This is a genomic window from Methanoculleus sediminis (assembly GCF_001017125.1).
Lineage (GTDB): Archaea > Halobacteriota > Methanomicrobia > Methanomicrobiales > Methanoculleaceae > Methanoculleus > Methanoculleus sediminis.
Genome location: NZ_JXOJ01000004.1, coordinates 168143 through 223976, shown reverse-complemented (window position 1 = coordinate 223976; position 55834 = coordinate 168143). Strand labels below are relative to the sequence as shown.

At 63.1% G+C, this 55834-nt stretch carries 56 protein-coding genes (1 of these 56 only partly in view); 30 read left to right on the top strand and 26 right to left on the bottom strand.

Annotated features, from left to right (window positions below):
- The first annotated feature begins 351 nt into the window (after nt 1-351).
- Entirely contained in the window at nt 352-795 is a 444-nt protein-coding gene (locus SZ63_RS09605) for an HIT family protein (protein ID WP_338151819.1), read from the top strand.
- 8 nt (nt 796-803) lie between these two features.
- Here SZ63_RS09605 and SZ63_RS09600 read toward each other — a convergent pair whose 3' ends face one another.
- The 3 genes from SZ63_RS09600 to SZ63_RS09590 all read right to left on the bottom strand — a co-directional run bounded on the left by SZ63_RS09600 (nt 804) and on the right by SZ63_RS09590 (nt 2663).
- Nucleotides 804-1157, bottom strand: coding sequence for a HepT-like ribonuclease domain-containing protein (locus SZ63_RS09600; RefSeq protein ID WP_241481312.1), 354 nt, complete (start codon nt 1155-1157; stop codon nt 804-806).
- Entirely contained in the window at nt 1138-1449 is a 312-nt protein-coding gene (locus SZ63_RS09595; RefSeq protein WP_048184645.1) for a nucleotidyltransferase family protein, read from the bottom strand. The genes SZ63_RS09600 and SZ63_RS09595 overlap by 20 nt, the downstream gene beginning before the upstream one ends.
- A 290-nt stretch (nt 1450-1739) precedes the next feature.
- On the bottom strand, nt 1740-2663 hold the full coding sequence (locus tag SZ63_RS09590) for a hypothetical protein (RefSeq protein ID WP_048184642.1): 924 nt from the start codon (nt 2661-2663) through the stop codon (nt 1740-1742).
- A gap of 238 nt (nt 2664-2901) precedes the next feature.
- Here SZ63_RS09590 and SZ63_RS09585 point away from each other — a divergent pair, with 238 nt between their 5' ends.
- Nucleotides 2902-3378 carry a ribonuclease III domain-containing protein gene (locus SZ63_RS09585; RefSeq protein WP_048184640.1) on the top strand — a complete coding sequence of 159 codons (477 nt, stop codon included), beginning with the start codon at nt 2902-2904 and terminating at the stop codon, nt 3376-3378.
- Between the two features lie 152 nt (nt 3379-3530).
- On the opposite strand, the gene SZ63_RS09580 is transcribed toward SZ63_RS09585, so the two are convergent.
- Nucleotides 3531-3977 (bottom strand): Hsp20/alpha crystallin family protein, encoded by a 447-nt coding sequence (locus SZ63_RS09580; RefSeq protein ID WP_052959125.1) that lies wholly within the window; start codon nt 3975-3977, stop codon nt 3531-3533.
- A gap of 252 nt (nt 3978-4229) precedes the next feature.
- On the opposite strand from SZ63_RS09580, the gene SZ63_RS09575 reads away from it, so the two are divergent.
- Nucleotides 4230-5429 (top strand): ATP-binding protein, encoded by a 1200-nt coding sequence (locus SZ63_RS09575; RefSeq protein ID WP_241481311.1) that lies wholly within the window; start codon nt 4230-4232, stop codon nt 5427-5429.
- 138 nt (nt 5430-5567) lie between these two features.
- Nucleotides 5568-6227, top strand: coding sequence for a hypothetical protein (locus SZ63_RS09570; protein WP_048184635.1), 660 nt, complete (start codon nt 5568-5570; stop codon nt 6225-6227).
- Between the two features lie 30 nt (nt 6228-6257).
- On the opposite strand, the gene SZ63_RS12480 is transcribed toward SZ63_RS09570, so the two are convergent.
- Nucleotides 6258-10199 (bottom strand): PAS domain S-box protein, encoded by a 3942-nt coding sequence (locus tag SZ63_RS12480; RefSeq protein WP_052959124.1) that lies wholly within the window; start codon nt 10197-10199, stop codon nt 6258-6260.
- A gap of 230 nt (nt 10200-10429) precedes the next feature.
- On the opposite strand from SZ63_RS12480, the gene SZ63_RS13080 reads away from it, so the two are divergent.
- On the top strand, nt 10430-10591 hold the full coding sequence (locus SZ63_RS13080; RefSeq protein ID WP_169746321.1) for a hypothetical protein: 162 nt from the start codon (nt 10430-10432) through the stop codon (nt 10589-10591).
- A 298-nt stretch (nt 10592-10889) separates the two neighbouring features.
- On the opposite strand, the gene SZ63_RS09560 is transcribed toward SZ63_RS13080, so the two are convergent.
- Nucleotides 10890-14132, bottom strand: coding sequence for a UvrD-helicase domain-containing protein (locus tag SZ63_RS09560; RefSeq protein ID WP_048184632.1), 3243 nt, complete (start codon nt 14130-14132; stop codon nt 10890-10892).
- Nucleotides 14119-17277, bottom strand: a complete 3159-nt coding sequence (locus SZ63_RS09555; RefSeq protein WP_048184629.1) for a PD-(D/E)XK nuclease family protein — start codon at nt 17275-17277, stop codon at nt 14119-14121. Before SZ63_RS09555 ends, SZ63_RS09560 begins: the two co-directional genes overlap by 14 nt.
- Before the next feature lie 132 nt (nt 17278-17409).
- Between SZ63_RS09555 and SZ63_RS09550 the strand changes: the two genes are divergently transcribed.
- From SZ63_RS09550 to SZ63_RS09535, 4 genes are all read left to right on the top strand, one after another.
- Nucleotides 17410-17832, top strand: a complete 423-nt coding sequence (locus SZ63_RS09550) for a hypothetical protein (protein WP_048184731.1) — start codon at nt 17410-17412, stop codon at nt 17830-17832.
- Nucleotides 17833-17873: 41 nt separating this feature from the next.
- Nucleotides 17874-18377: a hypothetical protein gene (locus SZ63_RS13195; RefSeq protein WP_241481310.1), complete on the top strand. Its 504-nt coding sequence runs from the start codon at nt 17874-17876 to the stop codon at nt 18375-18377.
- Nucleotides 18378-18469: 92 nt separating this feature from the next.
- Nucleotides 18470-18964: a winged helix-turn-helix domain-containing protein gene (locus SZ63_RS09540; RefSeq protein ID WP_048184626.1), complete on the top strand. Its 495-nt coding sequence runs from the start codon at nt 18470-18472 to the stop codon at nt 18962-18964.
- Between the two features lie 8 nt (nt 18965-18972).
- Nucleotides 18973-19389, top strand: a complete 417-nt coding sequence (locus tag SZ63_RS09535; RefSeq protein ID WP_048184624.1) for a hypothetical protein — start codon at nt 18973-18975, stop codon at nt 19387-19389.
- 129 nt (nt 19390-19518) lie between these two features.
- On the opposite strand, the gene SZ63_RS09530 is transcribed toward SZ63_RS09535, so the two are convergent.
- Together SZ63_RS09530 and SZ63_RS09525 are read right to left on the bottom strand one after the other, a co-directional pair.
- Nucleotides 19519-20475 carry a nucleoside recognition protein gene (locus SZ63_RS09530; RefSeq protein WP_048184621.1) on the bottom strand — a complete coding sequence of 319 codons (957 nt, stop codon included), beginning with the start codon at nt 20473-20475 and terminating at the stop codon, nt 19519-19521.
- A 223-nt stretch (nt 20476-20698) separates the two neighbouring features.
- The gene (locus SZ63_RS09525) at nt 20699-21928 is read right to left on the bottom strand and encodes an ABC transporter substrate-binding protein (RefSeq protein WP_206539413.1); all 1230 of its coding nucleotides are present in this window, start codon (nt 21926-21928) and stop codon (nt 20699-20701) included.
- Nucleotides 21929-22077: 149 nt separating this feature from the next.
- Between SZ63_RS09525 and SZ63_RS09520 the strand changes: the two genes are divergently transcribed.
- The 7 genes from SZ63_RS09520 to SZ63_RS13260 all read left to right on the top strand — a co-directional run bounded on the left by SZ63_RS09520 (nt 22078) and on the right by SZ63_RS13260 (nt 27928).
- Nucleotides 22078-23157 (top strand): FecCD family ABC transporter permease, encoded by a 1080-nt coding sequence (locus tag SZ63_RS09520; RefSeq protein ID WP_048184618.1) that lies wholly within the window; start codon nt 22078-22080, stop codon nt 23155-23157.
- 5 nt (nt 23158-23162) lie between these two features.
- Nucleotides 23163-24041 (top strand): ABC transporter ATP-binding protein, encoded by an 879-nt coding sequence (locus tag SZ63_RS09515; RefSeq protein WP_082122744.1) that lies wholly within the window; start codon nt 23163-23165, stop codon nt 24039-24041.
- Complete coding sequence (locus tag SZ63_RS09510; protein ID WP_048184616.1) at nt 24031-24876, top strand: class I SAM-dependent methyltransferase; 846 nt, start codon at nt 24031-24033, stop codon at nt 24874-24876. Before SZ63_RS09515 ends, SZ63_RS09510 begins: the two co-directional genes overlap by 11 nt.
- On the top strand, nt 24863-26113 hold the full coding sequence (locus tag SZ63_RS09505; protein WP_048184613.1) for an ABC transporter substrate-binding protein: 1251 nt from the start codon (nt 24863-24865) through the stop codon (nt 26111-26113). Before SZ63_RS09510 ends, SZ63_RS09505 begins: the two co-directional genes overlap by 14 nt.
- Before the next feature lie 242 nt (nt 26114-26355).
- Complete coding sequence (locus tag SZ63_RS09500; protein ID WP_048184610.1) at nt 26356-27114, top strand: ATP-binding protein; 759 nt, start codon at nt 26356-26358, stop codon at nt 27112-27114.
- A gap of 42 nt (nt 27115-27156) precedes the next feature.
- A complete protein-coding gene (locus SZ63_RS09495; protein ID WP_048184608.1) occupies nt 27157-27738 on the top strand; it encodes a flavin reductase family protein in 582 nt (193 codons plus the stop codon).
- A 55-nt stretch (nt 27739-27793) separates the two neighbouring features.
- Nucleotides 27794-27928, top strand: coding sequence for a hypothetical protein (locus SZ63_RS13260; RefSeq protein WP_277619449.1), 135 nt, complete (start codon nt 27794-27796; stop codon nt 27926-27928).
- Between the two features lie 81 nt (nt 27929-28009).
- On the opposite strand, the gene tsaA is transcribed toward SZ63_RS13260, so the two are convergent.
- From tsaA to SZ63_RS09470, 5 genes are all read right to left on the bottom strand, one after another.
- Complete coding sequence (gene tsaA, locus SZ63_RS09490) at nt 28010-28450, bottom strand: tRNA (N6-threonylcarbamoyladenosine(37)-N6)-methyltransferase TrmO (RefSeq protein ID WP_241481309.1); 441 nt, start codon at nt 28448-28450, stop codon at nt 28010-28012.
- Nucleotides 28451-28546: 96 nt separating this feature from the next.
- Nucleotides 28547-29452 (bottom strand): metal ABC transporter substrate-binding protein, encoded by a 906-nt coding sequence (locus SZ63_RS09485; protein WP_241481308.1) that lies wholly within the window; start codon nt 29450-29452, stop codon nt 28547-28549.
- 97 nt (nt 29453-29549) lie between these two features.
- On the bottom strand, nt 29550-30380 hold the full coding sequence (locus SZ63_RS09480) for a metal ABC transporter permease (protein ID WP_048184602.1): 831 nt from the start codon (nt 30378-30380) through the stop codon (nt 29550-29552).
- Nucleotides 30373-31122, bottom strand: a complete 750-nt coding sequence (locus SZ63_RS09475; RefSeq protein WP_048184599.1) for a metal ABC transporter ATP-binding protein — start codon at nt 31120-31122, stop codon at nt 30373-30375. The genes SZ63_RS09480 and SZ63_RS09475 overlap by 8 nt, the downstream gene beginning before the upstream one ends.
- Before the next feature lie 6 nt (nt 31123-31128).
- On the bottom strand, nt 31129-31572 hold the full coding sequence (locus SZ63_RS09470) for a formylmethanofuran dehydrogenase subunit E family protein (RefSeq protein WP_048184596.1): 444 nt from the start codon (nt 31570-31572) through the stop codon (nt 31129-31131).
- Nucleotides 31573-31710: 138 nt separating this feature from the next.
- Here SZ63_RS09470 and SZ63_RS12475 point away from each other — a divergent pair, with 138 nt between their 5' ends.
- The gene (locus SZ63_RS12475; RefSeq protein ID WP_052959123.1) at nt 31711-32400 is read left to right on the top strand and encodes a class I SAM-dependent methyltransferase; all 690 of its coding nucleotides are present in this window, start codon (nt 31711-31713) and stop codon (nt 32398-32400) included.
- Between the two features lie 220 nt (nt 32401-32620).
- The gene (locus tag SZ63_RS09460) at nt 32621-33217 is read left to right on the top strand and encodes an HD domain-containing protein (protein WP_048184594.1); all 597 of its coding nucleotides are present in this window, start codon (nt 32621-32623) and stop codon (nt 33215-33217) included.
- A gap of 29 nt (nt 33218-33246) precedes the next feature.
- Here the strand turns inward: SZ63_RS09460 and SZ63_RS09455 are convergent, their stop codons facing one another.
- Complete coding sequence (locus SZ63_RS09455; RefSeq protein ID WP_048184592.1) at nt 33247-33576, bottom strand: DMT family transporter; 330 nt, start codon at nt 33574-33576, stop codon at nt 33247-33249.
- Between the two features lie 158 nt (nt 33577-33734).
- Between SZ63_RS09455 and SZ63_RS09450 the strand changes: the two genes are divergently transcribed.
- Entirely contained in the window at nt 33735-33962 is a 228-nt protein-coding gene (locus SZ63_RS09450; RefSeq protein WP_082122735.1) for a ferredoxin, read from the top strand.
- 251 nt (nt 33963-34213) lie between these two features.
- Here the strand turns inward: SZ63_RS09450 and SZ63_RS09445 are convergent, their stop codons facing one another.
- From SZ63_RS09445 to hxlB, 4 genes are read right to left on the bottom strand one after another with little or no spacing between them, the layout of a single operon-like run.
- Complete coding sequence (locus SZ63_RS09445) at nt 34214-34750, bottom strand: DUF421 domain-containing protein (protein ID WP_048184590.1); 537 nt, start codon at nt 34748-34750, stop codon at nt 34214-34216.
- 57 nt (nt 34751-34807) lie between these two features.
- On the bottom strand, nt 34808-35845 hold the full coding sequence (locus SZ63_RS09440) for a M42 family metallopeptidase (protein ID WP_048184586.1): 1038 nt from the start codon (nt 35843-35845) through the stop codon (nt 34808-34810).
- 7 nt (nt 35846-35852) lie between these two features.
- On the bottom strand, nt 35853-36959 hold the full coding sequence (locus SZ63_RS09435) for a pyridoxal phosphate-dependent aminotransferase (RefSeq protein WP_048184584.1): 1107 nt from the start codon (nt 36957-36959) through the stop codon (nt 35853-35855).
- A 7-nt stretch (nt 36960-36966) separates the two neighbouring features.
- Nucleotides 36967-37566, bottom strand: a complete 600-nt coding sequence (gene hxlB / locus SZ63_RS09430; RefSeq protein WP_048113455.1) for a 6-phospho-3-hexuloisomerase — start codon at nt 37564-37566, stop codon at nt 36967-36969.
- Nucleotides 37567-38119: 553 nt separating this feature from the next.
- Between hxlB and SZ63_RS09425 the strand changes: the two genes are divergently transcribed.
- Together SZ63_RS09425 and SZ63_RS09420 are read left to right on the top strand one after the other, a co-directional pair.
- Entirely contained in the window at nt 38120-40738 is a 2619-nt protein-coding gene (locus SZ63_RS09425; protein WP_048184581.1) for an ATP-dependent helicase, read from the top strand.
- Complete coding sequence (locus tag SZ63_RS09420; RefSeq protein WP_048184579.1) at nt 40735-41451, top strand: metallophosphoesterase; 717 nt, start codon at nt 40735-40737, stop codon at nt 41449-41451. Before SZ63_RS09425 ends, SZ63_RS09420 begins: the two co-directional genes overlap by 4 nt.
- Before the next feature lie 636 nt (nt 41452-42087).
- Here the strand turns inward: SZ63_RS09420 and SZ63_RS09415 are convergent.
- Complete coding sequence (locus tag SZ63_RS09415) at nt 42088-42375, bottom strand: putative quinol monooxygenase (protein ID WP_048184576.1); 288 nt, start codon at nt 42373-42375, stop codon at nt 42088-42090.
- 115 nt (nt 42376-42490) lie between these two features.
- Between SZ63_RS09415 and SZ63_RS09410 the strand changes: the two genes are divergently transcribed.
- Together SZ63_RS09410 and SZ63_RS09405 are read left to right on the top strand one after the other, a co-directional pair.
- Nucleotides 42491-42814 carry a DUF3784 domain-containing protein gene (locus SZ63_RS09410; protein ID WP_048184573.1) on the top strand — a complete coding sequence of 108 codons (324 nt, stop codon included), beginning with the start codon at nt 42491-42493 and terminating at the stop codon, nt 42812-42814.
- A 62-nt stretch (nt 42815-42876) separates the two neighbouring features.
- Nucleotides 42877-44034 carry a PQQ-dependent sugar dehydrogenase gene (locus SZ63_RS09405; protein WP_048184571.1) on the top strand — a complete coding sequence of 386 codons (1158 nt, stop codon included), beginning with the start codon at nt 42877-42879 and terminating at the stop codon, nt 44032-44034.
- Here SZ63_RS09405 and SZ63_RS09400 read toward each other — a convergent pair.
- The 5 genes from SZ63_RS09400 to SZ63_RS09380 form a co-directional block, all read right to left on the bottom strand.
- Entirely contained in the window at nt 44015-44614 is a 600-nt protein-coding gene (locus tag SZ63_RS09400; RefSeq protein WP_048184568.1) for a DUF2179 domain-containing protein, read from the bottom strand. The genes SZ63_RS09405 and SZ63_RS09400 overlap by 20 nt on opposite strands.
- 540 nt (nt 44615-45154) lie before the next feature.
- The gene (locus tag SZ63_RS09395) at nt 45155-45802 is read right to left on the bottom strand and encodes an ArsR/SmtB family transcription factor (protein ID WP_048184566.1); all 648 of its coding nucleotides are present in this window, start codon (nt 45800-45802) and stop codon (nt 45155-45157) included.
- On the bottom strand, nt 45792-48539 hold the full coding sequence (gene alaS / locus SZ63_RS09390; protein ID WP_048184562.1) for an alanine--tRNA ligase: 2748 nt from the start codon (nt 48537-48539) through the stop codon (nt 45792-45794). Before alaS ends, SZ63_RS09395 begins: the two co-directional genes overlap by 11 nt.
- A gap of 61 nt (nt 48540-48600) precedes the next feature.
- Nucleotides 48601-48918: an SWIM zinc finger family protein gene (locus SZ63_RS09385; protein ID WP_048184560.1), complete on the bottom strand. Its 318-nt coding sequence runs from the start codon at nt 48916-48918 to the stop codon at nt 48601-48603.
- Entirely contained in the window at nt 48915-49625 is a 711-nt protein-coding gene (locus SZ63_RS09380) for a Nif3-like dinuclear metal center hexameric protein (RefSeq protein WP_048184714.1), read from the bottom strand. Before SZ63_RS09380 ends, SZ63_RS09385 begins: the two co-directional genes overlap by 4 nt.
- A 284-nt stretch (nt 49626-49909) precedes the next feature.
- Between SZ63_RS09380 and SZ63_RS09375 the strand changes: the two genes are divergently transcribed.
- The 4 genes from SZ63_RS09375 (at nt 49910) to SZ63_RS09360 (ending at nt 53947) form a co-directional block, all read left to right on the top strand.
- The gene (locus tag SZ63_RS09375; RefSeq protein WP_241481307.1) at nt 49910-51184 is read left to right on the top strand and encodes a PEGA domain-containing protein; all 1275 of its coding nucleotides are present in this window, start codon (nt 49910-49912) and stop codon (nt 51182-51184) included.
- A 146-nt stretch (nt 51185-51330) separates the two neighbouring features.
- Nucleotides 51331-52839, top strand: coding sequence for a homocysteine biosynthesis protein (locus SZ63_RS09370; RefSeq protein ID WP_048184554.1), 1509 nt, complete (start codon nt 51331-51333; stop codon nt 52837-52839).
- On the top strand, nt 52836-53234 hold the full coding sequence (locus tag SZ63_RS09365; RefSeq protein WP_048184550.1) for a 4Fe-4S binding protein: 399 nt from the start codon (nt 52836-52838) through the stop codon (nt 53232-53234). Before SZ63_RS09370 ends, SZ63_RS09365 begins: the two co-directional genes overlap by 4 nt.
- Complete coding sequence (locus SZ63_RS09360; protein WP_048184548.1) at nt 53231-53947, top strand: UPF0280 family protein; 717 nt, start codon at nt 53231-53233, stop codon at nt 53945-53947. Before SZ63_RS09365 ends, SZ63_RS09360 begins: the two co-directional genes overlap by 4 nt.
- A gap of 174 nt (nt 53948-54121) precedes the next feature.
- Here SZ63_RS09360 and SZ63_RS09355 read toward each other — a convergent pair whose 3' ends face one another.
- Nucleotides 54122-54514: a hypothetical protein gene (locus SZ63_RS09355; protein WP_048184545.1), complete on the bottom strand. Its 393-nt coding sequence runs from the start codon at nt 54512-54514 to the stop codon at nt 54122-54124.
- A gap of 115 nt (nt 54515-54629) precedes the next feature.
- Here SZ63_RS09355 and SZ63_RS09350 point away from each other — a divergent pair, with 115 nt between their 5' ends.
- The 3 genes in view from SZ63_RS09350 to SZ63_RS09340 are tightly spaced (at most 5 nt apart) and all read left to right on the top strand, a layout consistent with a single transcriptional unit that may run on beyond the window.
- On the top strand, nt 54630-54911 hold the full coding sequence (locus SZ63_RS09350; RefSeq protein WP_048184542.1) for a hypothetical protein: 282 nt from the start codon (nt 54630-54632) through the stop codon (nt 54909-54911).
- Between the two features lie 5 nt (nt 54912-54916).
- A complete protein-coding gene (locus SZ63_RS09345; protein ID WP_048184540.1) occupies nt 54917-55441 on the top strand; it encodes a tRNA (cytidine(56)-2'-O)-methyltransferase in 525 nt (174 codons plus the stop codon).
- Nucleotides 55438-55834, top strand: partial view of an ATP-grasp domain-containing protein gene (locus tag SZ63_RS09340; protein ID WP_048184538.1) — the 5' portion only. Its footprint extends 677 nt past the window's final position; the window shows 397 of its 1074 coding nt (coding positions 1-397); its start codon is at nt 55438-55440; its stop codon lies off the right edge, out of view. Before SZ63_RS09345 ends, SZ63_RS09340 begins: the two co-directional genes overlap by 4 nt.

Sequence of the window (55834 nt, the reverse complement as noted above, 5' to 3'; positions counted from 1 at the left end):
AGAAGATCTGAGACGTTACCCATTCCACGCACTAAATCCGTTTAAAATTATTCTGGACAGGTATTATGATCCCATTATGATCTTAACATGATCCCATTGATCCCATCGCGATCCGGCTCTGAGTTCTTGCTATCGCTCTCTCGTTACGTACGTCTGCGAGTGGCCCACGGCCAGCCCGGTCGTTCCCTCTTTGCGAGAATGCCGATCTGAACCATCGCCGTCGTCGAGAGTCAGGAACCTCTCCCCGCAGAGGAGCATCACCCCAACAGGTTCTCTGAGCACTCTCTGCAGCGATCTAATCAGTTCCGCAATCTCGTGCAATGTACCCTGATGTTCGGAGCTCCCCACCTAATGTTCGGAGCTCGGCTTCGAACAAATCGCCCCGGCCACCTCCTCATCATCCCCTTCCGCCACGTCGCGGACTTCTTCGACGCGACCGATACGGAGCAGATCGCCCTCCTCGCCCTCCTCCGGGAGGCGAAAGACCTCCTCGACGGCCGGTACCATCCCGACGGCTACAACGTCGGCGTGAACGTCGGAGAGGCCGCCGGGCAGACGGTGATGCACCTGCACGTGCATGTGATCCCGCGGTATGCCGGGGACGTGGAAGACCCCCGGGGCGGGGTCAGGGGGGCGATCCCGGAGAAGAGAGTGTACTGGCACAGAGTGCCGGGAAGAATCAGTAACCATCAGGAAAATGCAGTGTGCCCAGCGGCCGAAGAGGTCGAACTGCCTGGATTCAAGAGGAAACGATCGAGCCTATTCGGTTGGAGCGGGGACCCCCGGGTTCTGTGACGCCGGTCCTACTCATCCCCTGCCAGGAGATCCCGCACTTCGCTCGAAAGAACCGGGAGGTACCTCTCGACGACACCCCAGACAACCTCATCGGATACGCTCGCATACCCGTGAATCAGTCGATTCCTGAACGCAACGATCAGAGATGCATCGGAGATCCTCTCACCGAGGCCCGGCTCCCGCCGGAGGAGCTGGTTCAATGCTTCGCCGATGATCTCGAACTGCCGCTCGACAGCAGATCTCAGCATGGGATTGGTACGATACTCCTCAAAGGATCTTCCGGCGGTGAACTGCGCGATATAGTCGGCGGCCCCGGCAATATCGTAGAGATACTTCTGTGCTTCACGCGACGGCATAGACATCTTTGCAGGTTCCTTCCACGGACTCACGGAAGATCGGGTTTCTGATCGCCGATCGCTCGACGAGATCGATCTTGCGGCAAAAAAGGCGGGCCAGATCTTCTGCGAGACCAAAATAAGCCTCTGCATGCTCCGCTGGAGTCATCGGTTCGAACTCGACGACAAAATCGATGTCGCTTGCTGCAGGGTCGAACCGGTCGCTCGTCGCCGAGCCGAAGATCCCAAGCCTCCTTACACGGCGGCGTCGAGCGACGCGGGCAATCTCGGAGATCTTCTCACAGATGAGAGGGTGCATCGGACAACTCTATGATGATTTACCATCCAGGGGGCATTATCTCTTTCGGATCGGCGGATGCCGTTCTCCTCCATCAGGCGACCGGGGATATAAACCCGGAGGAGGGCTACCAGTTCATCAAGGGTCAGGAACCCACCTCACAGAGGCAGAGGATCGTCACCCCAACAAGTTCTCCGGGCGCTTTCTGCAGAGATCTGACCGGTTCCGCAATCTCGTGCAATATCCAGATGTTCGAAGTTCGACTTCGAACAAATCGTCCCGGCCACCTCCTCGTCATCCCCTCCTGCCGCTCATACCGTCTTCTCCAGCACCCACCCGACCAGTCCCGCATCCACGACCATCGCGGCGAGCCGCCGGGGGGGTACCAGCACCACTTCCGGGTCGGGGGACGTCGCGTGTGCCGCCAGGGCATCGTCGGGGGAGTGGACGACGTAGAAGAGTTTTCTGAACTCGTCCCGGGTGAACCGGTCGCTATACTCGCGGAACTCGTGAAGGGTCGATCTCGATTTCACCTGGACCTGATAGGACTCGTTGTTGATCGGGTCCTCGAACTCGATGTCCGCAAATTTCATCGTCTTGCCGACGACGCTCCTCCGCCTCCAGCCTGCCCCCGAAAAGACGAGATCGACGAGAACCTCGAAGTCCATCCAGTGCAGGTGCCGGATCAGGGCCTCGGTCCGGTAAACAAGTTCCTCCCGTGCGTCGACGGTCGCAGTGTACTCGGGCGTATGCTCGCCGTTGATCAGGCGCCTGAGGGTGTCGAGCGGCCTGACCGTGCAGGAGGTGGCCCGGAAGGCCTGCAGCTGGGCAATGTTGCCGGGCAGGGTGTTCGTCAGGAGCACCTTCCCCTGTATGCTCCTATCGTGCCAGCCGCCGTCGGTCAGGCGGTATTTGGATACCCCGTCCTCGAGGATCCGGCCATCCTTGAGCCGGCACCACCAGAGCTTCGAGTCGTAGAACGTGATCCAGACGTCGCCGCGGTTCGAGTTGTGGATCGTTTTCAGGGAGTTGAAGTCGTGGGTGGCAGATCCGGGATGCTTCACCTTATGCCGGATTGCCCTCTCGATGATCTCCCAGTTCCCCCGGCGGAGATCCTCGAGGTCGACGTTGGTCCAGCCGATCCGCATCTTCCCCTCTTCGATGCTCGACTGCTCCCACTTCCCTTTCTCTCCCAGCTTGATGTAGTAGGCACGATCGAAGTCGATGCTCTCCATGGCCTTCCTCCCCGGAATACGAAACGCCAATGGAACCCGACGCTTAAAAACGTAGCGCCAGGTCTCTCGTGGGGTTATTGAAGGGAGTAGAAAGAGCAGGAGCCCGGATGCGTTCACGGACGAGGCTGATACAACGCCTGAAAATCCCTGCACGGTAAGATTATTCTATTCAAGAACAGGAGAAAGCCCCTGGTTAAAATAGATGCATATATCTGTGATTCATCGCCATATCGCACATATGGAAGACCGCCTCGAAGAACGGATCAACTATCATTTCGAAGACAAGGATCTCCTCCGGCGTGCCCTGCTCCATCGGTCGCGTTCGAATGAAGAGCGACAGAAGCAGAAAATCTGCGAGGATCAGGACGCCCTCCGGACGCTGGGCGACGCGGTGCTGAAAGCAATTTTGTGCGACCTCCTCATGCGTTCGGGGTATGAGACGAAAGGCGAGATCACCATAAAGAAAAGCACCATTGAACGCCGCCCGTTTCTTGCCGAACTGGGGAGGGGGTTTGATCTGCAGGATAAAATCCTTGTCGGAGAAGGGGCCAGAATGCAGAAGCATAACGAAGAGCCCAACGTCATTGCCGAGACGCTTGAGGCGATCATCGGGGCGATGTACCTGGACGGCGGATACGAGTCGGCAAAGAAGGCCGTCTCCGGCTGGTACGAACCCTACCGGGAAGAGATGCTGAAAAGGCAGATTCCGGAATAGTGGGACCTGCAGGTGGATGAGAGGGGGTTGTCCCAAGCCGCAGGTAACGGGTGTCGATGTGACGCAGCACCCCCGGGCCGTCGGCCGGAACCCGGCAGGCGGTCTGATGACGGCCCACACCCCCGAGTCTTCTCTCCCCCGCACCCCGCCGCCTATCCTTCGCGAACCGGGATCTCGGCCCCCTGCCCGGAAACCTTCTTCAGCCGCACCGCCAGCACGCCGTTTCGGAGAGTGGCCGCCGCACCCTCGTCCGTGACCTCCGCGGGAAGGTTCACGACCCGGGTCATCTCCCCGGACAGCCTCTCCCTGACGGCGTAGCCTCCCCGTTCTTCTTCCTCCCTCGTTCGGACGGTGATCCGCAGCGTCATCGGGCCGGTGAGCCGTACCGCGACATCGCCGCCCGCCATCCCCGGGAGGTCGGCGGCGACCGCGACCTCGTCCTCGAGGTCCCGGACGTCGACCGGGATCCCCGCACCCCGGACCACGGAGATCATCCGCTGCCCGGGCCCCGCGATCATCTCGTGGAGCCGCCTGTGCATCCCGCACGTCCCCGGGCCGAGCGCCCTCCGAAACGGGCACGAGAATTCTTTCTGTTCCATACTCCCAACTCCTCCAGGTGTCGTGCAGCCTACACCCTCCCGCTCATATAAGTTCTGGGGTCTCCCCTGTAGAGCCCCGGACAACCGCTCCCTTCTTCACCCCCCGGCCCCGAACCCTCTGCAACACCGGACAGGGAGACCAAACGGCTCTCAAGCGGAAAAAGTGACGAACGGAAGGGCTGCCATGACCACCTGCGTTTCCGGCCATCACAGAAGCATATATATGGACAAATTGTAAATTGTATTTCCAATATGTCCAACCAGATCCAGGGAATGATCCCGCGGGAGGCGGAGGAGAAGGTCCGCTTGCTCGCCCGGGGATTTCCGGCAGTGGCCGTGATCGGCCCCCGCCAGTCGGGAAAGACGACGCTCGTCCGGTCGGTATTCCCACAGCTGCCCTACATCTTGCTCGAGGATCCCGACACCCGCGCCTTCGCAGAGGAGGATCCCCGCAGCTTTCTCGCGCAGTACGAAAAGACCGGGGCGGTCCTCGACGAGGTGCAGAGAGTCCCGGAGCTCTTCTCGTACCTGCAGGGAGTCCTCGACAGAAACCAGAAGCCGGGGCAGTTCATCCTCACCGGGTCGCAGAACTTCCTGATGATGGAGCGGATATCCCAATCGCTCGCCGGCCGGGTCGGGATTGTCAAACTGCTCCCCCTCTCGATGAGAGAACTTGCCCATGCCGGGATCGAGGGCGAGCGCTACGAGGACCTCCTCTATGCCGGCCTCTTCCCCCGCCCCTACAGCAGCAGCATTCCCCCGGCGGACTTCTATGCATCGTATATCCAGACCTACCTCGAGCGTGATCTCCGGCTTCTCAAACAGGTGCAGAACCTCTCGGCATTCCAGACGTTCATGAAGATGTGCGCCTACCGGTCCGGCCAGGTGGTGAACTACTCATCCCTTGCAAACGACTGCGGCATCACCCATAACACGGCGAAAGAGTGGCTATCCCTCCTTGAGACATCGCTGCTGGTTGCGCTGATCCGGCCCCACCACAAAAACTTCAACAAACGGCTTGTGAAGATGCCGAAACTCTACTTCACGGACCCCGGCCTTGCCGCACACCTGGCCGGGGTGCAGAGTGCCGACGACCTCGGTTATCATCCCCTCAAAGGAGGGCTCTTTGAATCACTCATCATAACGGAGTTCCTGAAGTTCCGGCTTAACCGGGGCAAAGAGCCCAACCTCTACTTCTGGCGGGATAAACACGGGCACGAGATCGACTGCATCATCGAGTATCAGGGTTGGGATCCCGTCCCGGTCGAGATCAAGTCGGGCCGAACGGCAAGTTCCGATTTCTTCAAAGAACTTACCTACTGGAACAGCCTCTCCGGCAACGCCCCAGACAGATCGTTCGTGGTCTACGGCGGCGACCGGTCCCAGCGCCGGGCAGCAGGGCAGCTGGTCGGGTATCGGGACCTGGAGCAGGTCCTGCCGTACCTGGAGTGACAGAAGATGCGTCCACCGGGAGTGGACCTGCGGCCGCCTTCCCGATCACGCTCCCCCCGGACGGGGTAGAACGGGTGACGCGCCCCCCGTAGCCCGGATGACCGCTCCCTTCTTTACCCCCCGCGCCCACTCTCCACTATGCCCAACGACCCCGAGATCATCAGGGCGGCCATCCGAAAGGCGCATGAACTCGGCGCGGACGTGGCGGGCGCCGTGGCGGCAAAAAGGCTCGTCGACTGCCCCTCGGCGGTCGCGGAGAAACACCCGGGCTCGCAGGAAAACCGCGGCACCTGCATCGTCCTCGGCCTCTCCCACGACCCGGAGCACCCCGAACTCGACCTCTGGGAACCGGGCCGGGGGACGCCCGGCGACCGGATCCTCGGGAATACCGGCAAAAACCTCGCCCGCTGGCTGCAGGAAGAGTACGGAGTCCGCGCCCGCCTCATCCCCTACCGGATCGAGGACGGCGGGATCTACCTCAAGGACGCGGCATGCATGGCGGGGATCGGGAGGATGGGGAGAAACAACCTCGTCCTCGTCCCGGGCTACGGGCCGAAAGTCCGGTTCCGGGCAGTCTGGGCGGATCTGGAGTGTCCCGAAGAACCATCGCCGGAAGGAGACATCCCCTGCGCCGGCTGCGAGGGCTACTGCACCCGCGCCTGCCCGATGGACGCCTTCCCCACCGGCAGGTTCAGCCGGGAGCGGTGCCTGGCGCGGATGAACGCCGACAGGACCTCCGGGAGAAGACGGATCGACCACTGCCGGGCCTGTGAACTCGCCTGCCCCGCCGGGGGGTAGATAGCCGGGAGGAAAACGCTCCGGCCGCATCTACGTCGTCTCGTGCCGGCGCAGGAACTCCCGGATCTTCCGCGACTCGATCCAGCCCCGGTCGAGCTGGCCGACGATGCGGTCGATCCGCCGGACCTGCTCGCGAACCTTCTCTGCGGCCTCCTCGTCGTCCATGAGATCGGCCCGGGCAAGCAGGACCTGCAGCGGCTGGCGGACATGATCGGCCAGGATCGCGAACTGCTCTATGTTCTGCTCGATCCGGCCGTATGCCTCCCGCCGGATCCTCTCGACCTGCTTTCGTTCGGTGACGTCGGAGGAGATGACCGCAAGCCGCCGGACCCGCCCGTCAGCACTCTGGATCGGGAAGAGGATATGATCGAAGATCCTCCCCTCGTGCTCGTCGGTCATCCGGATGGGCTTCGCCGAAGAGAATGCCTCATCGGCCCACTTCCTCCGGGATGCCGCCAGCTCGGGCGGGAAGAGATCGTAGACGCATGTTCCGCGGAGGTCTTCCGCGCTCCTCCCGGACCGTGCGGCCATCGCCTCGTTCAGGGCAAGGATCGTACCCTCCCGGTCGATGAGCACCGTGGCATCGGGGGTCGCATCCAGGAGCGCCCGGAACTGCTCTTCACTCTCCTGAAGGGCAAGCTCGGCCCGTTTCCGCTCGGTGACGTCGATCGCGACCTCGAGCCGCACGTCCCGCCCGTCCGGCCACCGGATGATCCGGTCGACGATATCCAGGTGGACGTCGAGAAGCGGGTTATAGTACTCCCACCGGTACGGTTCCGGCTTCCGACGAAGGATCACCTCGTTGGTGCAGAACGGGCACGGTGCGTCACGGCCCTGGAATTCGCGGTAGCATATCCCGCCGACGACGTTCCTCCCGAGCGCTCTCGTAAAGAAGGGGTTTGCGTACAGGATCTCGTTCGTCGCGGGATCCGTGACGTACACGATCTCCTCAAGGCCGTCGAAGATCGAGAGGAGCTGATCGCGCTCGAACTGCAGGGTCTCCTCAACCTGCGTCTCTCCGGAGACGGGGCGGATGGTGGCCACGTGGGTGCCGGGTGCCGTCCGGGCCACGGCGTTGCACTCCACCCTGACCGTGGCGCCGTCCTTCCGCACAAGCTCGCATTCTCCCTGCAGTGTGCCGGTCTCCAGGAACTCCCGCCAGAACTCGCTGTCCCCGCCTGCGCAGATCTCAAAGACCGACCGCTGCAGCAACTCTTCCCGGGTATACCCGAGCAGGGCACAGGCCGCCGGGTTGATCTCCCGGATCTTCCCGGCATCGTCCGCGACGAGAACGGCATCCCTCACGAGTTCGACGACCGGGCGGAGGTACCCGCACTCCGTGTCGCGGGAGCCTGCCGGGTCGTCCGGCGGGGGCGTGCGGGCCCGGCCGCATGCAGGCCCCCTGCCGTGCGAGGCCTTAAGAAGCGTGAACCGGAACGCCGCCCCCTCTTCCGGACGGCCGGAGACGCGGTCGTCGACCCGCACCTCGCCGCCGTAACGCTCCACGAGCGTCCGGACAATATAGAGCCCGAGGCCTTCGCCCCTGCCGTGCCCGAGCCCCCGCTCGAACCGGCGGAAGAGCAGCCGCTTCACCCCGTCCGGGATCCCCGGGCCGGTGTCTTCGACCGAGACCAGCACCCCGCCGTCCTGTTCCTCGACCCTGACGGCGATCCCGACGTCCGGTCCGCCGAACTTGACGGCATTATCGAGCAGGTTCGTAAAGACCATCGAGAGGAGGCCGTCCGCGCAGACCTCGATCGGCCGGCCGGCGTAGCGGATCGAGGCCGCCGGAAACCTCCCGACCTCCTCCCGTATGACGGCGTCGAGATCGACCGGCGACAGATCGGCCGATTCATGGTGGATCCGGCGGATGGTTGCGACGTTCTTGAGGATCTCGGTGCTCCGCCGGATGCTGTCGTGCAGTTTCTGCGCGTAGGTCTTCGGCTCGCCCTCGAGCAGGCCGAGCAGAAGATCGGCGTACATCGTGGAGACGTTGTTCGCGTTCCGGACGTCGTGCGTCAGGATATCCAGGTAGAGGTTCGCTTCCCGGTGCGCCTCGTCCAGTTCCCGGTTGACCCGGGTGAGCTCCCCGGTCCGCTCCCGGAGTACCGCCTCCGCCTGTTTGCGCTCGGTGATGTCCCGGAAGACGACCATGATGGAAGGCCGGCCCCGGTAGAGGATGGGAGTCGCCGTGATGTCGACCAGGATCGTCCGGCCGTCGAGGATCTTGAGTTCCTGTTCGGCCAGCGGGGTGGCCGTGCCTTCCAGCTGCATCCGGTGGATCTGCCCGGCGATAAGCTTGCGGTATTCGGGGGAGACGAAGAGATCCAGCGGTTTGCCCACGATGTCTTCGGGACTCCTCCCGCCCGCGATCCGGACGCAGGCGGGATTCACGTAGACGATGATGCCGTCCTGGTGTACGACGACGGCATCCGGCATGAGTTCGACGAGGGAACGGTACCGCTCCTCGCTCTCCCGGAGGGCGTCTTCCGCCCGCTTGCGCTCGGTGATGTTCTCGATCATGCCGATGAGGAACTGCGGATCACCCTCCGCGTTCCGGACGAGAGAACCCGTCAGCATTCCCCAGAGAATCCGGCCGTCCCTCCCCACATACCGCTTCTCCAGCCGGTATCTCTCGATCTCCCCGGCGACGAGAGACGCCGCAAGCGCCGTGTCCCCCGCCAGATCGTCGGGATGGGTAATATCGGCAAAATGCATGCCGCGAAGCTCGTCCCCCCCATACCCAAGCATCTCCTGGAATGCCGGGTTGGTGTCGAGGAAGTGCCCGTCCAGCCCCACGAGAGCGATGCCGATCCCGGCCCTCTCGTAGATGCCGCGGAACCATGCCTCGCTCTCCCGAAGCGCCCTCTCCGCTGCCTTCCGCTTGCGGATATCGATGCCGATGCCGACCCGGGTATCGTCGGAGAGGCGGATGTTTGCCCAGGAACTCTCGACGAAAGACCCGTCCTTCGCCCGCAGCACAAGGTCCCGCCACCCGGGCTCGAGCGACTGCATGAACCGGCCGACCATCTCCCGGTACCCGGGGTCGGGATAGCATAACGCCATGAGATCGTCGCCGCTCGCGTCCTCCTCCGTCCAGCCCAGCGTCTCGCGCAGAGCGCGGTTGAGCCGGAACGCCTTCAGGTTCGGGTCGTAGATCGTGATCATCACCGGGATCGCATCGATGATCGCCTGCAGCAGCTCGCGCTCGTGCGCCATCTTCCGCTCCGCCCGTTTCCGGTCGGTGATGTCGCGGGAGACCGTCAGCACCCGCTCGACCCTGCCGGAAGACCCGGGGATGGGAACCGAGATATACTCGCTGTACGCGATATCCCGGATCACGGCATGGCGGACCTCTCCCCGCACCTTCTTCCCGGTGGCGAAGACCTCCCGGACCTTCTCGAAGTACGGGCCGGCCCCCTCCGTCGAAAGCCCGAGCTCCTCCCAGGTCTTCCCCACCATCTCGTGCGGCTCTCGCCCGAGCCGATGGGCGAACTCCCTGTCCGCGTAGACGTACCGGAGGTCCCGGTCCAGGATGTTCACCGTCTCCGGCAGGTAGGAGAGGATGGTTTCCAGCACCTCCTGCTCGCGGTCCGCCCGGAACTCTCGCAGGCGGACGAGCTGCATCCCGTCCTCGCCGACCCTACCGGAGCACCGGACCTGCCGCTCTCTGCCTTCCCGGGTCCGGATGGTGCAGACAAGGTCGGGAAGTTCGGCACGGTCGCGAAGCGATGCCGAGATCTTCCGCCCGCATTCCTCTTCGACGATCCGGGGCAGAAGAAACCGGCCCAGGAACTCGCCGGCGTCGCTGCCGATACCTGCGTCCCGGTCGACCCCGAGACAGTGCCGCAGTGCTCTGTTGATCCAGACGATACGGTTGTCCGGACCGACCAGGAGCACGCCCTCGTCGAGCAGGTCGAGGATCTGCGGGGCCGGCGCGGGTTCGGCAGAAGCGCCAGAGAACGGTGTCATCGGCGGGACTCCACTTGCATGGGATAAGCCTGTCTTTGTTTATTTAAAGTTGTGGAAACTCTTTAACCCGGAAAGATACGTCCCCTCTCCTGTCTTCAGCCGCCTGTCGTAGAGATCCGGCACGTATAAATAGTCATTCTCTTCACCGTGAGAACAGGCCGCTCCCCCTGCCCATCGGGGATCGTCGCCCGGGCGCGGCCGGCTCACCGGACGAGAACGGAGGCAACACCATGAACGTGCTCGTGAGAACCCCGGACGGGGTTGAAGAGGTCAGGGAAGTCGACTCCGAATGGGTCATCCCCGGCGACGTCCTGGACGACGGTTCGGTCGTCCTCGAACTCTGGGACGAACTCTCGGACGACGACTACCTGGCGATCGGGCTGTACGACTGAGCGGCGGGCCCGTGGCGCGACTCGTTCACGACCGGCAAGCGCCGCTCCCCGAATGAACGGCGAGATCCGATCACGGACAAGCGCGACAGGGTATGCTCACGGTTACGGCGCATCCCTGCTGCAGAACCTGGAAAAAGTATCTTCGTCCGATCTTACTCATCCCCGCTCCGGAGAGACCGCACTCCGCCGGAGAGGACGGGCAGGCATCCTTCGGCGACGCCCCGGACAACCTCGCCGGATACCCGTGGATCAGGCGATTCCGGGACGCACCGGAGATCCGAAGAACCGGCTCCCGCCGTCAGAGACCTTCCTCTTCGATTCCCCTGACCGCACGGGCGATCTCGGCAAAGACCAGATCCTCGTCCACCTCGATCTCCGCCCAGCGGTCGGCGTCGACGAAGTAGAGGTAGGGTATGATCGGAGCCCCGAGGATCTGGGCGGCGGCGCGGCGGTAGATCGCCATCTGGATCGCATACTCCCCGGCGTCCCCCGGCGTCCCGGTCTTGTAGTCGATGAGCATCCAGGTGCCGTTCTGCCGCTGCACCAGCCGGTCGATGACCCCCCTGAACGTTAACCCGTTCACCCGCGCCGAAAACGGCACCTCGCGGTGGTCGCGGACGATCCCCCGCATCAGGGGCGATGCAAGGAAACGTCCGTAGAGTTCCTGGTAATCCGGAGCCCGGGCGGGGTCCAGCCCGTACCGCCGCAGCACCGCGGCGGGGTCCCGGCCGCGGAAGATCTCGTGGACGACGAGGCCGCGGGTCAGCGCATCCTCCCCGGCGGCGAGCCCCGGCGGCCGGGACTCCCCCGGGCCGCGGAGGTACGCCTCAAGCTCGCTTGCCGAGTAGGCGCGCCCCTCCTTCCCGTTGGAAGGAATGCCCGCCGGGACGGCTGCAACGGGGGCGTCGTCCGGCACCGGCAGGCAGACCGGGGCGGTCTCCTGCACGTCGACCGGGATCGCCGCGGGATCGAGGGTGATCGGGATGCGGAGCGTCCCGAGGACGGCTTCCCCCCGGGCGTAAACCTCGTCGCAGAGCCCGAGGCAGTGCGCGATCCAGGCCATCCGGGTCCTGGCGTCCGCGAGACTCTCCGGGGCCGCGTCCGGCACCTCCCCGCAGAGGATGAGGTGATCCTTCGCCCGGGTGACCGCGACGTAAAAGAGCCGTTTGCGCTCCGCCTCCTCCTTCTGCCGGTACTCGTCCTTGAGAAGCCGGAGGACGGGCGTCTCCTCGCGCTCGTGATCGTTTGCCGGGTTCGGTATCGAGACCCCGAGAAGCAGCCCCTCCTCCACCATGATCGTGCCTCCGCCGGACCGCGGCGTCTCCGCAAGGTCGGGGACGACGACGACCGGGAACTCGAGCCCCTTCGCGGCGTGCACCGTCATGATCGAGACCGCGTTAGCGGATGCAAGGTCGAGAGGAGCATCTCCTTCCCGGTCTCCGGTGTCGATGGAGCGGCCGAGTTCCGCGACAAAACCGGCGAGCGTGGAGCAGTCGGCATCCCTCGCGAGGGCGATCAGTTTCTCGACGTTCGCCGCGGCCTGCTCGCCCCCGGCCATCCCGCCGAAGACGACGAAGATCCCCGAGGTGTCGACGATCCGGCGGAGGAGGCGGGCGGGCGGGAGCCTGCGGGAGAGCGAGAGCCAGCCCCGGAGGGTCGCCGCCGCAGGCTCCTCCGCGGCCTGCAGCCGCTCCCAGAGGGAGGAACCCGGCGACCGGGCGATATGGAAGAGCCGGGCGTCGGAGAGCCCGAAGTACGGCGACCGCAGCACGCCGTAGAGCGCCGCGTCGTCCAGGTTGTTTGCGAGGAACCGGAGGATGTTGTAGAGATCGTAGACCTCCTGGCGCTCGTAGAACCCGAGGCCGGCATGGACGTGGTAGGGGACGCCGTAGCGGGCGAGCGCCCACTCGTAGTAGGCGAGGTTCGTCCGCCGCTCGAGCAGGACGGCGACGTCACCGTAACCCGCCGGCCGGGACTCCCCGTCGCGGCAGACCTGCTTCTCCCCCCGCTCGACGAGAGAGCGGATCTTTCTCGCCGCCATCTCCGCCTCGGCCCGGCGGCCGGCCGCCCGCTCCCTGATCTTGTGGCAGAGGAGGAGTTCGACCGAACCGGTGTCGTTTCCGCGAATCGCGCGCAGCGGTTCGTAAAGAAACTCCCAGGGCCGGCCGGCCTCCGCCATCAGGGCGGAAAAGACGGCGTTCGTGAACCCGACGACCTCGGGCGTGCTCCGGAAGTTGACGTCGAGCGCGATCGTCTCCCCGCCGAGCTCGCGCTCGATCAGGTCGCGGGTGTGCGAGAACTGCGTGACGTCGGCCTCCCGGAAGAGGTAGATGGACTGTTTCGGGTCGCCGACGATGAAAAGGTTCGCGGAATCGCCGAGAACAGCGCGAATGATGGCGATCTGGACGGGGTCGGTGTCCTGGAACTCGTCGACCAGGATAAACCGGAACCGGCTCCTGAAATGCGTCTCGACGATCTCCCCCCGGTCGCGAAAGAGCCGGCGGGTGCGGTTCACCAGGTCGTCGAAGTCGAGAGCGTTCATCCGCCGCTTCTCGGCCTCCACTGCCTCGAGGAAAGTCGAAAAGACCACCCCGAGGTCGCGGAGGAAGGCGAGCGTCGCCCGGGTGAAGGGGTCGGCCCGGTCGAGCGCGAGCGTGAGGGCTCCGGCGTGGTCTTTGAGGCACTGGTTGAGGGCGCCGTAGGCCGCCCGGAGGTCGCCGAGGTCGTCCCCCTCCCAGTTCTTCTTCTGCCCCATCCGGGTGGAGAAACGCCGATCCTTGTGGATTTCGACGATCCCGGCGACCGCAACCTCACCGGCGAGGCAGGGTTCGACCGCCCGGAGGTAGGCCTCGGCCGGGTCGCGCTCGCCCGGGTAGCGGGCGGCAAGGTGACGAAGCGTCTCGATCGAAGGGGCGGCACGGTCAAAGAAGGCCGCATGCGCCGCCTCCCGGTGCCGCTCCAGAGCCTCCCGCCAGGCGTCGAGCACCCCCTCCTCGCTCCCGGCGAGGGCGGCAAAGAACGCCTCCGCGGCTCCGCGGCGCGAGTACAGCGCCTCGAGATAGTTCTTCAGTTCATGGGCCCCGAGCGCACGGAGGGTGCCGATCACCGCGTCCCGGCACTCCGCGGGCGGATTGCCGTGGATGAGGTCTTCGATCACCTCCTCACGGAGCCGGAACGCCTCCCGCTCGTCGAGAACGGCGAAGGATGGCCCCACGCCGGCCTCGAGGGGGAACTCACGGAGAACCGAGGCGCAGAAGGAGTGGAAGGTCGATACCTTCGCCCACAAAAACTCGTCGCGGATAGCGTCCCACCGCTCGCCCTCCTTCTCCGCGATCGCCTGGCGGACCCGGATCTTCATCTCGCCGGCCGCCTTCTCGGTGAAGGTCAGCGCGAGGATCTCCCCGACACCGGCACCGGATTCGAGCAGGCTGAGATACTTCTGCACCAGGACGTGCGTCTTCCCCGTTCCCGCACCGGCAGTGACGCACTTGCTCGTCGAGTGGTCGAGCGCGGCCCGCGCCTGGCGTTCAGTCAGTCCCATCGGGCATCGCCTCCGCATTAAGCAGCCGCAGCGCGTCGAACCGGCAGGCGGTCTTGAATCCGCAGTAACCCGGGCAGGGGCCGGCGTCCGACCGGGGCGGGAAACGCCCGGCGCGTATCCCGGCGAGGTAGCGCTTCGTCCAGAAGAGAGCGGTCTTCACCACCTCCCGGACGTCCTCGACGCTGCTCCGCTGCGAGCCGGGGAAGCAGGAGAAGCAGTCCTTTAGCCCCGCGTCCCAGAAGACCGGCTTGTTGTGGACTTCCCCGCGCCTGAGGGTGTAGTAGGTGCCCGCGACCCCCTCCATCCCGGTCAGGCTCTCGACCGCCAGGAGGTAGAGGGGGAGCTGGAGCGCTCTCCCGGCCTCGATATCCTTGAGCCGCGGGTGTGACGACCCGGTCTTGTAGTCGGTGATCATGAACCGCCCATCGGTCAGCACGTCGACCCGGTCGACCCTGCCCCGCAGGCGGATGGTCTCCTCGCCGAGCGGGATCGCGACCGCTTCGGGCACCGATACCGCGTCGACCTCTCCCGGCACCAGCGGGAGGCCGAACGAGACCTCGAACGCGTGCGGGACGAAGCGGGAGGCCGCGACCTCGGCCTCGTGCCGGAGGAACCGCTCAAGCACCCCCTGTCCTGCCGCCGGCGACCCGAGGAGATGCTCCTTGTCCGCGACCCATGCCGGGGTTTCGAACGCGAACCGGTCCGCCTCCTCCCGGCCGGTTTCAAGAAGCCGCCGGAGGGCGTCCGCGTAGCACGCCCCGGTGACCGGGCCGTTGCCGTCGCACTTCCAGCCGGAGTAGAACCGGTAGGCGATCCGGTGGACGAGGCTCCCTCGCTCCTGCGCCGTCAGGTCGGGATCGATCTCCGGGAGAGGTGCAAGGCCGAGAACCCGCTCCAGGTAGAACCGGAACGGACAGTCGGCGTAGGTTTCGAGAGCCGTCGGGGAGAAGACGGCTCCAGCGCCGAACCGTTCGGCGAGCGCCGCGGCGATCATCGGGTCGTCATTGAGCATGCCGTCGTAGGGCGAGCCGTAGCCGCCTCTCCGGTGGTAGTTCTCGATGTTGAGCCGGCGGACGGCCTCGCGGACGGGGAGGGGGCACGGCATCCCGACGGGGAACTCCCCCCGGGCAAGGAGGGCCCCGGCTCGCCGGGCTGCCGCGAGCCCCGAGTCCGGGAAATCATCGCTCCCCCATGCCTCCGGGGAGAACGCCTCACGAACGGCGTCCACGAACCCGGAACGCACCAGCGGTGTTGCTCCGTCGGCCGCGGGGTAACTCAGATAGACCCCGGAGCGGGCGGAGAGGAGGGCGGCGGTGAAGTAATACCGTTCTTCCCGGAGGATATCCTCTCTCGACCGCGTTCGAAGGCGCCGGGTCTCGGCGTCGGTGGTGAACGGGAGCCGGGTGGTCAGCCGCGGCATCGCGCCCTCGACGAGACCGCCGACGAAGAGATAAGGGACGGCGAGGTGCGCAACCTCCCGGACGCCGACCACCCGGACGCCGCCGTTGCTCCGCCGACGGCCTGTCCGGGTGCCGGCGGCAACCTGCGCGAGCAGGGAGGAGAACTCCGCAAGGGGCATCTTCTCGTCCGGCAGCAGCCGGGCGAGGCGTTCGAGCGCCGTGAGGACACCGGCGAATCCCCCGAGCTCCCGTGCTTCTTCCTCGAGGAGATCGGGATCGCCGTCCTCCGGCATTGCCGGAGCCTGCCACCGCTCGAGGACCGATCGGTAGGCGGCGATATGGTTGGCAAGCGTCTTCGTCCCTTCGAGCGCCGAGAGATCGGCGAAGAGTTCCCGGACGGTCTGGTGTGCCGACTCGATGGCGGCGACCTTTTCGGCGAGCCGGGCTTTTGCCGATTCCGGAGTGTCCGGCCGTTCCCGCTCCTCGCCGGCGGCGCGGGCGAGCGCGGCGAGCCGCTCGTTCCAGGCGGCCGCTCCGGCGGTTATCCGGGCCTCCCGGGAGAAGACGTCGAGGTCGCAGCCGCAGGTGAACGGCAGGTAGGGGGAGGTCGCGAGAGCGACGACGTCCTCCCGCCGGTAACCGCGGGCGGGAACCGCAGCGACGTCGAGCAGCGCCCGGACAAGCGGCGATCCGGAGAGCGCCCGGCCATCGGACGCGGCGTACGGAACCCCGAAGTCGGGGAAGACCTCCTCCACGCAGGGAAGCGCCGATGCGAAGTCGGGGAACGCGACCGCGATCTCGTCCGGCCGCACGCCGGCGGCAACCAGCTCGCGGATCTCCTGCGCGATCGCCCGGACCTCGCCCTCCCGGTCACGCCGTTCTGCGAGGCGGACGAAACCGCAGCAGTCAACCGGCTCGGACCGGGAGAAGAGGGCGGCGAGGCGTGAGCGGCGAGTGTCCGGAGCATCCCCGGATATGACCGCATCCGGGAGCAGCCATTCGCCGTCGTCGGCAAAGACCGCCGGGGTTCTGGCGTAGGGGATCGAGTAGTGAAATTCCTCCGCAGACTCCCGCAGAGAGAAAAGGAGGTCGCGTTCGAGCGGCATCGGCTCGAAGAGACCATAGGCGAAGACCTTCCGGGGAGGGCGGGCATAATGGCTGCCGCCTGCCCGCGGCATCGGCTCGAAGAGACCGTAGATATAGACCGTCCGGAACCAGCCCGTATCGGCGAGCAGCCGAACCGCGCGGGCAAAGAGCGTATTCTCGTCGACGAGGTCGTGCTCGTCGAGGAACCGGCGGTAAGCATCGAAGAGGCGCGCGATCTCGACGCTTTTAGCGGTCGCGAGGTCGCCGAGGGCGGCCGGGTAGTCGACCTTCCGCATGAGGATGACTTCAAAAAGGGTCGCGAGATCGTCGACCGCCCCGGTGCCGGATAGAAGCGGGTACCTGCCGGCGGCGAGGATGCGGGCGAGGATGAGCCGGGACTCGGCTTTGGAGATCAGTGTCTCCGACGTTGCATAATCGAGAAAGACCCTCCGGGCGAACCCGGAGAGGGTCGTGACCGCATCGGCGACGACCGGGGCGCCTTCTTCCCCGAGGCGGCGGATGATCTCCCGGGCAAGGTGAGAGGTCGGGACGATGAAGACGGTGCCGAACGGGTCGCGGGCGGCGGCTTTCCGGAACTCCGCGATGAACGCGTCGAGACCCTCTCCGGGCAACTGGCGGTACAGAACGGCGGGGGACATCCGGTGATCTCTCCTGAAGAGAGTTTGGGGATGGAGGAGGGATGAGTGTTGTTATTTGGGTCGGAGAAGTGATCGGGATCGCCCGGATGCCCGCACGGTTTAAGTGCGGGCACAGAGACCTACTGAATGCTCATGGACACGAACTTCTGCCGCCGTTACACCGGCGACGGCACGCCGCCGTCGAATCGCTACTGCCGGGTCTGCCCGGAGGCTGCCTGCGACCGGCTGTGGCGGCAGGTAGTTATTCTCGCCGCATCGAACGGAGGAGATCCGGTTCCGCTCCCGACGACGCGTGCAGTACTTTTCCCGAACCCGAAAAACCCGGATTTCGTCCGGCTGCAGGTCAACTGCCGGTGGGGTCTCCCGAAGGAGGACTTTCTGCACTACGTCGCCACCGGCCACGCGGGGATGGGGCGGCGGGGGCAGCGGAGCGACCCCCGCGCATCCCCGAGTTGCACCCGCCAGGAGCCCTACGTGCAGGCGATCGTCGAACTGCTCGGCGGGATGGAGATTCCGGAGATACGGGCGGTGCGGGAGGCGCAGAGGGGTGGGTGAGCCGGGGGTGGTTCATTGAGAAGCAGCCGCGTTCGTGAGCGATGCAATCTGCAGGGCCACCTGTATGCGATGAAACCGGATACGGTGAGACAACACAGGCTTTCCGTGCGGCTCAAAAAAGCCGTCGCCAGAGCGTATTTATGATCCTGATGAGGGAGGAAAACCGATATCGGCCCCTCAAAAGCAACGAGGCGCAAACCGCCACATTATATATCACAACGAAAAAAACTGTAAATCAGTGCCCTATGTCATGCGATCTCCCTGATGAAGCGCTCTTTATTCTCGATGTTTTATACAAGGGAAGGCACTTTCGGACGGATGCAGGCTACCATTCCGAAAAACTGTACAAAATTTATATAAAGAAATTCACGGGACGATCCTGTCTGTCCATTGAAGATACACTTCAGATCCTGATGAACGACGGATATGTGGCGAAGATCAGGAAAAAGAAAGTGAAATACTACATAGCCGACATGAAGAGCGCCATCTTTGCTCTAAAAAGCCATGGGTATAACGTCGTTGATGGGCGATATCGTAAGCTCTGACATTATGCAAAATATTTTTATCACTTGTGACAATACCAGTTATCGGTACGCGTATAGCATTCTTGATCACTGCATGAGATTATGTGAGATCTATGGCACGTCCGTTTGAAGGATTATTTGGAAATACCTGCGAGTTGAGAATTCTCGAGTTCCTCCTGCCGCTATCCGACATGGAATTTAACGTTACCGAACTCGCAGAAGAGGCAGGCGTTTCGCGTGTCACCGCAGGCAGGGTCGTGAAAAAATTTGTTGCATGGGGCCTCCTGAACGTGGGTACAGGAAGGGTTCCTCTCTACTCGATTAATACGGATTCTTCGATTGTACGGCGCATTGATGACCTGAACAATGCCCTCATCGAGAAAATGCTCGGTGAAGAACGGCTTAAAGAAATCCACGAGTATATCCAGGACAGGGATGTCAGCGCACCACTGAACATCTCCGCAGAGGAGGGCTGGATTTCCGGGTATGCTCCTTTTGAGGGTGGAGCCTGGGGGGGCAGTGTCATTGGAGCGACATCTGTGCCCGTCCCACCTTGTGCGACTGCAGATAGCATCTATGGCGATGAGCATCCGAGATATTTCCAGTGAGGAAAATTATGTCAAGGCAAGATTTCTTCAGAAAGGAACTCGTCACCGAGTTGCGGCGGGTAGAAGCGATGATGCGAAAGGAAGAGAACATTGAGAAGAAAATTTACTATTTCTCTGCAGCGTATGGGATTACCAATCGCACACTCCGCTATGCATTCACTGATGACTACCTTATGGCTGATTTCGTCCTCAATACCTGCTATACGGGGTTGATGGATCGGTTTAAACGCATTCGTTCCGGCGATAGCACAGTCCCACTTGAAGCGAGGCATTTTGAAAAAATTCAAGAAGGAATGAGGTTGCTTGCCGATGCTTTCGACGAAGGTACATCGATCCTCAAACCTCTCGAAGCCATACTGACTGCTACCTTCGCGACATCAGGCCCCGGGAATTATCTGCGGGAAAAAGGGGATCTACAGATCTAATCCAATTATCCCGTTTTCAAAGAATTTCCACGCCATCGAAGAACTTTTTTTACAGCACCAAAAGAGCGAAGCAGCCTGCTAACACATCCCGACGCTTGACCCAGGAACGCCACCCGCCACGCCGCACTCTCACCCCCACCCGAATCCGTACGCCAGCACGGCGACCAGCAACACCATAATCCCGTTCCGGAGCACCGTCGAGACGAGCATGATCTCCGTTCCCGTCCGCATCCCGAAGATCGCGACGTAAGAAGACCCGAGCCACCGGATGCTCCGCGTCACGCTGGTGAGGACGTTGCCGACGAGCAGGGTGAGGACGATCTGCTGCCAGGTCATATCCCCCGCGGCGAGCAGGGCGGACGCGACGCTCGCACCCGCGACGAAACTGCCGAACTGCGCCGCGATGACGGCGAACCCCTCCGGCGGCACGGGGAATGCTGCTCCCGCGCCCTGCATCATCCCGGCAAGCCGGTCGAAGACGCCGGCGTTGATGAGGAACGCGACGACGACGACGGTGGGGACGGTGATCGAGAGCAGGCGCGTGAGGGTCTTCTTCGAGGAGGTGCACGCCGTCCGTAGCGCCTCCCGGAGCGTGACGGCCGGCTCCTCTGCCGGAACGAACGGTGCGCATGGCGAGGGGGTGAGGACGGCACGGCCGAAGAGCATGACGATCACGGTCTTTGCGAGGCCGACGAGCATCAGCAGGCCGAAGTAGACGAGGCCGGGGATGCCGAGGAGCGGGACGTAGACGGGGAGGAGATAGCGCCAGTGCATGACCACCGTCGGAAACGAGTTCATGGTTGCCGCGATGATCATCTCCCTGCGGCTGATGATCTCCTTTGCATGGTAATCCACGAGCATGGCGTTCGCGGCCGGAGGAGAGACGAAGGCCATGAGGAAACTCGTGCCGCACTCCTCCCGCAGGCGGGCGAACGAGGTGAGGGGGCGGGAGAAGGCCGCAATCCTGCCGGCAATCTTCAGGGCGACGAGCACCTCGGCGAGGAAGACCCCGACGACCATCATCGGGACGACCTCGCCGAGCAGCCCGGCCGCGAGCGTCGCCGTCTGAATGATACCGTCGTACATGGTTCTCCCGGGGACTGCCGCACCCCTGTGATATGAAGAACCTGTGCTTTCAATCTAATAAATAATTGGATTCGTGCCTTAAAATTCCACCAAATATGATTTAGGACAATATTGGTAGCACTCACGCGCAGGGATGCCGCCGGGGACACCATGCCCCCGGCCGGGACTCGCGACCACGATGGCGTGGAGATGAGCTCCACGCACGGCCGCCGATCTCCGGCGCTCAGAAGGTCTCCTCGACCATCCAGTCCATCCACTGGACCGACCGGAGTTCCTTCGCCGTCGCTTCATCGACCCCGTAAACCTGCTGGTAGAAGTCAAGCGTCCACTCGCCGACATTGATGTCCGCGAACCTATCCGGGTATGCAGCCTTTGCAATCACCATCGCCTCGATCGGGTATTCCAGCCGCTTTGCCCAGTTGTAGGGCGTCCATGGCAGGGCGTAGACCCGGTGGTTCCTGACCGCAGAAAGTTCCTGCAGGTTCTGGTAATACGGGGCGGTATACAGCTCCTCCGCCGGGTGGTAGCCCTGTGCAGTCGGGAGAACTACCACATCAGGATCGAGCGCAAGAACCTGCTCGGTCGAGACGACAACGAACGCCCCGGTGCCCTCATACGCGTTCTTCGCGTTTGCTATCTCCTCGATGAAATAAGACTCGATTGTATCGCCGCCCCAGGCCATTCCGGCACCGCCGCCCTGCCGGGCCCGCGGCGAAAGACCGAACTGCATCATCCGCGGTTTTTCACTATCAGGAATGTCTTTCGTGCGCTCCCGAATCACGGCGATCTCCCCCTCGAGATAGGACGCAAGCGCATCAGAATCCTCCTGCCGTGCAAAGACCTCGCCGACGAGCCGGATCTCTTCGCCGACATGGTCCACGGTCGGGCGTTCCTGATACGGCGGGCCGACAAGAACAACGAGCGGGATGCCCAGCGAGTCAATCGTCTGGATCGTCTTTTCAAGGCTTTCATCGGATCCTGCGCTGAACGCCCATGCCCCGGCACGGAGGAAGACGACATCCGGTTCGAGGGAAGCAAGCGTCTCGTAGTTGATCGCCGTCCCGCTCGTAACCAGCACCGGGAGGTCGGCAAGATCGGGTACGAGATACCTGACCGGATTCATGCCGTTTTGGTATTCATACGTCCCGCCACTTTTCGCCTCGAAGGTGTAATTGTAGTCCTTAATCCATTCGCCGCCGAGCCCGACAACCCGGTCCTGCATTCCGAACCGGTACATGATGCCCTCGACGAACCCATCGTCGATGCAGACGACCCGATCGATCGTCGCCGGGATCTCCACCGTCCGCCCGCGCATATCGGTGATCGTCCTTATCCCGGACGGGTCACCCACCGGTTCGCCGGCGGTCGTTCCCGTGCACCCGCAGAAGAGGATCGCACAGAACAGGCAGACAAAAAGCAGGGCGGCCCTTCCGCCGCAACAACTACGTTTCATAGATATGAATTGAATAAGTATCATATAAAGTTGGATTATTTGCATCAAAGAAGATTTTAATTAACTAAAGTAACATCAGATATTAATAATTTATATATTATTGCTACCAAGATGACGGTGTCCACGCCGACCGGGCAGGAGGATACCGCATGACAGAGTCAACAGGCTTCAAACAACTCCTCATCAACCAGGGTTACGATCCCGTCGACGGATTCGGAGAAGGGAGAAAGATCGCTGTTCTCGCGGCCCTCGCCGCCCTGCTCCTTGCAACGGCCTGCATCGCCGCCGTCATGGGGGCGTACGACATCTCGATCACCGACACGTACCGGACAATCCTTGTCCACCTCACGCTCGGCGACGTTACCTCTCTACCGAAACTACACAACACCATCATCTGGGACATCCGCGTACCGAGGATCATCCTTGCCGTCTCTGTCGGCGGAGCGCTTGCCATTGCAGGCGCCGTCTTTCAGGGTGTTTTCAGAAACCCGCTGGTCGAACCCTACATCCTCGGCGTCTCGTCGGGAGCAGCCTTCGGTGCGGCCCTCGGGATCGTCTTTCCGGCGATATTCTTCTCGATCCAGCTCTCCGCGTTCATTTTCGGCGCCCTCGCAGTCACCCTCGCCTACATCCTCGCCCGCGTTCGCGGCGAGACCCCCATCATCACGCTCATCCTCGCCGGCGTGATCATCGGGTCGATCTTTTCCGCCCTCGTCTCGCTCCTCAAGTACACCGCAAACGATACGGCACTGCGAGAGATCGTCTTCTGGCTGATGGGCGGGTTCTACTACGCGACCTGGAACGACGTCCTCCTCCTCGCCCCTGCGGTTCTCGTGAGTTTCGTCGTCCTCTGGGGGCTCGGGTGGAAACTCAACGTCCTCTCCATGGGCGACGATGAGGCGCGAACGCTCGGGGTAAACCCCGAGAGGTACAAATTCGTGGTCATCGCGCTCGCCACCGCCATCACCGCGTTCGCCGTCTCCCTCGTCGGTATCATCGCGTGGGTCGGGCTCATGATGCCCCACGCGTCCAGGATGCTTCTCGGGCCCGACAACCGGTTCGTCATCCCTGCGTCGCTGATGATGGGCGGGTGCTACCTGATCGTCTGCGATACGCTTGCAAGGACGCTGACGACGGCCGAGATCCCGGTCGGCATCCTGACCTCCATCCTCGGAGCGCCGTACCTCTGCTACCTGCTCCGCCACAAGGGCAGAGTCATCTTCGGGTGATTGTCATGCTGTACGTCCAGAACATCCATTTCAAATACGGGACTGTCCCCGTGCTCTCGGGAATATCCTTCTCGGTAGGGAAAGGCGAACTATGCGGCCTCTTCGGTCCGAACGGGTCAGGAAAAACGACGCTCTTCAAGTGCTGTCTGCGGTTCCTGAACGCCAATCAGGGTACGGTACAGATATGCGGCGACGACGTCTCGCAGCGCTCTATCGAGGAACTCGCACGGCTCGTCGCCTACGTGCCGCAGGAGCACAAACCGCCCTTCCCCTACCTTGTGAGAGAGGTCGTTCTCATGGGAAGGACACCGCACCTCGGGGGATTCTTCGGGGTGAAGAGGCGCGACAAGGAGATCGCCATGGACGCGTTGGCCGCACTCGAAATCGCCGATCTCGCCGACCGGCCGTACAACCAGCTCTCGGGCGGCCAGCGGCAGATGGTCCTGATGGCTCGCGCCATCGCTCAGGACACCCCGATACTCTTCCTTGACGAGCCCACAAGCGCCCTCGATTTCCAGAACCAGATGCGGATATGGCAGATCATGCGCGATGTCGCCGAGGACGGCAAGACGATTCTCGCCTGCAGTCACGATCCGAACCATGTTGCCTGGTTCTGCAGCAGGGTCGTGGTCATGGGGTCGGGACGTGTTGTCGCCGAAGGCGAGCCGATGGACGTCATCTCCGAGGATGTTCTCGAGGCGATCTACCGGGACACATGCGCAGTGCGGACGTTCGAGGGCGTGCAGATGGTGATGCCCCGTTGCGTTGCGGAGCGTCGGGAGAGCCGGGTGCCGGCAGCCGGGGGGCTGCCCGCACGGACGGGCGGCGGTGTGGACGTGGGATCACAATCTACTGTACTAGCGGAGAATTTCAATGACATATAGAGAGACCGACTGGAATGCTGTCTGGAAGGAGTTATACGACGTGAACGCATGCTGCCGTGGCGGTGACTGCGGGTCAAACTGGGAATCGCGGGAGAGGGCGCTCGCCTTCCTGAAGCAGTCCCGGGAGAACCCCATCCGGATCCGCCACGTCATCAGGGGGCTGCCGGTCGGGCCCGGAGCGCGGGTGCTCGATATCGGCGCCGGACCGGGAACCCTGGCGGTGCCGCTCGCAGGCGTCGCCGCTCACGTCACCGCCGTCGAACCGGCAACGGGAATGGCCGGGGTGATGGCCGAGTACGCTGCGGAATCGGGCGTATCGAACCTCACGATCGTGCGGAAACGCTGGGAAGATGTCGACCCCGCCGCCGATCTCGAAGGGCACTACGACGTCGTCGTCGCTTCGTACTCGCTCGGGATGCCGGATATCAGGGCGGCGATCGAGAAGATGTGCGAAGCGTCCTCTCGATGGGTGTATCTCTTCTGGTTTGCCGGAACGACGTCCTGGGAACAGGCGATGATCGACCTCTGGCCGCAACTTCACGGGAGGGAATACCAGCGCGGGCCGAAGGCCGACGTCCTCTTCAACGTCCTCTACTCGATGGGGATCTGCCCGAACGTCGAGACCTCGCGGCTGGAGCACGTCCGCAGGTTCCCGGACCTCGAAGCGGCGGTCGCCGAATTCAGGGAGCAGTACGGCGTAACCATCCCCCGGCAGGAGGCGACCCTCAGAGACTACCTCGCCGGGACGCTCTCGGAGAACGGCGGTGACCTTCTGCTCTCCGGCATGACCACGAGGGTGAAACTCTGGTGGGAGGTGACGGGTGCGGGCGAGTGAGGTCTATGGCGGAACAGCCGTCGCCGTGCTTCTAGTGTTTCTGGTCGCCCTCTGTGCTGGATGCATCGGAACGGAACAGCCCGCAGAAGCACCAGGCAAAACTGCTGAACCCGGATACCGGACGGTCGTCGACTCCCGCGGGGTCGCGGTGCAGGTGCCGGAGAAGATCGAGCGGGTCGTCACCATCTCCGACGGCATGATAGAGGGGACGATGACGTATCTCGGGACGCAGGACACCATCGTTGGAGTGGGTTCATCCTGTCTTCAGAGGAACTTCAATTATGAATTCCCGACGAACCATGGAGAGTCATACTGGTATCGTAACGGAATGAATCCGGTGACGTACCTGAACCGCCGAATCATGGAAATCCCCCGTATTGCCGAATCCGGAACAGCACTCAACTACGAATCCCTTGTAGCGCTCGAACCGGATGTGGTAATCCTACGAGTCGGTTCATGCACCGCCCGGCAAGTCGACGACGAATCCGTCACAAAAACAATTTCGACAATTGAGTCTCTAGGCATTCCTCTGATCGTCGTCTATGGGCCCCCTGCATTCAAAGATCCTGATCTCACAAAGATATCTGATGAGATCATGATTATCGGGCAGGTCTTTGGAAAGGAGGCGGATGCGTCAAAACTCGCAGGTTATCTTGAGGAGCAGGTCTGTCTCATCGATGAGCGGACGAGAGACATCCCGCTGGATGAGCGGCCGCGCGTACTCATCTTAGGGCTTTCACCCACCGCAAGGAATGCAGGAGGCGCCGGGCAGGTCTTTGGCCTTGACACCATCGAGTCGTACTTCATCGAAGAGATAGCCCATGCACAGAACGCCTTTGCAGAACCCGGATACTTCAAGACGGTCTCGGCTGAACAGATTCTGAGCATCGATCCGGATGTCATCGTCCTCTGCACGGCAAACGGATACCACCCGCCGGAGGAACTCTATTCGGCACCCTACTACCAGAACCTGCAGGAGCTTGAGGCGGTGAAGAACAGGCGGGTCGTTGCCTGGCCATGGACGCCCTGCAACTGTGCCAAGCGCCTTGAATACCCGATCGACGCGATGGTGATTGCAAAAGCGGCGTATCCGGAGCGGTTCGCGGACATCGAACTGTCAGAGTGGCTGCTGGACTTCTACAAGAACGTCTACGGCGTGGACGACGACACTGCACAAGCCCTCAGATCGGCGCAGTGGATGGATTGGTGCGTGGAAACGTGTCCATCATGCGGGTGAGTGAGATATGAAAACGCATTCTGCCTTGATCATCGGTGTTGCGGCGTCATCCGTATCGCGCTTGCTGGCGGCCGTCCTCTTCATGGCGGCCACCTCCGTAAATCCGGGCGGTCTGAGTTCCCGATCAACCAGATGATCATGGCAAAGACGGTCTGTCCCAACCGATTTACGGATGTCGACCTATAAACTCAAAAGAACGCAAGCAAAAATCGAAATTCAGACAACGAAACGGAAGTCAAAAAATGAAGATCGCTATTTGCGGAAAAGGAGGCAGCGGGAAGAGCACCCTCGCTGCCCTGCTCGCGCATGAGTATGCACGGAGGAACCGCCCCGTGCTGGTCGTCGATACCGACGAGTCGAACCTCGGGCTGCACCGTCTGCTCGGGACGGACGCACCGCCCGACCTGATGGACTACTTCGGGGGCAAGAAGGCCATGGGGGAGAAGATCATGGCAGCGATGCCCGACCTGGCGTCCGTCAACCTGATCGAGGTGGCCTGGACGTTCGACGACCTTCCAAAGGACTATGTCGCCGAAGACCATGGTGTTCGGCTCGTCGCCATCGGCAAGATCCACGATGCGGGAGAGGGATGTGCATGCCCGATGGGAATGCTTGCCAGGCAGTTTCTTAGAAGTCTTCGCCTCGGTGACAGCGATGTTGTTATCGCAGACACCGAGGCGGGGATCGAGCACTTCGGCCGCGGAATCGATCAGGAGGCCGACGTGATCCTCATGGTGCTCGACCCCTCGTTCGAGTCGCTGCGGCTCGCGGAGAAGATCACGGGAATGACGGAGGGGATCGGCGTCCCGCTCTACTATGTGCTGAACAAGACGGATCCGGCCATGGCTGCCCGGATGCGCGAAGGGATTGCAGATCCGTCCCGGATCATCTGCGAAATCCCGCAGGAGCCAGGCATTCTCGAAGCAGGTCTCGGCGGACAGGCGTTGACGAACGGACACCAGACCATCGGCTTACTGGTCGGGGCGCTGGAAGGGCGGTAGCCGCCCGTAGAGAATAATACCGACGTAAAGAGCGTAGAAACCATGAAACTACCACCGCACAGCCGTGAAAACGTTCTGCCGCTTCCCGTGGTGCTCATCTCGACGATCTCGAAGGCCGGGATCCAAAATGCCGCACCCTGGGGGAACATCACCCCGATCCTCCGGCCTCTCGACGAGATTCTCCTCGCCTCCTGGCTGCGGCGCGACACCCTCGACAATATCAGGGAGACCGGCGAGTTCGTCGTCAACGTGCCGCCGGCCACGATGGTCGAGGAAGTAATGATCTGCGCCCGGAACTTCCCGCCCGAGATCGACGAGTTCGAAGAAGCCGGGCTCACTCCCCGGCCTTCAACCGTCGTCGCGCCGCCCGGCATCGAGGGATCGGTCGCATGGATGGAGTGCCGGCTCGTCGAGGAGATCACGAGAGAGATGTATGCGCTCGTCATCGGTAGCGTCGTCCATCTCGAAGTGAACGACCGGTATGCCACCGATGGGGGCGATATGGACTTCGGCGCCGCCCGGCCGCTCTGCATGGTCTGCAGCAACGACGGGATCCGGTTCGCTTACCCCGTCGATGCAGAACGGTTTGCATCCTACTCCGAGATGTTCGTCCGGAGATCCTGATCGTCCCCCATCGGCCGGAAACACCTATATCCCCCGGGCGGAAAAAGAGACCGTTATGCCGATCTGCAGCGACTGCGCCCTCTATACGAAGAAGACCGGGACAGGGGGGGAATGCAGCATCAACGGCCCCGTTCCCGCCGACCGGGACGCCGGGCGGTGCCCTTTCCGGACGTTCCGGCCACGTGGATGACGTCGTGACGTTTGAGGGGCACCACGCCAATCCCGATGACCGTCAACCCGGCACGGCTGATCGGGTTGGAATGAAACCCGATCACTTCGGACAGTCGATCTCTTCCGAGTAGGGTTTGATATCGAGGACCGGCGTCCCGTCGAGAGCCTCCAGCCCCCTGACCCGGATCGTCCCGCCCGTTATGTTGATGACATCGACGAGCGACAGGCTGATCGGATTCGGCCGGTTGGGGGAACGGGTTGCAAACACACCATGCTCCACCGGTTTGTGCGGGGGTGTCACACGGAGCACCGTCCGGTCGGACCGGTCAAACCAGCAGAGCACGAAGAGGTGTTTCTTCTCCTCAACCCTGAAAAGGCCGGGGAGGTATCGCTCGTCGATGACAATCTCCGCTTCGGTGTCGGTCAGCCTGCCCTGCCGTGGAGCATCCTCTTTCTTCTTATACGGCGAAGAAACGTACCCGATAGGGTTCAGGTCGACGTTCGTGATGCTCCCCTCCCGGTAATGGCGACGGCACTGCAACTCTCTTCACAGAACGGCGATACACCGGTTCTCGTGATCTCTATCTGTAGTTCCATGGTTTTCTCCGTAATCAAAAGGTAGCGGTAAGAGGATCTCCTACCGCCTGCGGGTGAGCAGCAGGGAGCTGCCTCCAAGGATTGCCGCAACGGCCAGGATTCCGGGCAGCGGAGCAGCAGTCGCGGCCGGTGCAGCCGCTTCTCCCGACGCAGCCTGCACCGGTGTGACCAGACCCTTGTTGTAGCGGATGACGTCGGGGAGCGAGTCGACGCCCGGGAGCGACTTGGGGAAGTTGGTGAAGATGATCCGCTCTGCAGGCACCCCGTTGTCGTGAAGCGCCTCCTCGAGGCCCTTTGCCAACTCCCCCGACTGCATGTTCTCGATGACGTACTTCACGTTCCGATACTTTTCGGGATGATTGCGGATATCGTCAACGACGACCCGCGGGGTGAATTTTCCACCCTGATAGAACTCCGGCGCATAGATGGACACCAGGTTCAGCCCGAGCCAGCCGACCGCTGCGTCCTCCTGCCAGACCATCACCACGGCATCCTGACCGGGAATCGTCTCCCGTTCTTCAGGGGTGAGATCCGCAGCATCGATCTCCGCAAGGTAATCATCCAGCCGCGCTTCATAGTACGTCCGGTTTGCCGGGTCTGCAGCGATCAGCCACCCTGCCACCTCGTGGGAGAGGTTTCTCGCCCCCGACGGGGTGTTCCAGATCATGGAGGGGTTTTCCAGGGTCACCCACTCCGCCGTGCCGTAGTCGCTGGCAGCCATGAAGTCGTCGACATACGGCATCACATAGGACTGATCGACCGACCCGTTGTGCGCAACGAAGAGGTCGGAATCACGGATGAAGTCCTTCTCCAGCTGGATACGGTTCGGGATGATGTCCGCCTGCATGTGGGGGCAGATGGTCGGGTCGGCGATGTAGATGGCCTCGACCTTCTCCCCGCCGATGTACTGGATGGGATCCCAGAGAACGGTGGTCGTGGAGACCACCGTAAGGGCATTTACCCCGGGTGCTACGAAAAGTAAGGCAAGTAGGAAAGATAGGGTACGAATTCGATTCATGTTGAGAATAGTTGTGATTGATATGTTAAATCTTGCGAAACGTGACGCGCCGCCGGGGTGAGAGGAGCACCGCGGCGATGAAGACGGCGGAGAAGAGAACGGCGGTCAGGGGAGCGACCGGGAGGGAGTATTCCAGGCCGACAAGGGCGCCGGATATGCTGATCACGGCGGCTACGGTCGGAGCGACCACGAACATCGTGGACAACCGGTTGCAGAACTGGAGGGCGATTGCCGCCGGGGTGACCAGCCAGACGTAGAGGAGGAGGCCCCCGATGATGGGGAGGCAGAGGGCGACGGTGAGCGCAATGACAAAGAGCATCGCGTAGTAAACCGGTTTCACCCGGATCCCCACCGACTCCGCGATCCTCTTGTCAAAGATGATCGCGGTGATCTCCTTGTAGAGGACGACGATAAAGGCGATCGCAACGATGCAGATGACCGCGAGGAGATATATCTCTTCGCGGTAGAGGGAGATGACGTCCCCGAAGAGAAGGCCCATGGCGGAGAACCCCTGCCCGAGGGTCTGCATGTAGGCGATGAAGAAAATGGCCACGGCCATGCAGATCCCGAACAGCAGCCCGAGCGACGTATCGGGAGAGAGCCGGGCCCTATCCGAGAGAGGGCCGATGAGGAAGGCGACGGCGACGCCGGCCACGATGGAGCAGACGGTTGGATTGAGGGAGAGGAACATTCCCACCGCCGCACCGGCAAAGGCGGCATGGGCCATGGTGAACCCGATGGAGGAGATCTGCACCTGGGTGATGATCACGCTGAGGACGGCGCAGGCGACGGAGGCGAAGAGCATGGCCTCCACGGCATGGCAGACGATGTTGTTTGGAATGATGAACTCAAGCATGCGAGGGCCCTTTTCCGGCATTCCGGACGATCTGCTCTACCTCTTTTGGGGGGCACTCCCGGCTGACCACGATCTTCCCCTCCTGCATCACCACAACCCGCACCGGCCTGTCAGGCAGGTCGTCGAAGGCATGCGATACGATCAGCACCGTTATCCCGCTCCCGACCAGGCGGGCAAGAAGGCGATTGATCTCCTCGCGGGCAAACATGTCCAGGTTGGAGAAAGGCTCGTCCAGAAGGAGAACTTCTGGATTGCGGGCCAGATTCTGGGCCATGAGCACCTTCTGCTGCTGCCCGCCGGAGAGCTGTCCGATGGGGCGGGCGGCGAGGTCCTCGATGCCAAGCAGGTGCAAGGATTTTTTCACCGCTTCGTAATCCTCCGTCCGGGGCTTCCGGAAGAGGCCGATCGTGCCGTAGCGCCCCATCAGGACGACCTCCTCGACCGTGAACGGCGTAAGCGGATCGAAGGCAAAGTTCTGGAGGAGGTAGCCGACCCGGCACCGCACCTGCACCCCGTCCCCCCGCACGTCCTGCCCGCATACGACAGCCTTTCCGTGGGTGATGTGGAGCATCCCGTTTATGGTCTCAAGCAGCGTGGTCTTCCCGGCCCCGTTCGGGCCGCCAATCACCACAAACTCCCCCCTCCCTATCGAGAGGGAGATGTCCGTCAGGGTGGGGCGATCCGCACCCTCGTAGGCGGTATACACGTTTTCAAGCCTGATGACAGGGTCCGATGCGGTCATAGCGCTTCAGGGCGAGGAGATGTCGAAGAGTTCGTCGTCGCGCCTGTAGTACATCTCCTCGGCCACGGCCTCGATCGCGGCCTCGTAGTCCATATCCCGCTTCGGGAGGGGGAACGGGCGCGGAGTGACGGTGATCCGTCTCCCGTCGGCTTCAAAAGAGCAGCTGACGGTCTCCGAGGAGATGATCTCGATGTTCCGCTTCCCAAGCGTACACCCGCTCCCGAGCTGGACCCCGTCTGCCAGGCAGGACTGCGGGGGCACCCCGGCACAGCGGACCTCGGCCTTCATCCGGAACGGGTCGTCGCAGAAGTTACCCCGTATATACTTCCCGATCCGGTACCCGAGGACGATATAGGGCCCCAGATGACCGTGGAAAGCGGCAAGGTCGGCTACGGAGAAGTCATTTTTGATATTATAGTATCTGCAGTGGCGGTGGGTCTCTGCATCCATGGAGTATCATCCGTAGAGATAATATTTAATAATTGTTTATTCAGACTACGTATGAAATAAGCGTCGCTATTTCCCATCAAGGTAAGGTGTTTTTCCAATGTACAACCCGGAGCGATCATACAGGACGGCTGGTGAAGGATGACCGAAACGCACGAGGTCCACGGCGTCATGGATGCAGAGGAATACGACCATCTCATCAGGGCCATCGTGCCCGGTCAGCCTCTCCTCCTTGCCACCATCATCGATTACCTGCCTCCTCACCCACGGCGGATTCTCGAACTTGGCTGCGGGACCGGGATCCTTACCGCGATGATCCGGGAGGAGTATCCCGACGCGAAGATAACCGGGATCGACCTCTCACCGGAGATGCTGACGGCTGCAACGGCAAAACCCGATCTTGCCGGGGTCGAATTTCTTGCACAGGACCTGCGGGATGCATGGCCGACCGATCGCTACGATGCGATCGTCACCTCGCTCTGCCTCCACCACGTCTCAAAGGAGGACCGGGTTTTGGTCGCTCGCCGGGCTTTGCAGGCGCTTTCGCCCGGTGGCCGGTTCATCTGCGGGGACATCTTCCGGGCCGAAGACGACCGGGAAGAGCAGATGCAGAGGGAGATCTGGTGCCGGGGCATGAAGCGAGGAGGAGCTTCCGACGACATCATCCGGGGGATGAACGCACAGCGTGATAAGCATATGTCCACCTTCACCACGGTTTCCGGGTTCCGGGAGATGCTGGTGGAGTCGGGATTCGGTCGTGCGGCTGTGCCGTTCACCTCGGGCTTCGTGGGCCTGGTGGTGGGGTTTGCAGGAGATCCTGAGAGGGTTTGACGGGAGATAACCTCCCATCCTTCTGCATCTCCCGCCCGTGCCCGCGGGCACTTGCATGTCACAGGCAAGAGGCTGCCGTACAATCCCGGGCCTGACGGGCGCATGCCTCCTGCCGTGCCCCGGTTTGTCCGTGGTACGGGAAAACAGCGGAGCGGCACGACCGCCGAAACGGCCGACCGAAAAGAAACCGTATTCAACCCCGGAACAACAGACGTGTATCATGAACGAAGAGACGGCCGCGATGCTCGATTACGTCAGGGCGGCGTTCCGTGAATCGGGGGCGCACGGGTTCGACCATACCGGGAGGGTCGTGCGCCTCTGCGAGCACCTCGCCGCCCGGGAGGGTGCGGATATGGCGGTCCTCATCCCGGCCGCCCTCTTCCACGACATCGCCCGGCCCCTTGAAGAGGAGACGGGCGTCCCCCACGAAGAAGAGGGAGCACGGATAGCGGAATCCTATCTCCGCTCCGTCCGTTACCCCGAAGATCGCATCGCGGCCATCGTCCACGCCATCCGTGCGCACCGGTACAGTTCGGGCATCGCCCCGGAGACCCAGGAAGCCCGGATCCTCTCGGATGCGGACAACCTCGACGCGATGGGCGCGGTCGGGATCGCGAGGACGTTTATCCGGGCCGGAGAACACGGACGGGGTATCGCGGATGCAACCGGCCACTTTCACGAGAAACTCCTGAACCTCAGGGATCTCATGTATACAAAGTCCGCCCGGGAGATTGCGGAAGAGAGGCACGCATTCCTCGTTGCGTTTCTCAAAACCCTGGACGGCGAGATAGGCGCCCGGATCCCGCCGGATGTGTAATAGAGGGGATACCCCCGGCACAGGCCCCCTCACGCATCCGAACAGAACCGCAGCCCCACGATCCCCGACACGATCAGAAGGAGGCAGAGGAGGCGGACGACGCTCCTTGACTCGCCGAAGAGCACGATCCCGGCGATGACCGTTCCGACCGCCCCGATGCCCGTCCAGACGGCATATGCTGTCCCGAGCGGAAGACCGTAGAGCGACCGCGAGAGGAGGTAGATGCTCCCGGCCATCACGGCGAGGGTCGCCACCGACGGCCAGACCTTCGTGAACCCTTCGGTATACTTGAGGCCGAGCGCCCAGCCGGCCTCCAGGAGCCCGGCAAAAAACAGGGTAATCCAGGCGGTATTCTGCATGAGCCTTCTCCCGTTTGGCCCCGGAAGCGTTATACTTTGTCCGCCCGGCCTCTCCCCGGGCGACGGGGCGCTCGCCCGGAGAGCCATACGGACCGTCCGCCTCCGTCATGTTTAACATGGAAGAGTACCCTCCCGGAGCTCCAAAGGAGGTGTGGAGAGTGGTAAAAGTTACCATCGACAGACCGGGATGCACCAGCTGCGAGTCGTGCTGGACGCTCTGCCCGGAAGTCTTCGAACAGGACCCAAACGACGACCTGAGCTCGATCACGGAGCAGTACCGGGCCGGCGGCAACCCCGCGGAGGGCGAGGTGCCCGACGACCTTGCCGACTGCGCCCTGGAAGCCGCCGATTCGTGCCCGGTCGCGGTCATCATCGTCGAAGAATGAGACGATCCGGGCACCGGCGGGTGTATCGGCGCCGAACAATTGTCATGCTCATGGCCGGACAAGAACTATAACCTTCGAGAGCTACGTGGGGTTTTGCCTGGGAGAGGGATCAACCAGAAGGTGCATCACCATGATGCAGCAGTTCACAGGCCAAGGCGGTTAAGGCCTGCGAACACCAAAAATGCTGCACCCATGGACCGAAAAGCACCCCGGTCACGATCCCGCCTCCCGGGCACATCGTTCCTCTGACCTCACCGGCGTGGTCCTGCCACATCGACGAGCACTCCCGGACCGTCCCCGCCCTTCGTCAGCACCGAGAGGTTCCCGTTCGTCTCGAGGACGATTGCGTGCACGCCCTCGAGGGATGCGACGCCCTCCGACCGCAGCGCCTGCCGGATCTCGCTCTCGGCGATCCGCTCCCGCCGCATCGCGCCGTGCAGGAACTCTCCCGCGTGGAAGAGGAGGCGGGGCTCCGACTTTACGGCCTTCTGCACCCCACTCGACCTGACGGACGACCAGGAGACGGCGTACTGCAGCACGACCAGGATGCCGAGGGCGAGCAACCCCTCCGCAAGCGAGACGTCTCTTGAGACGATCGTCGAGGCAAGGATCGAGCCGACGGCCACGTTCACGATGAAGTCGAAGGCGTTCATCGACGAGAGCGTCCGCTTCCCCGAGAGGCGGACGATGATCACGAGAGCCACGTACGCGCATACGCCGACGATCAGGACGCGTGCCAGGAAAGCAGGGTCGCCAAAAAGGATCTCCTGCAGGAATCCGTCGCTCATACCCCGCACTGCACGGGGGACGGTATAGCATTTTCTGCAGGCAGAGCGTCAAAAAAGTTAGAGCTCGGGCCTGCTCTTCAGCGCCTCGACGAGGAGCCGGACACCCGCCTCGACGTCGGCGGTATCGACCACCTCGACCGGGGAGTGGATGTAGCGGGCCGGGATCGAGAGCGGGATGCTCGGGATACCGCCCCGCTCCAGGTGGATGATCGTCGCGTCGGTGTTGCCGCCGGTCCCGACCTCGAGCTGGCAGGGGATGTCCTTCTTCTCCGCGGTCTCGCGGAGCCACGCGGTCATCCTCGGATCGGCCATCAGCCCGCGCCCGCTCGCGCTGACGAGAACCAGGACCGGGCCCTTGCCCATCTCGACGCTCGCGTCCTTCTTCTCGATCCCCGGGTGGTCGCCGGGGATGGTGACGTCCGTCGCGATCGCGCAGTCGGGGTTCAAGGAGTAGGCGCTCACCTTCGCGCCTTTCAGCCCCAGCTCCTCCTGGACGGTGAAGACCCCGTAGATCGTGTGCGGGGAGTCCGTCTGCTGCAGCGCCCGGATGAGCATCGCGACGCCGACCCGGTTATCGAGCGCCTTTCCCGTGACGCGGGTGCCGGCAAGGTCCGTGTACTCGCGGTCGATGGTGATCGGGGTGCCGATCTCGATCCCGAGGTCCTTCACCTCCTCCCCGCTCGCCGCGCCCACGTCGACGAACATATTCTCGATCTTGATCTCCTTCTTGCGCTCCTCTTCCTTCATGACGTGGGGAGGCTTTGCGCCGAGGACGCCCATGGCCGGACCCTTCTTCCCGTGCAGGATCACCCGCTGGCAGTAGAGCACCGGCCCGTACCAGCCCCCGATGGGGACGACCCGGATGAACCCCTTCTCGTCGATGTACTGCACCATCAGGCCGATCTCGTCCATGTGGGCGGCGAGCATGATCGAGAAGTCGCCGCCGCGCTTCACGGCAACCAGGTTCCCCATCGCGTCCTCGCGGAACTCGTCGACCACTCCCGCAAGTTCGGCCCTGACGATATCCCTGATGTTTCCTTCGCTGCTCGAGACGCCGTGGGCGTCGGATAACTTCCTGAGTAACTCTTTCACCATGCTTCTCTCACCTCATCAGTTCCCCGAGGCGCCCGACCGCTCGGGAGAGGTTCTCCCGGGAGGTCGCGTAGCTGAAGCGCGCATATTCGGGCGCCCTCGAGCCGAACGCCGAACCCGGCACGATGATGACGCCCGCATCGACGGCCTTCTCGATAAGGGTTCGCCCCATCGGGACGAACATGTAGAACGCGCCTTCCGGCCGGGGGAAATCGAACCCGAGACCGGTGAGCCCGTCGTAGAGGAGGTCGCGGCGGGCGCGGTACTCGCTCCGCATCCGGGCGACCGGCTCCTGGTCGCCGGTGTATGCGGCGAGCGCGGCATACTGCGATATCGAGGTCGCGCACGCCTGGGCGTACTGGTGCACCTTGAGGAACTCCGGGATGTAGTCCCCGGGTGCCGCAAGGTAGCCGACCCGCCACCCGGTCATGGCGTAGGTCTTGCTCGCGGCATTCACGGTGATGACGTCGTCGCCGAACCGGGCCGCGCTGACGTGCTCCTTCTCGTAGATGAAGTGCTCGTAGACCTCGTCGGAGACGACGGTGACCTTACGGTCGTTTGCATACTCCACGAGGGCGCGGATCGACTCCTCGCTCTCGACGGCGCCGGTCGGGTTAGCGGGAGAGTTCAGGACGAAGACCCGCGCACCGTCCATCTGCTCCTTCGCCCGTTCGACGTCGATGTGCAGGGTCGCATCGAGCCCGACGCCCTCGGGCTTTCCGCCGGCGATGGTCGCAAGAGCGGCGTAGGAGACAAAACCCGGGTCGGTGAAGAGGACACGGTCGCCCGGGTCGACGAGCGCCTCCATCACGAGGTGGAGCGCCTCGCTCCCTCCCGCCGTGACCAGGATCTGCTCCGGCCGGCAGGCGAGTCTGTTCTCGCGCGCGAGTTTCTCGCAGATAGCCTCCCGGAGTTCCAATATCCCGGCGTTCGGGGTGTAGCCGGTCCTCCCCTCCCTGATGGCGCCGATCGCGGCCATCTTGATGTGATCGGGGGTGTCGAAGTCCGGCTGCCCGATGCCGAGGTTGATCGCGTCCGGCCCTCCGGCTTCGAAGAGCTTGCGGATACCCGACATCTCCACCCCTTTGACCCGGTCGGCATACCTGTGTTCGGTCATAATTATCTCACTCGATGTTTGCGTGGCGGCACTGGAGGTCCTCGGGCCGGCACTGGGTGATCTCCATCAGCCGGGATATGATCGCGTCCGCAAAGACCATCGCGGTCGTCTCGAAGATGGTGCCGAGCGGTGCGAACGACTTGTGTTCGCCCATCATCTGCCGGATCTCGAACTCCGCAGACTCGTCGGCCACCTTATCCCGCTGGCTCTCGATGATGACGATACAGTCGGCGATGCGGCCGATCCTCGAGTCTTTCTTCGACGTGATGAGGCAGATCCTCCCGCCGATCTCCTTTGCGGTCTCGGAGATATCCGCAACCGTCTTGGTCGCGCCGGACCCGGAGAAGACGATAATGACGTCTCCCGGCTTCATGGCCGGGGTCACGGTCTCCCCGACGACGAATGCGGAAAGCCCGAGGTGCATCAGGCGCATGGCAAACGATTTCGCTACGAGCCCGGAGCGCCCGGCGCCCATGGTGTAGATGCGGTTTGCGTTCAGGATCTCGGCGAGGAGCGCATCGATCTCGTCGTCGGACATCACGTCCGCGATCGTCCGGATCTTGGTCGCCATCAACCGCATCATGTTCTTAACCGGGTGATTTGTCATCGTAGTTCCGCTGTTAGGTTTTACCAGATCATACATTAGAATATCCCAGAAACTCCGGGACGGGGGTGCCCGCCCTCTTCCCCCGGGTTTGCCGGAACCGGGGGGAGAAGGGGGGCGGGCATTGCCGAAAAGGGCAGCAAAATGCAGTCTCTCGCGACAGGGGGGTCGCGGTTCGCGGCCGGCTTGCCGGCAGGATCCCGCCGGGAACCCAATACCGCGAAAACCATGTCGGAATCCCCATATACGCACAATAAACCCGCCAAATACCGCCCATCCACCCCCGCAGATCGCCTCCAGAGACGCAAAAGGCTATTTTGGATGATCGCAAAATACATACAAAATTCGGCGCAGCGCTCCGGCCGCAACAGGAGCATTACGGCTGTCAGAACTCATTTCTGCAGCACCATACCCCAAATTCGACGCCCCATAGCGCCGATGTTGGTAAATTCTCCCGGACAAGGAGCGGATAAGGGATTACGCGGACCTGCCGTTCCCCGCATCGCTATGCGGGAGGGCGCACGGCGGGACCCAGGGGACGACAAGAGGTAACAGGATGGAGAAGCGGCCGGAAAGGCATTCGAACGAGGAGATTCTCGATCTCCTCGACGAGAACGTACGGGAATGGTGCATACGAAGACTGGGCGGGCGGTTCACCCCGCCGCAGCGGATGGCGGTCCCGCTCATCCACGAGAGGAAGAACGTCCTCATCTGTTCGCCGACCGGGTCGGGAAAGACCCTCTCGGCGTTTCTTGCGATCATCGACGACCTCTTCGTCCGGGCACGGGCGGGGGCACTCGAAGACAGCGTCTACTGCCTTTATGTCTCGCCGCTCAAGTCGCTTGCAAACGACATCCACAAGAACCTCAGCCTGCCGCTCGACGGAATCGCCGGGATCGCCCGCGAGGGCGGGATCGACCACACGCCGCTCCGCCACGCGATCCGGCACGGGGACGTCTCGCGGGCGGACAAGGCGAAGATGGCGCGAAAACCCCCGCACATCCTCAACATCACCCCCGAGACCCTCGGGATCCTCCTGAACTCCCCGAAGTTCCGCGAGAGCCTCCGGACAGTCCGGTGGGTCGTCGTCGACGAGATCCACTCCCTCGCAGGCTCGAAGCGCGGCGTCCACCTCTCGGTGAGCCTTGAACGGCTCGAGGAACTGGTGAAGGAAGCAGGCGGCGGCTTCACCCGGATCGGGTGCTCGGCGACGATCGAGCCCCTCGCCGAGGTCGGCCGGTTCCTGGTCGGCGCCGGGCGCGAGGTGGAGATCGTCGACACCCGGTTCGCGCGGGAGTTCGACCTGAAACTCCTCTGCCCGGTCCCCGACCTCATCGACACCACCCCCGAAGACCTCTCGCGGCACCTCTACTCGACGATCCACCGCCTCGTCCAGGAGCACAGCAACACGCTCGTCTTCACGAACACCCGGAACGGCGCCGAACGGATCCTCTATAATCTCCGCGCCCGTTACCCTGAGTGGTATACGGAGGAGAACACCGGCTGCCACCATGGCTCGATGGGGACGGACGGGAGGCTCTCCGTCGAGGAGCGGCTCAAGTCCGGGAGGGTGAAGGTGGTGACGACCTCGACGTCGCTCGAACTCGGGGTCGACATGCCGCACGTCGACCTCGTCCTCCAGGTGGGCTCCCCGAAGTCCGTCGCGGCGCTCCTCCAGCGGGTCGGGCGGGCCGGCCACCGCCTCGGCGAGGTGGTGAAGGGGCGGATCGTCGTCCTCGACCGCGACGAACTCGTGGAGTGCGCGGTGATGCTCCGGGAGGGGCAGAACGGGTTCGTGGATAAAATTCACATCCCGGAGAACTGCCTGGACGTTCTCGCGCAGCACGTCTTCGGGATGGCGCTCGATGGAGAGACGCGGATCGACGGGATGCTCGAGGTGGTCCGCCGGTCGTACTGCTACCGCGACCTCGAGGAAGAGGACCTGATGAGCGTCGTCCGCTACCTTGCCGGGGAGTACGCGGGGCTCGAGGAGCGGCGGATCTACGCGAAGATCTGGCACGACGAGGAGGAAGGGACGGTGCGAAAACGGGGGAGGAACGCCCGGATGATCTACTTCCAGAACTCCGGGACGATCCCCGACGAATTCTCCTGCGACGTCCTCACCCGCGACGGGGTCTTTGCCGGCAACCTGGACGAGAAGTACCTGGAACGGATGAACAAAGGCGACGTCTTCGTCCTCGGCGGGCGGCGCTACCGGTTCGCCTACCGCCGGGGCGGGAAACTCTACGTCGACCCGACGACCGACCGGCCGACGATCCCGAGCTGGTTTTCGGAGAAACTCCCGCTCTCGTTCGACCTCGGCCTGCACGTCCTCCGGTTCAAGGAGATGATGCTCGAAGCGTTGGAGAGGGCGGGAACGGAAGAGATCGTCGAGAGCCTCCTCGCCGACTACCCCATCGACGAGAACAGCGCCCGGAGCATCTGCGCGATCTTCGAGCAGCAGGTGCTCTACCTGGGCGACGAAGCCGTCCCGACGCTGAAGCGGATCGTCGTCGAGGAGCAGGTCGACCGGGAGAACCATCGCCGGCTCTACTACTTCATGACCAACTACGGGCTGCGGTTCAACGACGGGTTCTCCCGGATCGTCGCCTTCACGATCGCCCGGGACGTGACGGCGAACGTCTCGGTCGGTATCAGCGATACCGGGTTCCTGGTCTCGATCCCGCTCGAGAAGCAGGCCGACCCAGCACGCATCCTCCGGGCCATCCGGGCCGACGAGTGCAACGCGATCCTCGAGGAGGCCGTCGGGGACACCCAGCTCCTGAAGCGGGTCTTCCGGATCAACGCCGCCCGGTCGTTCATGATCCTCCGTAACTACATGGGCAGGCGGAGAAGCGCCCGGCGCCAGCAGGTGAGCGCCGATATGCTGATCTCGTTTGCCAAGCGCCTCCCGGGCTTCGCCGTGATGCGGGAGACCTACCGGGAGGTGATCGATGACCGGTTCGAGGCGGAGAACATCCGGCGGATCGTCGACAGGATCGGTGCCGGTGAGATCGCGGTCGTCCTGACCCGCGCCGCGTCCCCGAGCCCGCTCGCGTTCGGAATAGCGACGCTCGGCGTCTCCGACGCGGTCTACGCGCAGGACAAACTCTCGATGCTCCGCGAGTTCCAGCGCCGGGTGATGAGCAGCATCGGAGGCGAGGCGGCGGCATGAACGCGGTCACGGAGGCCGACCTCCTCTCCCGGTTCGGCTTCTACAAGGGCGCGCTCTACGTCAGGGAGCAGTCCCTCTGCGTCGTCTCCGACGTCCATATCGGACTTTCCGAGGCGCTCTACCGGCAGGGGCTCCACTTCCCGCTCCACGAGGAGGAGACGCTCCTCGAACGGTTCGAGGCGATCCTCGGCCGGTTCAAGCCGGAGGCCTTCGTCCTCGACGGGGACATCTTCCACGCCTTCGACCGGGTGAGCCGGGACGTGAAGGAGACGTTTCAGACGATCCTCGCGACACTGAAGGCCAGGTGCGAGGTCGTCCTCGTCCGGGGATCGCACGACGTCATGCTGCCGGCGATCAGGGGAGGGTCGGTCGAGCGCTACGACCGCGGCGGCTACACGGTGGTCCACGGCGATCAGGCGGTCGAAGACCACGGAACGCTCATCATCGGCCACGATCACCCGGCGATCGAGATCGACCTCGCCCGGTTCCCCTGCTTCCTCTATGGGGAGGGGGTGGTGCGCGGGAGAGACATCATCGTATTGCCTGCATTCAATCCGCTCTCCCCCGGCGTCATGATCAACTACGCAAGGAGCCGGGACTTCCTCTCGCCCATCCTCCGCCGCGTGGATGCAGGAAGCCTCCAGCCGGTGGTGGAGGTCGACGGCGAGGCGGTCGTCCTTCCGCCGCTCGCCGGCATCCGGCGGTTTGCGTAAATTATGGACAGCGATCTGGGCTCGCACGGGGTGCGAGATGCGGTGGTTCGCTAGAGCTGAAGAAGACCGAAAGACTTCGAATCGATCTAATCTCACGCGAAGAACGACTTCCCCTTTGGGGAAGGAGTTTGAGAAGCCGTAGGCTTCGAGCCGCGAAGCGCGACTGGCCGAAGGTGCGACGTTCCTCCGGAATGCGACGGGCTGAAGGGTGCGACCGCCGGAACGGCAGGAGCATGAGAAAACGCGAAGCGTTTTCGGGGCCGGAGCATGAGCACCGATCGGTGCGAACGGAGCTGGAGCACCGTTAGGTGCGTGGGCAGGAGCGTGAGCACCGGTAGGAACGACGTTCCTAGAGGAACGGAGTTCGAGCACCGAAGGTGCGAGGTGCGAAGAACGCGAAGTTCGGCAGATGGGTATGGTAACTCCCCTTCGCGGCTTCGCGCTCTTCGCGTGAGGCTGTATCGTTATCTGCACCTGTTATCTAACACGAAGAACGACGCTCCTGCGGAGCGGAGTTGGAGAACCGAAGGTGCGACCCGCGAAGGACGCGAAGAATGGTAGATGGGTGTGCAATGCTCCCTCGCGGCTTCGCGCGAGACTTCAGTACAAGAAAAGAAGAGAATTCGTTTTTTGTGATCAGACAACTTTCCGGTACAGACCGATATCGAGCGGCCCGGCAAACAGAGGCCCCGCTCTCTCCCCGAAGCCTTTGAAGTGCGCCGTCTCGTTGTGAGAATCAATTGCAGCCCGGTCGTTCCAGACCTCGATGAACGTGAACCTCGCGGGGTCAGTGAGGTTCGCGTAGAGGTCGTACGAGATATTTCCGTCCTCGCGCCTGCTCGCATCGACCAGGTCCCGGGCTATCTCCATGAACTCATCGGCCTTCTCGGGCTTTATGCTGCACCGTGCAACGATCGTGATCATACGACATCTCTCCGCGCCCGTGGTGCTGCCGCAGAGATGATAAACCTGCGCACCTCTGCCGGCGAATACCGGAACGCTATAGCATCCGGGCCTCAAACAGGATCACGGGATCATCGTGTGGATCGCAAACATCCTCGGCGGAGCGGTCGTGTTCTTGTTAGGAATCGTCGTCCGGGCCTTCAACGCGAGCGGCCTCATTGCAGGCTACAACACCGCGCCTGCAGAGGAACGGGCGAAATACGACGAGAAGGCGCTGACGAAGTTCACAGGCAATCTCCTGATCGCCGCATCCATCCCCCTTCTTGCCGGAGGGCTGCTGCCAATCGCTCCCGGTGCACCGGACGTTGTGGCCCTCATATCGTGGCTCGTGTTTCTCGCAATCGTCATCGGGGGCGTCGTCTATATGAACACCGGAGACCGTTTCAATCGTCAGGCATAGGGGCCGGGGTGCGTGAGTAACCCCTATATACCCTCCCGCCATCAGGAGTCCGGAGATGACGTATGTCACGCCGGACCGTTCTCATCCTTGCCGCCGTTGCGGTGATTGCCCTTCTCGGGATCGCCGTGGCCGTCGTGATGCCGCCGGGTGGCGGCACCGCCGGAACCCTGCCGCTCGATACGATCACCCTCCCCGCGGGGTTTGCGATCGACATCTATGCCGGAAACGTCACCGGGGCGCGGTCGATGACCATGACCCCGAACGGGACGCTCTTTGTCGGGAGCCGCAACGCAGGGAACGTCTACGCCATACCCGACCGCGACGGCGACGGGAGGGGCGATGCCGTGATCACGATCGCGAGCGGTCTGGACTCCCCGAACGGCGTCGCGTTCCGTAACGGCTCCCTCTACGTCGCCGAGATCAGCCGCATCCTCCGGTACGACGATATCGAGGCGAACCTCGACGACCCGCCCGAGCCGGCGGTGGTGAGCGACGCCTTTCCGGACGAAGCCTCGCACGGGTGGAAGTTCATCGCGTTCGGCCCCGACGGGAACCTCTACATCCCCGTGGGCGCCCCCTGCAACGTCTGCGACCCCGAAGACGAGCGGTTCGGCACCATCTTCCGGATGAGCCCGAACGGAGCCGACCTCGAGATCTACGCCCGGGGGATCAGGAACACGGTTGGATTCGACTGGCACCCGGAGACCGGCGAGTTATGGTTTACGGACAACGGCCGCGACTGGCTCGGCGACGATATCCCGCCGGACGAACTCAACCGGGCGCCGGAAGCGGGGATGCATTTCGGGTTCCCCTACTGCCACGGCGCGGCGATCCCCGACCCGGAGTTCGGGGAGGGGCGGTCGTGCGCCGAGTTCACGCCGCCCGAGCAGGAACTCGGCCCGCACGTCGCCGCGCTTGGCATGCGGTTCTATGACGGCGGGCAGTTCCCGGAAGACTACCGGAACAGGATCTTCATCGCCGAGCACGGCTCCTGGAACCGGCTGGAACCTATCGGCTACCGGGTGACGATGGTCGAGCTCGAGAACAGCACCCCCCTCTCCTATGAGGTCTTCGCGGAGGGGTGGCTCCAGGGAAGCGACGCCTGGGGGCGGCCGGTGGACGTCGAGATCGCGAACGACGGCTCAATCCTGGTCTCGGACGACCGGGCGAACGCCGTCTACCGGATAACCTACGGAGGGGTCACTTCCCCCTCCGGATGACCCTTCCGAAGGAGAACGGGGCCGGGGCCGGCACGACGGCCGGGAACGTCCCCTCCGCCGCCCGCCGGACGTCCTCTATCGAGTAGAACGCCTTGGGGTTGAACTCGTGGATGGCGTCCTCGACGTCACGGATGTTCTTGCGCTTGACCACCGAGAAGATGACCTTGCCCGGCCCCTGCTTCCCGTGGGCGTCGAGGACGGTCACCCCGTAGCCTGCGGCGCGGAGGTAGTCGATGAGGTTCGTCGCGTCGCGCTGGGTGATGATCCGGATGAGCGCGAGCCCCATCGCCAGCCGCTCCTCGACGATCATCCCGACGTAGTTCCCGGTGGCGAACCCGGCCGCGTAGGCGAAATAGTTGAGGGGGTTCGTGAGGTTCTGAAAGATCTGGCCGACGGCGATGATCCAGATGAAGACCTCGGCGAACCCGAGGATCGGGGCGACCATCTTCATCCCGCGAGAGACGAAGATGATCCGCATCGTCCCGATGGTGACGTCGCAGATGCGTGCGAGAAAGATAAAGACCGGGACGACTACCAGGGAGAGGAACTCCGGGTCGATACCCGGGACGACGCCGAGCATGGATCATGATTGACGAGCAGGCGATATATTATTATCCATATTCAAATATATGTCGGACACAAAAAATCTCATAGAACCAATATTTGAGGATATCAGGCGGAATAGACCGGAAAACAGGGTATCATGATACGCAGATCCTGCGGAAGAGCGCGATGTCCGGATCTTCGCCCGCTTCCAAAAAGAAGTTCCTCTCCCGGGGGGCCGGAAACAGCCGGAGGCCGGCCCCTCGCAACCACCGGTGCACGAGATCCCCGTAAACCAGATTTAAGCCGCGATTAAGGGCGTTTTAAGCCATCAGCCCGGACTACGGCCGAAATCTCCATGAGATAGCCTTATGATATCAGGGCCCAATCAGGCACAGTGTGGTGATATACCATGCCGAAATGCTACAGTTGCGGAGCGGAGATCAACCCGAAGAAGACACGTTGTCCCAAGTGCGGAGCAAAAGTCGAAGCAGGAACCGGAAAACAACCGGAAGCGGGAGTTGCAAGGGGGCGGCGATAAAGACCCTCCAAACCCCCTCTCCGGACCCTATTTAGATCATTTCCGCTCTTTTTCCACCCGATCGCGCGGGGATGTGCGCCACCAGTAGTAGACCTCGTAGGCCAGCAGCGCGAACAGCACCGCGCAGGCGCCGAAGAAGAAGCTCATCACCAGGTCGTGGACCGGCAGCGCCCCGGCGCCGTCCAGGGCGGGAACGGGAGACTGGAGCGTCGAAACGTCCTCCCCGGTGCCGCCGGCGTATTTATCACCGTTCTCGGTCATCAGCCGTGAGACGGGAGTATAGCCGCCGAACGGCAGCACCGCAGGGAGGAGTGCCCAGAGGCCGAGGCTCGCGAGGGCGACGATTCCAAAGAGCGTTGCGTACTTCTGCAGCACCGACCGGAGATCGCTTGCCGGCGACGCGATGATGAGAATCTGGTTCGCAAGGCCGTAGACCTTCACCTCGCGTCCCTTCTCGCTCCAGCGTGTCTCCATAACCTCGAGAAGCCCGGCGTCGAGAAGGTTCTCGATATGATAAGAAGCGGTGGTGATGGGGATCTTCATCCGTCGGGCGACCTCCGACGACGTCAGCGGCCCGCCGCCGAAGGCCTGGATGATCGCGTTTGCCGTCTGGCTCGCCATCGCCCGGGCGATCCTCTGTGCCTTTTCATCGCCCGGCTGGATAACTACAACATCATTCGCCATGGAGTGCTTCTATGATTCTGTTGCGCCCGTACTCGAGCGCCTCTTCGAGACGGGAAGCGTCCGGACCCGCGCCCTGCGCAAGGTTCGGCTTGCCGCCGCCCTTCCCGCCGAGGATGCCGCAGACCTCCCGCACGACATCGACGGCGTTCACCGTCGGGGCGCCCGACGTCGCCACCACCTTCACGGTGCCGTCGCCTGACGCAAAGAGCGCCACGCCGCCCTCGTCGGCGACGGTCGTGGCGAGTGCGACGAGTTCCTTATGGGTCGCATCGAGCGTTCTGACGACGACCCTGACCCCGTCCACAACCTCGCCGTCGAGATTCTGCATCTCGAGGTCCACCACTTTCTTCTGGAGACGTTCAATCTCCTTCTTCTGTTCCTTCCACTCCGAGAAGAATCTTGCTACCGTCGCCGGCAGGTTCCCGGGCTGGACGCTCACCACGTCGGCGGACTCCTGGAGGAGGTCGGCCAGGTGCTGCACGGCATGCACGGCGGCGATGCCGGCAGCAAAGACCAGCCGCTCGACGCCGTCCTGGATATGCTCGACGCCGAGGACCCGGATCGGCCCGATCTCGCCGGTCGTCCGGACGTGCGTTCCCGCACACGCCTGCACGTCGGCGCCGACCTGCACCGTTCGGATCTCCCGGCCCGGCGGGACGCCGCCCTGGTAGAGGCAGAACCCGTACTTCTGCTCGGCTTTCGTCCGCTCCTCGACGTGGACGTAGACCGGCGTATCGGCCATGACCAGCCGGTTCGCCTCGAGCTCGATCCTCTTGAGTTCGTCGGGCGTGATGTGCTTGTAGTGCCGGATGTCCAGGCGGGAAGCCTCGCTCCCCTTCTGGGCGCCCGCCTGGTGCACGTGGACGCCGAGCACTTCCTTTGCGGCGTGCAGGAGAACGTGGGTCGCCGTGTGGTGGCGCATCAGCGACCACCGGCGTTCCTCGTCCACCATGCCCTTTACCCGTTCGCCGCGCTTGAGGCAACCGCCCGTGACCCGGTGGAGGATCACCTCGCCGAGTTTCACGACCTCCTCCACCCGCACCATGTTCTCGGACGTCACCAGGGTGCCGGTATCGGACGGCTGGCCGCCGCCCTCGGGGTAGAAGAGCGTCTGGTCGAGCACCGCCATCCCGTCGAAGTAGTCCAGCACCATCGCCTCGAACTCGACCTCGTTCGGGAGCTCGTAGTAGAGTTTCTTCGTCGGGGGGAGAGAGACCGCACGCTCGCGGTAGGCGTCGAGCGGGTCTTCTCCTCTCGCCTCCTTCTGCGCCTCCGAGTGCGTCTCGGCGATCAGCGAGTAGAAGTTGTCGGGGATCTCCACGACGGCGCCCTCGGCGGCGGCGACCTCCTTCACCATCTCGGGCGGGATACCGTGCGAGTCGTAGAGGGTGATGACCTCATCGAGGGGCACCCGGGAACTCTTTGCCCTGTAGTTCCGGGCGATCTTCTGGACGATCCGGGCCCCGCGCTCGAGTGTGCTCGCGTACCTCGCCTCCTCGCTCTCCACGATCTCCCGGACCGCATCCACGTCCTGCTCGAAGTTCTCGACCCCCACGACCTGCATCTGTGCTTCGATCAGGTCGGCGAGATCCTCGTTCATCGAGAGGTCGTTCATCATCCGGAGCGTCCGGCGAAGCACGAGCCGTGCGAGGTAGCCCTCGCGAACGTTCGAGGGGACGATGCAGTCCCCGAGCATGTAGGCGAGGCAGCGGGTGTGGTCGGCGATCGAGTAGACCTTCTCGATCGGAACGACGATCCGCTCGAGCCGATCGACGGGTACGTCGATCGCCTCGGCGACCTTCCTCCGGAGGTTGTAGAGGTTCGTCCCGGAGATGTCCATCACCCCGGCGAATCGGGCGCTGAGCCCCATGATTTTCGTGAACTCCGGGTTGTCGAGGAGGTCCTCGAGATGGGCGGACCGCATCAGGCGGCTCACCATCTCCGGGAAGACCGCATCGTAGATCGTCGGCGAACCCTTCGAGGCCCAGACGAACCGCTCAAGACCGTAGCCGGTGTCCACGATATTCAGCCGCATCGGGTAGTAAGGCACCCCGTTCACGTCGACGGGCGGCTGGTCGGTCTTCTGCCGCCCGAGGTTCATGAAGACCAGCGTCGCGACCTCAAGGCCGCCGATGAGCACCTCGACGGACGCTCCGGCGTTCCCGCCGCCGTACCAGGGATGCTCCTTGTAGCTGACCCGGGCGGGATCGCCGCCGATGGACTTGATGAACTCGTCGCAGAGGGCGACCGTCTCGTCCTTCCAGTAGATCTGCTCCTCCGGGGTGTTGAAGGCGTGGTGCGCCATCATCTCAAAGAGCGTCAGGTGGCGTCCCGACCTTCCGACCGAGTCGAGGTCGTTTAAGCGGATGCAGGGCTGGGAGATTGTCAGCGGGTTCGCCGGCGGGGGAACGACCCCGCTCGTGACGAACGGCTGAAAATCGGCGATGGACGCGATGGTGAGGTAGATATCGTCTCTCCACCGGGCGGCTACGGGATATCGTTCGAGGCGTGTATGACCGTGCCGCTCAAAGAACGAGAGGAACGCCTCCCGCATCTCGCTGACGTTATGGGGTTTGAAGACCGGGTTGCCGATGAAGTTATACGTTACACACGGAGCGTCGCCGCAGAACTCTTGTTCGGGGTCCCGGGTCCAGAAGGCCGCCCCGCAACTCTTGCAGACCTTCCGCTCAAACCCTTCGGACCTGAAATAATCGAGCGTATATTCTTCCTCGAGCATTGAAAATCACGCAGCATAAATTGGTATGATTGTGACCGATATAGTTGTTTGTGCGGATTGTTTAAGTTTTCCAGGTGTCCTGATACCAGAGATCGTAGGATTCATATAACCCCGTCCGCTCGGCGATGCGCACCGCAAGGATGTGCCAGCATTCGCGCCCCCGGAAGAGAAAGTCGCTGCAGGTGCAGAAGTCCCCTTCGACGATATACTCGCTGCTCCGGCCCACCACGACGAAGAAATCCAGGTAACGCTTCACCTGCCCTGCATCGACGGCTTCGAGCGCTTTTCTCCCTCGCTCGCCGTAGACACGCTCTATGCAGGCGCGGAACTCCGGCGTCAGCATCCGGTCGCGCTCCATCTTCTGCCAGATACCCGTCATGGAACTACCACTACGTGTGGCGGATCAGGGATATAATGCCACCCCATGCGGGCCGCGAGAGCCTCCATGGCCGGGGCCTCGAGAGCGTAGTGGGTGGCCTCCAGGCAGGGCATGGGCGATGCACGGGCCACGCTGTGCTTCAATTCCGCCGAGAGGAAGGCCTCCGCTCCGAGACCGGCGGCCTCCCGGATCAGGTCGGGGTCAAACCCTGCACCGCCCACGACGGCGAGGCGCCGGATCGTCCCTACTTCGCCGTAGACGCGGATCCCCCCGCCCGGGAGCCGGCGGGCGATCTCCCGGGCATCGAGGGAGCAGTCGCCGACGAGGCCGGCGGCCATCCGCTCTACTCCGGTGAAACCGAGCCGGGCCGCGAGGACGTCGTTGACGCCGCCCTCGGCGTGGTCGAAGTTCGTATGCATGACGTAGAGGTTCATGTCGGCGGCAAGAAGCGCCCGGAGCAGGCGGGACGTCGGCCCCCGGACCGCCGTGACCGGGCTCCAGAGAGGCGTATGGTGGACGACCAGCATATCGGCGCCGGCATGAGCGGCGGCATCCACCACCCGCTGCGTGGCATCGAGCGCACAGCAGACGGTTCCGATCTCTTCTCTTCCCTCGACGACGAGGCCGATCCTCCCTGCATCGTACTCCTCGGCCAGTTCGGGCGGAGCGACCTGCTCCAATGCGGCGATGAACCTCTCGATATCCATACAGTACCCCGTATGGATCTCACGGGATAAAAGGGTGAACGAGGCCGCCGCCGAACCGCCACCCATGCGGGGGCGGGGGCCGTTCGCCCCCGGCCCGGTTCATCCATTCGAATAAATTTTCATTTTCCGGGTGACTTTGCTCAAATTTTGAGAGCAAATGTGCGATTATCTTATAAAGGCGATGAATCTGGACTGGATCGAATAGAAATAATTATCTTCAAAAAAACCGAGACTCGATCATCGCCTTTCGGAGGCAGAACATGCTGAGACCTCTTATTATTGGAATGACGCTCCTCGTTCTCTGCGCCGGCATCCCAGCCGTTTCCGCGCAAATCGGAGGAGATGAAGGATGGTACCGCGTCCACTGCAACGTCGACGGTGCCGATGTCTACTTTGACGGACAGTACAAAGGTACCACCTACGGAGGGGCGCTCGACGTCCCGGTCTACACCACCGGGTCGCCCTACAGCACCTTCCGGGTAGAGAAGAGCGGCTATCAGCCCTACACCGGCAGCCTTCCCTCGGACCCCGCAGCGGGCGAGACCGTGAACGTCTACGCGACGCTGCAGCCGGTCGAGACCGCCGGTTCGATCCACGTCACCTCGAGCCCCTCGGGTGCGGCCGTCTACCTGAACGGGCAGTACAAGGGTGTTGCACCGCTCACGATCCAGAACCTCGTCCCCGGCACCTACTCGCTTGAGGGCGATCGTTCGGGCTACCAGCCGGACTATGCCACCGTCACGGTCAGGGCCGGGCAGCAGTCGAACGTGCAGTTCACCCTGACGCCGATAGAGCAGTACGGGTCGATCAAGGTCACCTCCAGCCCCTCCGGCGCCTACGTCTACATGGACGGAACCTACAAGGGCCGGACGCCCCTGACGCTCACGAGCGTCTCGGCGAAGAAGCACAACATCGAGCTCGATCTCTCCGGCTACTACGACTGGAAGTCGAGCGTGACCGTGAGCCCCGGCGTGACCAGCTACGTCAACGCCTACCTGACGGCCGTCCCCTCCGAGACCACCGGTGCCATCGACGTGGTCTCCTACCCGGCAGGCGCGGATATCTTCCTCGACGACAAGTACCAGGGCAAGACCCCCACGGCAGGAGTGTATGCTATCTCGAACGTCCCGGTCGGCTCCCATACCATGAGGGTTGCTCTCTCCGGCTACCAGGACTACACGACATCGGTCGTCGTCAGCGGGGCGACCACGAGCCACGTCACCGCGACGCTCCAGCCCGGCCAGTCGACCTCGACGGGCTCGATCTCGGTCACCTCCTCCCCGTCCGGGGCCGAGGTCTACATCGACAACGCCTATAAGGGCATCACCCCGCTGACCGTCGACGGTATTGCCACCGGCACCCACGCGGTCAGGGTGGCGCTCGGCGGCTACAGCGACTGGTCGACCACCGTTCAGGTGGGTGCCGGCAGCACCGCCTCGGCCTCGGCCTCGCTCTCGCCCGTGCCGACCCAGGCACCCCACGCGGGCGTGGCGCCCTTTGCCGCGGTAGGCGCGCTCGGTGTCCTCGGACTCCTCGTCTCGCTGCGCAGGCGGGACTGATACGTAAAAAACCCACTCTTTTTTCGAGAAGTGCAAATCTTCCGGATGTTACCGATTGAGCGTTCCCGGCAGGGTTCATATCCCGACGCCATATTACCTAAAGTAATAATCAACACCTATAAATATTCCAAAATGAATATACGTTCATGGAAAAGTCCCTCGACCTCATCAATGCCCGGATACGCGACGGTAGTGCACGAGTGGTTACCGCCGAAGAGATGCCGGGCATCGTCGACGAACTGGGCGAGGAAGGGGCACTGGCGGAGGTCGACGTCGTCACGACCGGGACGTTCGGGGCAATGTGCTCTACCGGTGCTTTCTTCAACTTCGGGCACGCCGACCCCCCGATCCGGATGGAGCGCGTCTGGCTCAACGACGTGGAAGCATACGCAGGAATCGCGGCGGTCGACGCCTACCTGGGCGCAACCCAGGAAGCCGAGTCCAAAGACAGCCTCTACGGCGGCGCCCACGTCCTCGAGGAACTCGTCGCGGGGGGCACCGTCGAACTGCGGGCGACCTCCCGCGGGACCGACTGCTACCCGCGCCGGAGCATCACGACGGAACTGCTGCTCGAGGACATGAACCAGGCGGTCATGGTCAACCCGAGAAACGCCTTCCAGCGCTACAACGCAGCCTCGAACGCCGCCGACCGGACGCTCAACACCTACATGGGGACGCTCCTCCCGCGGTGCGGCAACGTCTCCTACTCCGGCGCAGGAACCCTCTCGCCGCTCGCTAACGACCCCGGCTTCCGGGTCATCGGGAGCGGCGTCCCGATCTTCCTCGCCGGTGCGGAGGGCATGATCGTCGGAGAAGGCACCCAGCATTCCGCCGGGGGAGGATTCGGGAACCTGATGGTGTCCGGGGACATGAAGCAGATGCGCCAGGAGTTCCTGCGCGCCGCGGTGATGAACGGCTACGGCGTGACGATGTACGTCGGCGTCGGCATCCCGATACCGGTGCTCGATACCGGGATCGTCCGGAGCACCGCGGTGCGGGACGAGGATATCCTGACCGATATAATCGATTTCGGCACGCCGCGGCGTGACCGGCCGTCGCTTGCGAAGGTCAGTTACGCCGACCTCAAGAGCGGTTCGGTCGAGATCGGCGGCGAAACCGTCCGGACGTCGTCGCTCTCCAGTTACCGCCGGGCCCGGGCGGTCGCGACGGAACTCAAGGACTGGATCGAGAGGGGGAAGATGGAACTCGCGCTCCCCACCCGCCGGATCGACCCGGCAAAGCGTGCGAGGCCGATGCGGGAGACCGCCGTCACGCCCCGCGTCCGCGACATCATGAACCGGCAGGTGATCAGCATCACGGAGGACGAGGAGATCCGGGTGGCGGCAAAGCGGCTCCTCAAAGACGAGACGAACCACCTGCCGGTCCTCGACGGCAGCGGCGCACTGGTTGGGATCATCACCACCTACGACGTCTCGAAGGCGGTGGTGACGGACGGGAAACTGCGGCAGGTGAAGGACATCATGACCCGGAACGTGATCAAGACGACGCCCGACGAGCCGGTGGACGTCGCCGCCCAGAAACTGGAGCAAAACAACATCAGCGCCCTTCCCGTGGTGGACGCGACGAACCGGGTGGTGGGCATCCTCTCGGCGATCGACCTCGGGAAACTCTTCGGCGGGAGGCGGCGGCGATGAAACTCCTGCTGGCGTTCTCCCGGAAAGGGAGAGCCGACCCGGGAAGAGAACCGGTGATCGCCCGGGTGGTGAAGGAGACCGGCGTCCTCATCAACGTCGAGAAGGCCAACATCGACTCGATGGCCGGCGAGATGCTGATCGACGTCCCGAATAAGGACGCCGACCTGGTCCGGCGGCGCCTCGAGGAGATGGGGGTCACCGTCCGCGTGATGGAGAACGCCGTCGTCCGCGACGAGGAGGAGTGCGTCGACTGCGGGGCGTGCGTCAGCGTCTGCCCCCAGGAGGTCTTCTCGTTCGATGCGGAGTGGCGGCTCGTCGTAAGCGCCGAGCGCTGCGTCCTCTGCGGCAAGTGCATCCGGGCGTGCCCGCACGGCGCCCTCTCGCAACAGGGATGATCCGGGAGCACTTCGAGTTCCGGCAGACGATCACGACGATCCTTGCGGACGATCGTGGGCATATCGAGGCGGCGAAATCCGGCATGCTGGCCGCCCGGCAGGAGGTCGAGCGCCAGATCGCCGTTGATCCCTATTTTTCGGCAACGTTCGAACCATATACCCCGAAGAACCCTGCAAACGTCCCGGCGAGCATGGCCCGGGCAGCCGCGGAGGCGGGAGTCGGGCCGATGGCGGCGGTGGCGGGCGCCATAGCCCGGGCCGGGGTGGAGGCGATGGTCGAGGCCGGCGCGGCGTTCGGCCTGGTCGACAACGGCGGGGATATCGCTCTCGTGAGCGACCGCGAGGTGACGATCGGCATCTATGCGGGCGGATCACCGTTGAGCGGGCGCTTCGCGTTCCGGGTTCCTCCGCAGGAAGAGATCCTCGGCATCTGCACTTCGTCGGCGATGGTGGGCCCGTCGATCAGTTTCGGCACCGCCGACGCCGTGACGGTCTTCGCTCCCGACGTCGCCGCCGCGGACGCCTGGGCGACGGCGATCTGCAACCGGATCGCGGCCGACGACACCTCCGTCCTCGACGGCCTTCCGGGGACGAGTATCCGGGGCGTGCTTGCCGTCATCGGCGACGCGGTCGTCCGATGGGGAGACCTCCCGCCGATCGTGCGGGCAAAAGTGGACGAACGGCTGATCACCGTCGGCCGATCGCCGGTTTAGTGCTACTGGCTTCAATTTTCGTGAGACCGCATCCATCCCTATGTACCGTCAGCTCACGCGAAGACGCGAAGGGAAGGTAGGGGTACAATCAACAATCTTCGCGCCTTCGCGCCTTCGCGTGAGACCGCATCATCATCCCTATGCCGTCAATTCACGCGAAGGCGGCCCGACGCATCAGAGGCACTCCTCCATATAGAGGGCAATCTTTGCGTATGCCTCCGGGCCGCTGAACCGTGCGAGCGTATTCTCCCCGTCGGTGAGGGTGACGACCGGCTCCCCGCCTTCCATCGAGAAGATCACCTCGTAGAGGTCGACCTCGTCGATGACGAGCCCCCGTGCGAGGTCGGACGCCGCGTGGAGCTGCAGCCGCTCCATCGTCAGCTCGTCCGGCGTCTCCCGGAAGTAGTAGTAAAAGACCTGGTAAGCGTTGAGAAGGTCGGAAGAGAGAAGCGCTCCCCGGGTCTCTTCGTCAAGCGTATCCAGTATCTTCGCGAGAAGCTCGTCGTCGTCGTCGCTTGCCTCAAAGAGGCTGTCGGCAAGTTGCGCCAGTTCCATATAATCGCCCATATTCAGTTCCCACCTGCATATCCAATCTCTCGCACCGGCAAACCGCGCCGATAGCGGCCGGCAGAGCCGGAACGGTGCAATAACTATATCGGTCTCCCCGGAAAAAAGAATAGGTGTGCGTGAGGAAGATCTGGACTGGACCGTATATCACCGGATTCCCGAAACCGGCGGCACTACGGTCGAAGACCTGGTAGCAGCCACCGGATTCGAGCCAGGTGCGGTGACGGCATCGATCGAGCGTCTCGAATATCGCCTTCTCGTCAGACGGTCGGGGGAGACGGTGCGCCTCCTCTCCATACAGGAATCGCTGATCGAGTGCCAGTGCCGCCATACCAGAGAAGACCTGCCGTTCGTCATCGAGAACGGCGTGATCCGGGCGAAGAGGAGAGAGGAGTGAGCGGCATGCCCGAAGTAGCCGTGCTCCGGATAGGCCACCGGCCCGAACGCGACCAGCGGGTGACGACCCACGTCGGGCTCGCGGCCCGGGCGCTCGGTGCCCGGGGGATGTACCTCGCCGCGGACGACCCGGGCGTCGCTGCGAGCATAACGGACGTGGCAGACCGGTGGGGAGGAGACTTTTTCATCGAGAACGATGTGAAGTGGCGGCGGTGCATCCAGGACTGGAAGGCCGCCGGCGGCAAGGTCGCCCACCTCACGATGTACGGGCTCCGGATGACCGACGTCATCGACGATATTCGCGGAGAGGAGCGGGTGCTCGTCGTGGTGGGGGCGGAGAAGGTGCCGGGCGACATCTACGGGCTCGCCGACTACAACGTCTCGGTGACCACCCAGCCCCACTCAGAGATATCGAGCCTCGCCCTCTTCCTCGACCACCTCTTCGAGGGGAAGGAGCTCAACCGGGAGTACCCGGACGCAAAGATCCGGATCGAGCCGACGAAAGTCGGAAAGAAGACGGTGGAGCGGTGAAGGGCCGGGTTCTGGTTGCGGGGTTCGCCACGCGGCACGTGGCGCAGTCGGCCCGCCGGGCCGGTTATGCGGTCTACGCCGTCGACCACTTCTGCGACCAGGATCTCGGCTGGTATACGGAGGACTGTCTCTCGTTCGACGAACTCGACGAACTCCCGGAGAAGATCGCCGAATTCGCCATCCGCCATCCGGTCGATGCGCTGGTCGTCGCTTCGGGCGCCGAGGCGGTCGGGACGACGATCCCGCTCTGCGGCACGCCGCCCGCGAAGGTGGAGCGGTTCCTCGACAAACTTGAGATCCAGCGATTCTTCGAGGGGCTGGACGTGCCGGTTCCACCGCTTGCCGCCGGGTGCTACCCGGCGATGATCAAGCCGCGCCGGGGAGCGGGAGGCT

What these genes read in the sequence shown, in the direction of transcription:
- SZ63_RS09550 (WP_048184731.1), top strand. Translation starts at nt 17,410, where the DNA reads ATGGACACGAACTTCTGCCGCCGTTACACCGGCGACGGCACGCCGCCG.
- SZ63_RS09425 (WP_048184581.1), top strand. Translation starts at nt 38,120, where the DNA reads ATGGAGAAGCGGCCGGAAAGGCATTCGAACGAGGAGATTCTCGATCTC.
- SZ63_RS09500 (WP_048184610.1), top strand. Translation starts at nt 26,356, where the DNA reads ATGAAGATCGCTATTTGCGGAAAAGGAGGCAGCGGGAAGAGCACCCTC.
- SZ63_RS09400 (WP_048184568.1), bottom strand. Translation starts at nt 44,614, where the DNA reads ATGCTCGGCGTCGTCCCGGGTATCGACCCGGAGTTCCTCTCCCTGGTA.
- SZ63_RS09355 (WP_048184545.1), bottom strand. Translation starts at nt 54,514, where the DNA reads ATGGGCGATTATATGGAACTGGCGCAACTTGCCGACAGCCTCTTTGAG.
- SZ63_RS09435 (WP_048184584.1), bottom strand. Translation starts at nt 36,959, where the DNA reads ATGACCGAACACAGGTATGCCGACCGGGTCAAAGGGGTGGAGATGTCG.
- SZ63_RS09480 (WP_048184602.1), bottom strand. Translation starts at nt 30,380, where the DNA reads ATGCTTGAGTTCATCATTCCAAACAACATCGTCTGCCATGCCGTGGAG.
- SZ63_RS09415 (WP_048184576.1), bottom strand. Translation starts at nt 42,375, where the DNA reads ATGATCACGATCGTTGCACGGTGCAGCATAAAGCCCGAGAAGGCCGAT.
- SZ63_RS09570 (WP_048184635.1), top strand. Translation starts at nt 5,568, where the DNA reads ATGCCCAACGACCCCGAGATCATCAGGGCGGCCATCCGAAAGGCGCAT.
- SZ63_RS13260 (WP_277619449.1), top strand. Translation starts at nt 27,794, where the DNA reads ATGCCGATCTGCAGCGACTGCGCCCTCTATACGAAGAAGACCGGGACA.
- SZ63_RS09585 (WP_048184640.1), top strand. Translation starts at nt 2,902, where the DNA reads ATGGAAGACCGCCTCGAAGAACGGATCAACTATCATTTCGAAGACAAG.
- SZ63_RS09535 (WP_048184624.1), top strand. Translation starts at nt 18,973, where the DNA reads ATGTCAAGGCAAGATTTCTTCAGAAAGGAACTCGTCACCGAGTTGCGG.
- SZ63_RS09445 (WP_048184590.1), bottom strand. Translation starts at nt 34,750, where the DNA reads ATGAGCGACGGATTCCTGCAGGAGATCCTTTTTGGCGACCCTGCTTTC.
- SZ63_RS09475 (WP_048184599.1), bottom strand. Translation starts at nt 31,122, where the DNA reads ATGACCGCATCGGACCCTGTCATCAGGCTTGAAAACGTGTATACCGCC.
- SZ63_RS09580 (WP_052959125.1), bottom strand. Translation starts at nt 3,977, where the DNA reads ATGGAACAGAAAGAATTCTCGTGCCCGTTTCGGAGGGCGCTCGGCCCG.
- SZ63_RS12475 (WP_052959123.1), top strand. Translation starts at nt 31,711, where the DNA reads ATGACCGAAACGCACGAGGTCCACGGCGTCATGGATGCAGAGGAATAC.
- SZ63_RS13080 (WP_169746321.1), top strand. Translation starts at nt 10,430, where the DNA reads ATGAACGTGCTCGTGAGAACCCCGGACGGGGTTGAAGAGGTCAGGGAA.
- SZ63_RS09470 (WP_048184596.1), bottom strand. Translation starts at nt 31,572, where the DNA reads ATGGATGCAGAGACCCACCGCCACTGCAGATACTATAATATCAAAAAT.
- SZ63_RS13195 (WP_241481310.1), top strand. Translation starts at nt 17,874, where the DNA reads ATGCAATCTGCAGGGCCACCTGTATGCGATGAAACCGGATACGGTGAG.
- SZ63_RS09455 (WP_048184592.1), bottom strand. Translation starts at nt 33,576, where the DNA reads ATGCAGAATACCGCCTGGATTACCCTGTTTTTTGCCGGGCTCCTGGAG.
- SZ63_RS09530 (WP_048184621.1), bottom strand. Translation starts at nt 20,475, where the DNA reads ATGTACGACGGTATCATTCAGACGGCGACGCTCGCGGCCGGGCTGCTC.
- SZ63_RS09405 (WP_048184571.1), top strand. Translation starts at nt 42,877, where the DNA reads ATGTCACGCCGGACCGTTCTCATCCTTGCCGCCGTTGCGGTGATTGCC.
- SZ63_RS09560 (WP_048184632.1), bottom strand. Translation starts at nt 14,132, where the DNA reads ATGGGACTGACTGAACGCCAGGCGCGGGCCGCGCTCGACCACTCGACG.
- SZ63_RS12480 (WP_052959124.1), bottom strand. Translation starts at nt 10,199, where the DNA reads ATGACACCGTTCTCTGGCGCTTCTGCCGAACCCGCGCCGGCCCCGCAG.
- SZ63_RS09440 (WP_048184586.1), bottom strand. Translation starts at nt 35,845, where the DNA reads ATGGTGAAAGAGTTACTCAGGAAGTTATCCGACGCCCACGGCGTCTCG.
- SZ63_RS09385 (WP_048184560.1), bottom strand. Translation starts at nt 48,918, where the DNA reads ATGACGGGTATCTGGCAGAAGATGGAGCGCGACCGGATGCTGACGCCG.
- SZ63_RS09365 (WP_048184550.1), top strand. Translation starts at nt 52,836, where the DNA reads ATGAAACTCCTGCTGGCGTTCTCCCGGAAAGGGAGAGCCGACCCGGGA.
- SZ63_RS09575 (WP_241481311.1), top strand. Translation starts at nt 4,230, where the DNA reads ATGTCCAACCAGATCCAGGGAATGATCCCGCGGGAGGCGGAGGAGAAG.
- hxlB (WP_048113455.1), bottom strand. Translation starts at nt 37,566, where the DNA reads ATGACAAATCACCCGGTTAAGAACATGATGCGGTTGATGGCGACCAAG.
- SZ63_RS09605 (WP_338151819.1), top strand. Translation starts at nt 352, where the DNA reads ATGTTCGGAGCTCGGCTTCGAACAAATCGCCCCGGCCACCTCCTCATC.
- SZ63_RS09360 (WP_048184548.1), top strand. Translation starts at nt 53,231, where the DNA reads ATGATCCGGGAGCACTTCGAGTTCCGGCAGACGATCACGACGATCCTT.
- SZ63_RS09375 (WP_241481307.1), top strand. Translation starts at nt 49,910, where the DNA reads ATGACGCTCCTCGTTCTCTGCGCCGGCATCCCAGCCGTTTCCGCGCAA.
- SZ63_RS09595 (WP_048184645.1), bottom strand. Translation starts at nt 1,449, where the DNA reads ATGCACCCTCTCATCTGTGAGAAGATCTCCGAGATTGCCCGCGTCGCT.
- SZ63_RS09600 (WP_241481312.1), bottom strand. Translation starts at nt 1,157, where the DNA reads ATGTCTATGCCGTCGCGTGAAGCACAGAAGTATCTCTACGATATTGCC.
- SZ63_RS09510 (WP_048184616.1), top strand. Translation starts at nt 24,031, where the DNA reads ATGACATATAGAGAGACCGACTGGAATGCTGTCTGGAAGGAGTTATAC.
- alaS (WP_048184562.1), bottom strand. Translation starts at nt 48,539, where the DNA reads ATGCTCGAGGAAGAATATACGCTCGATTATTTCAGGTCCGAAGGGTTT.
- SZ63_RS09380 (WP_048184714.1), bottom strand. Translation starts at nt 49,625, where the DNA reads ATGGATATCGAGAGGTTCATCGCCGCATTGGAGCAGGTCGCTCCGCCC.
- SZ63_RS09420 (WP_048184579.1), top strand. Translation starts at nt 40,735, where the DNA reads ATGAACGCGGTCACGGAGGCCGACCTCCTCTCCCGGTTCGGCTTCTAC.
- SZ63_RS09525 (WP_206539413.1), bottom strand. Translation starts at nt 21,928, where the DNA reads ATGAAACGTAGTTGTTGCGGCGGAAGGGCCGCCCTGCTTTTTGTCTGC.
- SZ63_RS09460 (WP_048184594.1), top strand. Translation starts at nt 32,621, where the DNA reads ATGAACGAAGAGACGGCCGCGATGCTCGATTACGTCAGGGCGGCGTTC.
- SZ63_RS09520 (WP_048184618.1), top strand. Translation starts at nt 22,078, where the DNA reads ATGACAGAGTCAACAGGCTTCAAACAACTCCTCATCAACCAGGGTTAC.
- SZ63_RS09495 (WP_048184608.1), top strand. Translation starts at nt 27,157, where the DNA reads ATGAAACTACCACCGCACAGCCGTGAAAACGTTCTGCCGCTTCCCGTG.
- SZ63_RS09515 (WP_082122744.1), top strand. Translation starts at nt 23,163, where the DNA reads ATGCTGTACGTCCAGAACATCCATTTCAAATACGGGACTGTCCCCGTG.
- SZ63_RS09395 (WP_048184566.1), bottom strand. Translation starts at nt 45,802, where the DNA reads ATGGCGAATGATGTTGTAGTTATCCAGCCGGGCGATGAAAAGGCACAG.
- SZ63_RS09370 (WP_048184554.1), top strand. Translation starts at nt 51,331, where the DNA reads ATGGAAAAGTCCCTCGACCTCATCAATGCCCGGATACGCGACGGTAGT.
- SZ63_RS09555 (WP_048184629.1), bottom strand. Translation starts at nt 17,277, where the DNA reads ATGTCCCCCGCCGTTCTGTACCGCCAGTTGCCCGGAGAGGGTCTCGAC.
- SZ63_RS09345 (WP_048184540.1), top strand. Translation starts at nt 54,917, where the DNA reads ATGCCCGAAGTAGCCGTGCTCCGGATAGGCCACCGGCCCGAACGCGAC.
- SZ63_RS09590 (WP_048184642.1), bottom strand. Translation starts at nt 2,663, where the DNA reads ATGGAGAGCATCGACTTCGATCGTGCCTACTACATCAAGCTGGGAGAG.
- SZ63_RS09540 (WP_048184626.1), top strand. Translation starts at nt 18,470, where the DNA reads ATGGCACGTCCGTTTGAAGGATTATTTGGAAATACCTGCGAGTTGAGA.